39 protein-coding genes are annotated in these 44,564 nt (G+C 32.8%); all 39 read right to left on the reverse strand.

Going from position 1 to position 44,564, the window contains the following annotated elements:
• On the reverse strand, nt 1-579 hold a 579-nt coding region (locus RMO83_RS09965; protein ID WP_310559532.1), incomplete at its 3' end, for a DUF4372 domain-containing protein.
• A gap of 264 nt (nt 580-843) precedes the next feature.
• Nucleotides 844-2,049, reverse strand: coding sequence for a hypothetical protein (locus RMO83_RS09970; protein WP_310559533.1), 1,206 nt, complete (start codon nt 2,047-2,049; stop codon nt 844-846).
• A 49-nt stretch (nt 2,050-2,098) separates the two neighbouring features.
• Nucleotides 2,099-3,427, reverse strand: coding sequence for an O-antigen polymerase (locus RMO83_RS09975; protein ID WP_310559534.1), 1,329 nt, complete (start codon nt 3,425-3,427; stop codon nt 2,099-2,101).
• A gap of 189 nt (nt 3,428-3,616) precedes the next feature.
• The gene (locus tag RMO83_RS09980; RefSeq protein ID WP_310559535.1) at nt 3,617-4,684 is read right to left on the reverse strand and encodes a Wzz/FepE/Etk N-terminal domain-containing protein; all 1,068 of its coding nucleotides are present in this window, start codon (nt 4,682-4,684) and stop codon (nt 3,617-3,619) included.
• 58 nt (nt 4,685-4,742) lie between these two features.
• Entirely contained in the window at nt 4,743-7,169 is a 2,427-nt protein-coding gene (locus RMO83_RS09985) for an SLBB domain-containing protein (RefSeq protein ID WP_310559536.1), read from the reverse strand.
• 363 nt (nt 7,170-7,532) lie between these two features.
• Nucleotides 7,533-8,003 (reverse strand): UpxY family transcription antiterminator, encoded by a 471-nt coding sequence (locus RMO83_RS09990; protein WP_310559537.1) that lies wholly within the window; start codon nt 8,001-8,003, stop codon nt 7,533-7,535.
• Nucleotides 8,004-8,052: 49 nt separating this feature from the next.
• Nucleotides 8,053-9,099 (reverse strand): dTDP-glucose 4,6-dehydratase, encoded by a 1,047-nt coding sequence (gene rfbB, locus RMO83_RS09995; RefSeq protein ID WP_310559538.1) that lies wholly within the window; start codon nt 9,097-9,099, stop codon nt 8,053-8,055.
• A 74-nt stretch (nt 9,100-9,173) separates the two neighbouring features.
• On the reverse strand, nt 9,174-10,457 hold the full coding sequence (locus tag RMO83_RS10000) for a nucleotide sugar dehydrogenase (protein ID WP_310559539.1): 1,284 nt from the start codon (nt 10,455-10,457) through the stop codon (nt 9,174-9,176).
• 104 nt (nt 10,458-10,561) lie between these two features.
• A complete protein-coding gene (locus RMO83_RS10005; protein WP_310559540.1) occupies nt 10,562-11,953 on the reverse strand; it encodes a UDP-glucose 6-dehydrogenase in 1,392 nt (463 codons plus the stop codon).
• A gap of 49 nt (nt 11,954-12,002) precedes the next feature.
• The gene (locus RMO83_RS10010; RefSeq protein ID WP_310559541.1) at nt 12,003-13,016 is read right to left on the reverse strand and encodes an SDR family oxidoreductase; all 1,014 of its coding nucleotides are present in this window, start codon (nt 13,014-13,016) and stop codon (nt 12,003-12,005) included.
• A gap of 30 nt (nt 13,017-13,046) precedes the next feature.
• A complete protein-coding gene (locus RMO83_RS10015) occupies nt 13,047-15,506 on the reverse strand; it encodes a polysaccharide biosynthesis tyrosine autokinase (protein ID WP_310559542.1) in 2,460 nt (819 codons plus the stop codon).
• Between the two features lie 11 nt (nt 15,507-15,517).
• On the reverse strand, nt 15,518-16,306 hold the full coding sequence (locus RMO83_RS10020) for a polysaccharide biosynthesis/export family protein (RefSeq protein WP_310559543.1): 789 nt from the start codon (nt 16,304-16,306) through the stop codon (nt 15,518-15,520).
• 285 nt (nt 16,307-16,591) lie between these two features.
• Nucleotides 16,592-17,212 (reverse strand): recombination mediator RecR, encoded by a 621-nt coding sequence (gene recR / locus RMO83_RS10025; protein ID WP_310559544.1) that lies wholly within the window; start codon nt 17,210-17,212, stop codon nt 16,592-16,594.
• A 158-nt stretch (nt 17,213-17,370) separates the two neighbouring features.
• Nucleotides 17,371-19,746: a polysaccharide biosynthesis tyrosine autokinase gene (locus RMO83_RS10030; protein WP_310559545.1), complete on the reverse strand. Its 2,376-nt coding sequence runs from the start codon at nt 19,744-19,746 to the stop codon at nt 17,371-17,373.
• A gap of 426 nt (nt 19,747-20,172) precedes the next feature.
• The gene (locus RMO83_RS10035; RefSeq protein ID WP_310559546.1) at nt 20,173-20,724 is read right to left on the reverse strand and encodes a sugar transferase; all 552 of its coding nucleotides are present in this window, start codon (nt 20,722-20,724) and stop codon (nt 20,173-20,175) included.
• 95 nt (nt 20,725-20,819) lie between these two features.
• Nucleotides 20,820-21,233 (reverse strand): WxcM-like domain-containing protein, encoded by a 414-nt coding sequence (locus tag RMO83_RS10040; protein WP_310559547.1) that lies wholly within the window; start codon nt 21,231-21,233, stop codon nt 20,820-20,822.
• 68 nt (nt 21,234-21,301) lie between these two features.
• Nucleotides 21,302-22,195, reverse strand: a complete 894-nt coding sequence (locus tag RMO83_RS10045) for an NAD-dependent epimerase/dehydratase family protein (RefSeq protein WP_310559548.1) — start codon at nt 22,193-22,195, stop codon at nt 21,302-21,304.
• 12 nt (nt 22,196-22,207) lie between these two features.
• Nucleotides 22,208-23,365, reverse strand: coding sequence for a glycosyltransferase (locus RMO83_RS10050; protein ID WP_310559549.1), 1,158 nt, complete (start codon nt 23,363-23,365; stop codon nt 22,208-22,210).
• Nucleotide 23,366: 1 nt separating this feature from the next.
• Nucleotides 23,367-24,320 (reverse strand): NAD-dependent epimerase/dehydratase family protein, encoded by a 954-nt coding sequence (locus RMO83_RS10055; protein WP_310559550.1) that lies wholly within the window; start codon nt 24,318-24,320, stop codon nt 23,367-23,369.
• Between the two features lie 61 nt (nt 24,321-24,381).
• Nucleotides 24,382-25,182: a glycosyltransferase family A protein gene (locus RMO83_RS10060; RefSeq protein ID WP_310559551.1), complete on the reverse strand. Its 801-nt coding sequence runs from the start codon at nt 25,180-25,182 to the stop codon at nt 24,382-24,384.
• Between the two features lie 39 nt (nt 25,183-25,221).
• Nucleotides 25,222-26,352: a glycosyltransferase family 4 protein gene (locus RMO83_RS10065; RefSeq protein WP_310559552.1), complete on the reverse strand. Its 1,131-nt coding sequence runs from the start codon at nt 26,350-26,352 to the stop codon at nt 25,222-25,224.
• Between the two features lie 21 nt (nt 26,353-26,373).
• Nucleotides 26,374-27,480, reverse strand: coding sequence for an EpsG family protein (locus RMO83_RS10070; protein ID WP_310559553.1), 1,107 nt, complete (start codon nt 27,478-27,480; stop codon nt 26,374-26,376).
• 132 nt (nt 27,481-27,612) lie between these two features.
• Complete coding sequence (locus tag RMO83_RS10075) at nt 27,613-28,698, reverse strand: glycoside hydrolase family 99-like domain-containing protein (protein ID WP_310559554.1); 1,086 nt, start codon at nt 28,696-28,698, stop codon at nt 27,613-27,615.
• A 64-nt stretch (nt 28,699-28,762) separates the two neighbouring features.
• On the reverse strand, nt 28,763-30,199 hold the full coding sequence (locus tag RMO83_RS10080) for an oligosaccharide flippase family protein (RefSeq protein WP_310559555.1): 1,437 nt from the start codon (nt 30,197-30,199) through the stop codon (nt 28,763-28,765).
• A 6-nt stretch (nt 30,200-30,205) separates the two neighbouring features.
• Complete coding sequence (locus RMO83_RS10085) at nt 30,206-31,504, reverse strand: hypothetical protein (RefSeq protein WP_310559556.1); 1,299 nt, start codon at nt 31,502-31,504, stop codon at nt 30,206-30,208.
• Between the two features lie 38 nt (nt 31,505-31,542).
• Nucleotides 31,543-31,731 (reverse strand): hypothetical protein, encoded by a 189-nt coding sequence (locus RMO83_RS10090; RefSeq protein WP_310559557.1) that lies wholly within the window; start codon nt 31,729-31,731, stop codon nt 31,543-31,545.
• Nucleotides 31,732-31,807: 76 nt separating this feature from the next.
• Nucleotides 31,808-32,848, reverse strand: coding sequence for a pseudaminic acid synthase (pseI, locus tag RMO83_RS10095; RefSeq protein WP_310559558.1), 1,041 nt, complete (start codon nt 32,846-32,848; stop codon nt 31,808-31,810).
• A 7-nt stretch (nt 32,849-32,855) separates the two neighbouring features.
• The gene (locus RMO83_RS10100) at nt 32,856-33,539 is read right to left on the reverse strand and encodes a PIG-L family deacetylase (protein WP_310559559.1); all 684 of its coding nucleotides are present in this window, start codon (nt 33,537-33,539) and stop codon (nt 32,856-32,858) included.
• A gap of 7 nt (nt 33,540-33,546) precedes the next feature.
• Nucleotides 33,547-34,227 (reverse strand): formyltransferase family protein, encoded by a 681-nt coding sequence (locus RMO83_RS10105; protein WP_310559560.1) that lies wholly within the window; start codon nt 34,225-34,227, stop codon nt 33,547-33,549.
• Between the two features lie 13 nt (nt 34,228-34,240).
• Entirely contained in the window at nt 34,241-35,188 is a 948-nt protein-coding gene (locus RMO83_RS10110) for an ATP-grasp domain-containing protein (protein WP_310559561.1), read from the reverse strand.
• Nucleotides 35,189-35,272: 84 nt separating this feature from the next.
• A complete protein-coding gene (locus RMO83_RS10115; RefSeq protein ID WP_310559562.1) occupies nt 35,273-35,968 on the reverse strand; it encodes a metallophosphoesterase family protein in 696 nt (231 codons plus the stop codon).
• Entirely contained in the window at nt 35,965-36,648 is a 684-nt protein-coding gene (locus RMO83_RS10120) for an SDR family NAD(P)-dependent oxidoreductase (RefSeq protein ID WP_310559563.1), read from the reverse strand. Before RMO83_RS10120 ends, RMO83_RS10115 begins: the two co-directional genes overlap by 4 nt.
• Before the next feature lie 54 nt (nt 36,649-36,702).
• Nucleotides 36,703-37,260, reverse strand: coding sequence for a GNAT family N-acetyltransferase (locus tag RMO83_RS10125; protein ID WP_310559564.1), 558 nt, complete (start codon nt 37,258-37,260; stop codon nt 36,703-36,705).
• 8 nt (nt 37,261-37,268) lie between these two features.
• The gene (locus RMO83_RS10130; protein ID WP_310559565.1) at nt 37,269-38,576 is read right to left on the reverse strand and encodes an aminotransferase class III-fold pyridoxal phosphate-dependent enzyme; all 1,308 of its coding nucleotides are present in this window, start codon (nt 38,574-38,576) and stop codon (nt 37,269-37,271) included.
• Between the two features lie 2 nt (nt 38,577-38,578).
• Nucleotides 38,579-39,337, reverse strand: coding sequence for a glycosyltransferase family protein (locus RMO83_RS10135; protein WP_310559566.1), 759 nt, complete (start codon nt 39,335-39,337; stop codon nt 38,579-38,581).
• A 13-nt stretch (nt 39,338-39,350) separates the two neighbouring features.
• The gene (locus tag RMO83_RS10140) at nt 39,351-40,433 is read right to left on the reverse strand and encodes a class I SAM-dependent methyltransferase (RefSeq protein WP_310559567.1); all 1,083 of its coding nucleotides are present in this window, start codon (nt 40,431-40,433) and stop codon (nt 39,351-39,353) included.
• 101 nt (nt 40,434-40,534) lie between these two features.
• Nucleotides 40,535-41,926: an aldo/keto reductase gene (locus RMO83_RS10145; protein ID WP_310559568.1), complete on the reverse strand. Its 1,392-nt coding sequence runs from the start codon at nt 41,924-41,926 to the stop codon at nt 40,535-40,537.
• A gap of 1 nt (nt 41,927) precedes the next feature.
• Entirely contained in the window at nt 41,928-43,079 is a 1,152-nt protein-coding gene (gene pseC, locus RMO83_RS10150) for a UDP-4-amino-4,6-dideoxy-N-acetyl-beta-L-altrosamine transaminase (RefSeq protein ID WP_310559569.1), read from the reverse strand.
• Nucleotides 43,079-44,089 carry a UDP-N-acetylglucosamine 4,6-dehydratase (inverting) gene (pseB, locus tag RMO83_RS10155; RefSeq protein ID WP_310559570.1) on the reverse strand — a complete coding sequence of 337 codons (1,011 nt, stop codon included), beginning with the start codon at nt 44,087-44,089 and terminating at the stop codon, nt 43,079-43,081. The genes pseC and pseB overlap by 1 nt, the downstream gene beginning before the upstream one ends.
• Between the last annotated feature and the right edge of the window lie 475 nt (nt 44,090-44,564).

Raw genomic sequence — 44,564 nt, forward strand, 5'->3', positions numbered from 1 at the left:
TTTTAACTTCTTTAGAAAGTTATGGTCGTGCGTTGTTGCTGGGCTAAACCAGACTAAACTCGGCACTTTTTCATCAGCATTGATTACCGTATGAACTTTAATTCCGCCTTTACTTTTTCCGTCTTTTGACTTTCTTCCGACACAACTCAAAATATCTTTAAACAAGCTAATTGTGGTGCTATCAACAATCTTAACCTGTTTTTTTATAACATCTTGAATTCGGCTGTCCGACAAAACTAAGCCATATTCGAACAGTAACTTATTGTATACATCTTCAAAAAACTCAACCTTTCTATTCTTATTTGCATCGGATAAAGTGCTTCGTTTTGGAATATGACTTAACTGAAAACTTTCAGTTTTTCCAGATAATCCTAGCATTGCTCCGGATACTTCTCGAAGAGAATTACACTTGGCAAACGAACAAAAAAGCATACTTATCAAGTGGTCTTTACTCTTAAAACGCTTTACATATCTATCCGAATTAGTCTTTTTGACTGCATTTTTTATTTTTTTATCGTCTATTAAAGAAATCAGCTGTCCGAAAACAGATTTACTAGAAAAATAATTACTTTTACTCATCGTTTTTTGTCTTTTGCAAAACCAAATTACGATTTTAATTGAGAAGCCATTTTTCTGGCTTCTTTTTTATTTACTTTTATCGGACAACAATGTTTTTTTAATTGGCAAAACCCTACTTTTCTAACTTAATTTTTGGCAAAATATTGTGAACATTTTATTTTATTTTATAACTACTTTTCAGACAGCAGCTTAAGAGTTGCCGTAGCATTAATAAGTTTCTATTTGGTTCAAAATTTTATCTTGCACAGGCACTCCGCTTTTCCCTTAAATTGAATTTTGAACCATTTTATATTTCAATTTATTCCAAACTAAGTAGGTCAAGATTCCTAAAACAAAATACGGAATGATTATGGTTAATGTCCTATAATAAAACCATTCCTTGTGGTAAATACCATAGAAAAGAGTCAACCCCATCGCCACAAAACCTACAATTTGTATCAATGAATTATAAGCCTTTGAACTAATGATATCCAAAACATTTTTTAAAATTGTAAAAATAACATAAAAAGGAAAGGCAATAAATATATATTGAGAAGCCAATATCGCCGGTGACAGAGAACCGAAAAAAGTAGCTATCAAATAAGGAATTAAAATATAACCACATACCGAAGCCAATACAGCCAAAGAACCCGAAATAACCAAAAGTCGATTGACTTTTTGGACAAACACAGCCGAAGGTTCAGTTTTAAATCCTTTGCCATACAAAGGTAAAATAAGCGACCCTATCAAATCAAAAGAGACCGACGCTAATTTGAAAAACATAAAACTTAAGGAGAGATAACCCGATTCTTCAAGACTTATAAAAACACTTACAACATAAATCGGTATAAAATCTAGTGAAAATAAAATAGCATCGGCAACGACTCTAGGAGCTCCATAATGAATGAGTTGCTTTATTTTAAATTGAGTACGTTTATAAGAAATGGCATTTTTGTAGGCGTTAAATACAATTATTAATAGTAATGAACCGATAGTCGATACCGCATAATACAAAAAATAATCAAAAATAGTATCCGAAAAAAAGATAATTACAGTCGGTAAGAAAGACAAAACCAATACATTAAGCAAACTACTTTTTCCAAATTGAATCTTGCCTCGGAAAAATGAACTAAGAATGACGAATACACCTTGACTAAATATAAATAAAGCAACAATTAATAGAATGCTTTCAGAGCCAATTTGTTTAAAAGAGGAAAGAATGACTGCGGGAAAAAATAGCAATAAAACTAAAAACCCACCAAAAGTGATTAAAAAAATGATTAATCCGGCAACCAAATACTCAAGCGCTTTTGAGGCATCATCTTTTCCTTTTTTTAAAAAACTAATATACCTGGGAATACCGATACCTACTCCCAAAATAAGTGGAAAAACAATAAAAGAACCTAATCTTTTTAATAAATTATAGGTTGCAAATCCCTCGACAGACCATATTTTTTCAATTTTATAATTTATAAATAGGTTAGACAGCATAAAGAGTCCTTGTGCAGTCAACATATAAATAAAAAATTTAGACTTCCCGTCAAATAGTTTTTTTAAGAACAAAGTTGTAGGAATTAAATTTTAATAAAAACATAAATAGAATAAGAATAAAGGGAACAATATTCCAAGTGAGGACACTAATAATAAAGGAATAGTAAAAAACAACTAACATAAACATTGTAATAGTTAGCGAAATAATAGGCTTTCGACTATTTAAAAAAACATAAAAACAAAGATGCAATAGTAACCCAAGAACAAAAATAAAAAAAACAGTTCCAAAAATCCCAAAATCCATTATCATCCCCCTAAAAATAGTAAAAACATTAGATTCCATTTGCTCCTGAATATTGTTATACTCATCATACACTGCATCTGGTGTAACTTTTTGATAACCAAAAAATCGATAAATAGAGGTAAAAGTATAAAAGCCATAATAATAATGGCTGATGTCAAATTTTGAATTATTGAATCCATCCCAATAAACGCCAATCCATTCGGAGAAGTTATACAAATGACCAAAGAAATAAGAGGCGAGCAGAAATCTTAATTTTTCTAAAAAACCGCCTACATCTTTTTCATCTTGCAATCCTCTTGACATTAAAGAGAAAATAAATAAGCCGATCGAAAATGAACCAATTTTCGCTATGATTCTTAGTATATTTGCTTTAAAAAGTAATAGTTTATTTTGTTGAATACTTGTAACAAGTATTCCACCTAAAAAGTAAAAAATAGAGCCAAAAAAAGAACCTTTAGCAGATTGAGTAACCATAATTATAATAGAGGGCAAGAAAGCTAGCAGTACCCACTTTTTTCTGGAACTAGAATGTGTTGATCCAAATATTAGACCGGCAATCAAAACAGCGAGATAGGCAAAACCTAAGCTTAATGGTCCGTACGCAGAATAGATTACATCAGAAGCATACCTTGATACCGCATATTTTGCTGCTACTAGTACAATATCTTCGTAAAGCTCTGATAATGAAAATCCTTGCACTAACATTACTTTTATCGAAGAAACAATAGAAATTAAGATCGAGAACCAAAGAGTAACTCTTAATAGATTAGTGTCGTACACTTCATCACTAGGAGGTTTATCTAAATTATTTTGAAATGCTTTTTTCCAATTAAAAAAAATAAATGTCCACGAAAATACAATCACTAATAAACTTATATACCCGACAGCCCAGGGATTAATTGGTACTTCAAACATTAAAATTAATGGGAAAAAAGTAAAAACAAACCAAAATAAAGAAAAAAGAGTGGCTGGAAACAACCAAGTTCCTACTATTTTCCTTATCAATATTGCATTGAACAAAATCAATAAGCTAATAAAAATGGATAGTAATTTTAATGAAATTTCTAGTGCCAATTTTGTATGGTTTTTGGTGATCTCACAATTATATTTGGGTATGAATTTATTAAAACACAGATTTTACTGCAAAGAAATAAGGTTTTTCGCTTTCAAAAAATGCAACTGTAGATTCAAATTAAATTTAAAAATAAAAATACAGTTACAATTATGTGATATTAACGTTTTGGACAATAAAAATAAAAAAAATTAAACTAATTTTTTTAAGGTGTTTTTTAGTGTTAAGAATAATATCGTTAATAATCCAAACACAATAGCTCCCACAACTAATCCCATTAACTTTCCTACTTTTTCCTTTTTCAAAGGCAAAATTGGTCGGTCGATTATCTGTATTAACGGAGTTTCTTTTCTCAATGTAACTTTAGCTAACTCGGTTTGCTTTACTAATTCAGTCAAAATGGCACCGTTAGCCTGCACATCAACCTGACGACGTGCCGAAGGAACTCGGCGAACATTCAAAGACGGATTCAACCCAAAAGTATTATCATTGGCTACTGCTACGCCGCTTATGGCACTGTTTAATTCCCCTCGAATAGAATCAGTTTGTCGCTCTAATATTGCCATATTGATACGCGCTTTTTTGCTTTTGGTTTCAATATAAAAATCACCAACTTGTTTTGCCAAGGCTTCAGTAAAAAATTTAGAAAATAATTCATTGGTAGAAGTAACTTCGATACTGATAATATCTACTTTCTTGTCTTTCTGACCCACTTCAAGCTTATACTTATATAAATCTTCATAGATTGCTCCAAAAATACTATCTTGACTTCTTGAAAACATCTTACGATCTGTGTTGGGTAAAAACTGCAATCCTACTAATTTGGGTTTATTGTCCCATTTCTTGCGCCATTTCTCATTTTGAAGGTACATTTCGGCTAGCGAAATAGTTTTTCCGTTGAAGCTTACGGGCATAAGTAAAGTCTTTTCGACCATTTTCCTAGATTTGAATAATTCTGTCAAATTACTCCCTTCAAAAATTCCTCCTCCAGAGCCACCCAAATCAAATCCGAGCGAACTTGCTAATCCCAAAGCACCACTTAATCCGCCACCTGAAGGGCTACTTTCTAAAGCAAAAGACAAACTAGCCTTATACACTGGCTTCTTTATGAAGGAATAAGTCAATCCAACAATAGCACCCAGAATCGACGCTAAAACAATGGTTTTCCGTTTAGAAAGTAAAAAATAAAACCATTCTTTTGAATTTCTTATCAGCTCGCTTAGAGCAATTTCCTCTTTTACAGTTGGTTGGTTTGCCATTTTTTAGCTATTTGAGATAGTTACGTTTGTTTTGGAATTTTCTAGTTCTTTTGCAGTCCTATTTGAATGCGGTCACTACTAAAAGCGCTATGCTTGCAATCACGCTTCCAATACTAACCCATTCTCCTGTACTCATACTTCGAGTTTCAGGTTTTTCTGGAACTACAATCTGAGAACCAGGCAATACCTTTGGATAGGAACGTATGAATAAGAAAGTGCTAGAAACTCCTGCTTTTCCGTTAGGGTAAATGATATAGGCTTTTTTCTTCCAACCTTTCGCATCGGTGCCACCAACTGATTCTAAATAATAATTAAATCCTTTGCCTTTGCTGTATGGAATCTCTGATGTCAGCAGCACATTACCCACTACTTTTACACTCTCATTGAAAACCGAAACTTCAATTTCATCTCCAGGAAATAGAGTAACATTTGATTTATCAGACGGGTCTTTAATAATGGATCGCCAATCTATAGGAATGGTAGCATACTTTAGTTCTTCTTTTAATTTTTTGACTATTTTATTTTGAACAGTATCTTTCTTTCCTAAATTCAAATCGACATTTTCTAAGTCTTCAATTTGCTTAGCTTGAATAGGACGTTTGATTTTTACACCGTCTAAATTAGCAACAGCTGTCAACCCGCCAGCGCGCAAAATCACATCGTATATTTTTTCTTTTTTATTAGCCAAAACATATTTACCGGTGTAATTAACAGCTCCAATCACGTTTACCATTTGTGGTTTTTCATAAACCGCCATTTTACGAATATTTACAACATCAAAAGGTTGTAAAGTAAAATTTTTGATTTGTTCGTTATTCCCTGCAAAAATCTCTAAATTGAACAATTGTACTCTATTAGGATTTTTATCGTCTATATCATCTGATTTTATCATTCGGGCAATTTCCACTCTTTTAGACGCAGAACCCGTTAATCCTCCCGCCTGAACCAGTAAATCGTTCAAAGTCACATTCTCATGATAATCGTATATGCCTGGTTTTTTTATTTCACCATCAATGGTCAATTTGTATTCATCCTTAAAATCTAAAATTGAATATACAGTTACGACATCTTCTTTTTTCAAAAGAATATTTGCTTCGTGATCACCGGACAAGGCCTTACTCAGATTAACGTTAGTAACTTCTGTGGTCAAATCATCTTTTGTTCGAATTATGGTAGCTCTATCAGTATAAGCGTCTTCTTTTAATCCATCCGATTGCGAAATTAAATCAGAAATCCGCATACCTTCATAAAACGAATAGGTGTTTGGACGGAATACTGCTCCTTCAATTTTAATACGGTTTTCAAAGCGGTTCAAAATCTTAGAAATTCTATAAACATCACCAGCCAATGGTTTGTAACTGCCATACTCTGAAGACGGAATATCTTTAACTTTGAAGTCTTTGGCTGTTTTTTGCAAAACATTAACCGAAGCGGTGTAAGCAAACTCATTAAACCCTGATGCAAATGACAACAAATCTTTGAAGGTTTCATCAGGTTTCATTTCGAAAATTCCTGGGCGCTTTACAACCCCTTCCAAGGTTACTCGCTGAGAATAAGCAGGAATACGAATCACATCATTATCCTTTAACCCTACATTATCCGATTGATTGCCATTAACTAAAAAATTATAAATATCAATTTTTTTATAGATTTTGTTGTTTCTCAAAAGTTCTATATTGCGGTACGTTCCGTTTTTTCCGGGTCCACCACCCAAAAATAAAGCATTATAAACTGTTGCCAAAGAAGAAACAGAATAATTCCCCGGCTGCTTACTACCTATAATGGTTACTTTGATTGTTCGAATGCGACTCAAACTTATTCCTACTTGAGATTGCCCTGAAGCAACTGTACTATAAACTTTGGATATAGAACTTTTTATCTTCTGAGTCGCAGCTTCAATCGTCATTCCTGCTATTGAAATTTGACCAACATATTGAATATTGACCTTTCCCTCCATCGTAACAGGAGCTGTAGCATTGTACTCCTGAACCCCATAAACACTAATCTGCAGTTCATCGCCTGGCCCCAAAACATAATTAACTGGGGTGGCCAATTTCAAATTAGGTTCAAAGTTTAAATCTGGATTATCAAACAACTCCGAGCCAAAAACTAAAGAATTAAGGGTATCCTTTACTTTTTTATTTTCTATTTTTTCTTGCTTACGAGTTTGTTCTTCTTTTTTATCATCATACACATCAGTATCGGAAGCAACTTTTGGTGCTGTGGTCATTTGTGAGCCCAAGCGCACCTTCAATTTCGCAAACTCATTAGCAGACATTCCTTTTGCCAATACCAATGGCTCAACTTGTTCAATTGTGGTGTTATTGCTTTGCAATTGAGACTTTATTTTGGCTATATCTCCATCAGATAAATAATCAACCTTTACAGTGCTTAAATCAGTACTTTTTAACAAATCTTGAGCCCTAATAGCTTCCGATTGAAAGAAAGCAAATATCAGGAAAATGACGATAATAATTTTTTTCATAATGTAAACTCAATTAATAATAAATATAAAATTTTAAATAGAAAAAGCAAGGTTAATTTTTAGTATGCTAAAAGACTATACATCCAGCAATAGAATTTGCTTATAACTTCTAACTCTTTAACCTCTAACTCCTAATTTACTATGGCTTCGCCACTGCAAGTCCCAGAAAAGATTTGCCACGAAAAAGCGTTTGCAAATTTATAGTAAAATAAAAAAACCTGCGGTTTTTTAAACATATAATAAATCAATTTTAAAACAGCTAAAATAAAACCTTGGTTGATGACTTATTTTACTATGTACGAATTGAAGTGAATAAAAAAAAGGCCACAAAATTATTTTTTTTTAATTTATTTTTAAAAAAAACTACAACTCTTTTTTATTCACCTTTAGTACACAACCTAAAGATTCTAAAATCAAAATATATTGGTTTTGTTTGACTTCGTGAATAACTGCAGACTGACTCATAAAGGGTCCTGCTTCCAACACGATTTTGTCCCCTTTTTTCCATTCTTCTACAGCAACTTCAAATTCCTCTGGAATGGAGAGCCAACTCTTGATGGAATCAATTTCAGAATCTTTAACAACGGCAGGTTTTCCCAACCAAAATAAATAACGAATAGCACCGGTTACTTCAAATATCCTATTTCGCTCTTTTTCTTCTATTTGAACAAAAATATAGGAATTAAACAAGGGTACATTAATAATCTTCTTGCGGTCTGACCACTGACTCTCTTTGGTAATTAGCGGACAATAAGTAACAATACCGATCTCATTTAATCGCTCTGCTACTTTTTTTTCCCACTTAGGTTTTGTGTAAACAACATACCAATTCATAGTTTATTTGTTCTCTTTTTTCTACATTTCCTATCCAAACTTCTGAACTTTAAGAATACATCTTCACATAATACTTTTCATAATCCCCAGAAGTTACATTATTTAGCCAGTTCTTGTTATTCAAATACCAATCAATAGTAATTTCCAATCCTTGTTCAAATGTAACCGACGGCTTCCAACCCAATTCTTTGTTTATTTTATTAGCATCGATTGCATAACGCAGATCGTGTCCTGGCCTGTCCTTGACATAAGTAATCAATTTTTCAGATTCGCCAGCACTTCTTCCCAGTTTAGTGTCCATGATTTGACACAATACTTTTACCAAATCTATATTTTTCCATTCGTTAAAACCACCAATATTGTATGTTTGATGGTTCATACCTTGATGAAAAACTAAATCAATTGCTACAGCGTGATCAATAACAAATAACCAATCTCGAGTATAATTGCCATCACCATAAACTGGTAAAGGTTTATTATTTATAATATTATTGATAAACAAAGGAATCAATTTTTCTGGAAAATGATTTGGACCATAATTATTAGAACAGTTAGTCAATACAAAAGGTAATCCATAAGTCTCTCCATAAGCTCGTACAAAATGGTCAGAACTAGCTTTTGAAGCCGAATAAGGAGAGTTAGGATCATAAGGAGTGGTTTCAGTAAACAAACCTTCAGCACCTAAAGAACCATAAACCTCATCAGTGCTCACGTGATAAAAGCGTTTACCTTCACCATTGTTTGCCCATTGCTTTTTAGCCGCATTTAGTAAATTCACTGTTCCTATGACATTTGTTTTTACAAAAGCCATTGGGTCTTCAATAGAGCGATCAACATGCGATTCTGCAGCCAAATGTATGATACCATCAAACTGATGGTCTTGAAACAAATTAGCAATAAAATACTCATCCGTAATATCGCCTTTAACAAAAGTATAGTTTGCTGCCTTTTCGATATCCGTGATATTTTCTAAATTTCCTGCATAAGTAAGCGCATCCAAATTAAAAATCTGATAGTCTGGATATTTCATTACGAAACGGCGAACCACATGAGATCCAATAAATCCTGCCCCACCAGTGATCAATATTTTTTTCATCATTAAAATTTTTATATTAAAAAATAAAATCTAATTTATAATTTTTGCCTTCTAAGAACAACCTATCACTCTTCTCAAAGTTTACCATCAGCCTTATCGCCCAAAACTCCTTTTACGTCATAAACGACACTATTGGTATTCCTGAGGTTTTCAATCTCCAAATCTAAAAATTCTTTGTGGGCTACACCTAAAACTATAGCATCAAACGTCGCTGTCGGCGGTTGATTGTTATTCGTCAATCCATATTCGTGTGCAACCTCAGCCGAATTAGCCCAAGGATCAAAAAGACTAACTTTTATACCATAATCTTCTAACGCACGAATAACATCAACAATTTTAGTGTTGCGCACATCGGGACAATTTTCTTTAAAAGTAATCCCTAACATCAACAAACTAGCTCCGTTAATTGCAATTCCGTTTTTAATCATCAACTTGATCACTTGTGAAGCGACGTAGTCACCCATACTATCATTCAAACGGCGTCCAGCCAAAATTATTTCAGGATGATACCCATTTTGCTGTGCTTTTTGTGCCAAATAATATGGATCAACACCGATGCAGTGTCCGCCAACTAATCCTGGTTTAAAGGGAAGGAAATTCCATTTCGTTCCTGCAGCTTCTAAAACAGCTTGGGTGTCAATTTCTAAAATATTAAAGATTTTGGCCAATTCATTGACAAATGCAATATTGATATCCCGTTGCGAATTCTCGATTACTTTTGCAGCTTCGGCTACTTTTATTGAAGGAGCTAAATAAGTTCCAGCAGTTATAACAGAACGATACAATTCATTGACTTTATGTCCTATTTCTAGGGTAGAACCCGAAGTAACTTTTAGTATTTTATCTACTGTATGCTCTTTGTCTCCAGGATTGATTCGCTCGGGCGAATATCCCGCAAAAAAATCAACATTGAATGTTAAACCTGACACTTTTTCTAAAACCGGAACACATTCCTCCTCAGTTACACCCGGATATACAGTTGACTCATAAATGACAATATCGCCTTTCTTGAGAACTTGGCCAACAGTTTCGCTGGATTTGTACAAGGGAGTCAAATCAGGTCGGTTGTTTTTGTCCACAGGTGTAGGAACCGTAACGATATAATATGTACAATCTGCAATTTCAGCCAAGGTTGACGTACAATACAAACCCTTACTTTTAGTCGACGTCTCCACTAATACTTGCTGTAAACTTTCAGAGTCAATCTCAAGCGTGCGGTCGATTCCCTGCTTAAGGGAATCAATTCGAGACTGATTTATATCAAATCCCACCACAGAATATTGAGTAGCGAACAATCGTGCCAAAGGCAAACCTACATATCCCAAACCGATAACGGCTATCTTAATGTTTGTATTCAATGTTTATTTTTTTTGAGGTTCAATACTAGAACCCTAGGTTTAATTTTCCACTTCGAAACTCAAAATTACATCCGCTGGGCGAACTAATTTCTAATATCCCTTTTTTAACTTCCTATACCCTGATATACAAATCCAATTGCTTCTAAAGCGGCTCCATTCAATATATTTCTGCCATCAAAAATAAAAGCGGGTTTTTGCATACTATCATAGATTTTTTGCCAGTCATAGTTTACAAATTCATCCCATTCTGTGAGTACTGCAATGGCATGTGCCTCTTTACAGACTTCATAAGGACTTTCAAAAGTACTAATCGCTTTGGCATTATTTTCAGCACTTCTAGTTTCCAAATAATCTAAATCATTTAAAACTTTTTTTCTAGAAACTTTAGGATCAAAAACCGCAATTTGTGCTTGTTCATTGATTAGATCATCGGCTACATAAATAGCTGCCGATTCTCTGGTGTCATTAGTATCTTTCTTGAAAGCCCATCCCAAAAAGGCAATCTTTTTATCTGCCACGGTGTTGTAAAGCGTTTTAACTATTTTGTTAACAAAACGTTTTTTCTGATGGTCGTTCATGATGATAACTTGTTCCCAATAATCGGCCACTTCATTTAAACCATAAGATTTGGCAATGTACACCAAATTCAAGATGTCTTTCTGAAAACACGAGCCACCAAATCCTACAGATGCTTTGAGAAATTTTGGTCCAATTCGGCTATCCATCCCGATAGCTTTGGCAACTTCATCGATGTTGGCTCCTGTTTTTTCACAAAGTTCAGATAAAGCATTTATCGAAGAAATCCGTTGTGCCAAAAAGGCATTAGCGCTCAATTTTGACAATTCTGAGGACCACAAATTAGTAGTTAATATTTTTTCGGGCGCAACCCAATTCGCATAAACATCAACCAAAGTCTGAATTGCCTTCTGCCCTTCAATTGATGAATCACCACCAATTAATATTCTATCTGGATTCAATAAGTCTTCCACCGCTGTTCCTTCAGCGAGAAACTCTGGATTAGACAATACTTGAAATTGTACATGATTACCTGTATTGTGTAAAATACTCTTGATGGCCTCGGCAGTTCGAACGGGCAAAGTAGATTTCTCAACTACAATTTTATCGTCTTTGGCAATTTTGGCGATTTGTCTCGCACATAATTCAATGTACTTCAAATCGGCAGCCATACCTTTTCCCTTCCCATAGGTCTTAGTTGGCGTGTTTACAGATATAAAAATAATTTGCGCTTCATCTATTGCTTTTTCTACCTGTGTTGAAAAAAATAAGTTCTTGCCTCTGGCTTCAGCAACAACTTCGCTGAGTCCAGGCTCATAAATTGGAATATTATTAACATTTTCATCGTTCCAAGCTGCAATTCTGTCGGCGTTCATATCTACAACTGTAACTTGAATATCTGGACATTTTTGAGCAATAATAGCCATAGTAGGTCCACCAACGTATCCCGCACCAATGCAACAAATTTTTGTAATTTTCATTTATCTGTATTCTATTTCTGAAATATGCTTTTTGCAAACTACTTCTACCCTAATCAACTTTCTGCATTTTTTGTTGACTGGAACCTAAATTCTCCCAATACCAGGCGATAGCCTCCTTCAATCCTTCCTGTAAAGAATAGCGTGGCTGATAACCCAACAATTCTTTTGCTTTATCAATACTCGCCAACGAATGTGGGATATCACCAGCTCGATTAGGACCATATTCAATAGCAACGTCTGCAATTTTTGGATTGTATATTGATAAATACTCTTTTAAATAATCAACTAAATTATTTAATGTGTTTTGATCTCCAAATGCAGTATTATAAACTGTATTTACTGCTGCTATATTTTGGGTGGTCATCGCCAATTCATTCATTTGAATCACATTATCGATATAGGTGAAATCACGCGAATAGTTTCCATCCCCATTTATTCTTGGACTTTCGAGTTGCATTAATTGCATCACAAATTTTGGAATTACCGCAGCATAAGCCCCATTGGGATCTTGTTTTTGTCCAAAAACATTAAAATACCGTAAACCAATCGTTTCCAAACCGTAGGTTTTACTGAAAATATCAGCATACAATTCATTAACATATTTAGTAATGGCATAGGGCGAAAGTGGTTTTCCTATAACGTCTTCTACTTTAGGCAATCCTTCTGAATCTCCATAGGTCGATGAACTAGCTGCATAGACAAATCTTTTTATATTGGCATCTCGTGAAGCAACAAGCATATTCAAAAACCCGGAAACGTTGACATCATTAGTAGTAATAGGTTCATTAATAGAACGAGGAACAGAACCCAAAGCTGCCTGATGTAATACATAATCTACACCTTTTACAGCATTCTGACAGTCTATTAAATTTCGAATATCACCTTCTATCAAACTAAAGTTTTTGTTATTAATAAAATCTTTGAGATTGTGTCGGTGTCCTGTAGCAAAATTATCCAAGCAAATCACTGTATGTCCATTCGATAAAAAATAATCACACAAATTGGAGCCAATAAAACCCGCTCCTCCTGTAATTAATATATTACTCTTTACACCTTCTTTCATTCGATTGTTACTTTCAAGACTTTATTGACACTATGATTTTCTAAATTTTGCAACTGCCTTTTCAAAGAAATTTCTAGGCTTATCATCCTCATTATATCCGTTAGAATACGCTGTAGAGCCGTAGCCGTAGCCATAACCATAACCGTAGCCTGCTCCATATTTGGCTTTATTTTGGAATCCATTTAAAATTATACTCGTATTGTGTAGTTCTCCTCGTTTTACCCTGTTGTTAAGCAAAGTAATCATATCTTTTTTGGTAAAATTCTGTCTAACAATATACAGAGTAACGTCACAATATTGCGCGAGTTCTAGTGCGTCTGACACCAAACCTACTGGAGGTGTATCTAAGATAATATAATCGTATTTTATTTTTAATTCTTCTATTAACTCCCTCATTCCATCGCTCATAATCATTTCCGCAGGATTTGGCGGTATTGGACCGGACAAAATAACATCAAGAAATGGAATATGAGTATGATTAACAATTTCATCAAGCGACTTTTGCTTTATGAGATAATTCACAACGCCTACTTCATTCGATAAATTGAATTCATCAAACAATTTGGGTTTTCTCAAATCTAATCCAATGATTACAGTCTTTTTTTCACTTAATGCAAATACCGTTGCGATATTCATCGAACAAAAAGTTTTTCCTTCACCGCTGACTGAAGAGGTGATCATCAAAGTTTTCGCCCCATCTACAAGTTGCTTTTTATAGAGATATTGAAGAGACGACCGAATGGCTCGAAACGACTCGGACAAGGCTGATTTGGGTTTTGCATATACGGCCAAACTATTAATGTCTTTACTCAATCCAATAACCCCTATTAAGGGTATTTTTGTAAGTCTATTAATATCATCTGTGTTTTGAATAGAATTGTTAATAAAGAAAATACCGAAAACCATTACTAGTGGAAACAATAGTCCTAAAAATAAAGCCAAGACATAATTAACTGAATTTTTGGAGCCCAGAAGTCCACCTCCAATATCTTTTGCAGGATCAATAAAATGTATGTCAGACAAATTTGCTGCTTTGACTATATCAGCCTCGCTGCGTTTTTGAAGAAACGCATTGTAAATGTTATCACTCAAATCATATTTCCTTTTAATTTTAATCAACTCCTGCTGATCTTCAGGAAGTTGTTTAATGGTGCTTTCAGTTTCATTAATTTTACTCTCAACTAAAGCCAAATCATATTGCAACGAAGCCTTTGCTGTGCTAATGTTTTCAAATAATACTTTTTTAATCGCTTCCATTTGATTATCAAAATCTTTGAAAATTTTCTCGCTTTTTACAGCATATGCCATTTCAGATCTTTGAGTTGAAAGCGATATTAATTTTGACACATTTACAACAATATTAGGATCGTCAATACCCGCAACTGATGGCGCTGGAAGTTTGGAATAATCAACACTACTCTTTAAATAGGACTTCAAAGAGTTATAATAGGTTATTTTTCGAGTAATTTCATCCTTTTTGACATCAAATTCCAATACTTTATCCGAGAATTTTGCACCGTCGCCTTCTATATCATATATATTCTTGCCTTGCCGAAAGGATTTGAGCTCGTTAGTGGTTTCTTTCAATTGCGATTCCATAGCGACAAGTGTACTGTCTATAAATTTTATAGTGTTGGTAGCAAACTGATTTTTTCCGTCAAGCTGCCTTTTGATAAGCATTTGAACCGTTGAATTTAAATATTCGACCATTCGAGCTTTATTTGCACCAATCATACCCAGTGTTATTATAGAACCTCCTTTATCGTCGGACTTTACACTTATTCCACGATAGCCAGAAACTGTGCCGTCATAATCATTAAATTGAACAAAATATTCATTCCCTTTATAAAAGCCTGGATTATCTTTTATTTGCAATTTCCAATTTAAAAATGGTAAAGAAACGACCTCGCCCACTTTGTATCTTTTAACAAAATCACCAACTGCAACGGCTGTGTTGCTATAAGAATTGTCGTCATAAGTAATTAGTGAGGCAGAATTACTAGTAAACGGAATTCGAATTTCATAAAGGCTTTCACTCAAAAATTTAACTTTGATAAGTGTTCCTGCGAGCTGAGCTCGCGATTTGTTGATAGTTACATAAAAAGGAACTGCACCATAAGCATCGACAAGATTGTACTTGCCTTGCGCCAAATAGCTAATGTAATATTGTAGTTTATCGACAACCAACTCATTGTGAGAACGAGATTGTAAAGTAGTGCCTATAGTTTGAACCTGATCTGATGTTCCTCCCCAGTTGAAAGTCAAGCTTGTATTAGAGGTAAAAAGCGGGTTTGTCTCCTCCTTTACGGAGATCACAGTTTCCATACTATAAATATTTTCTTTTCTGATATTTACTTGATAAGCAATGGTGAAAGTAATGGCCAAACTTAGCAAAAACCATCTCCAATAACTTCCAATTTTAATTAGAAATCCTTTAAAATCAAATCCAGTATCGGCTTCAAAAATTGAAAAATCTTTTATATCTAACATTTTTTGATTTATTATAATTTTAAAAATACTAAGGCAGTGGTAAATAGAGAAAGAACGGTCAGAATAGTACCGAAAGATTCTATCCCTGTCTTTCCTGTTCCCCAAGTTTTTTGTTTGAGGGGTTTTACATAAATAAAATCATTAGGCTGCAAATTATAATAAGGAGATTGCATCACGTTAATGTTGGTAAGATCTAAGTCGTGCATTTCTGTTCCGGTAGGAGTTTGACGAATAATAGTTACGGCTTTTCGATCTCCAGTTAAGGCTATATCGCCAGAATTTGCAATGGCCTCCATAATGTTAACGTGATCTTGATATAAATATTTTGTTCCCGTACTTCCTACCTCGCCATTGATAGTATATTTGAATCCGCCCAAACGCACTATTACAAAAATATTAGCTTCTTTTTTGAAGTACTCGTTTAAAAGTTGCTTCTCGATTTGCAGTCGTAGTTCTTCTACAGTATAGCCTATAGCAGTAATTTCCCCTAAAACTGGAATTCGGATAAGGCCATGATCATCTACAGTATAACCCGCAAAATATAAAGAAGAAGTTCCAGTATCAGTTTCGCCTTTGTTAGTAGGATTAAAAATAGCAACTAGCTTTGGATCATCTACCTTAATTGTTATGCTTAAAACATCATTGGTTTGAAGTCGGTAAGGTTTTAACATCACCTCAGAAACAGGAGTGTCACTTGGATTACCCTTTTTGTTTTGAAGATAAATAAGGTCTCTTGTAGAGATACAAGAAGTAAAAAAAATACTAATTACCAGTAATAAGTATAATGCCGTTTTGTTCATTTTTATATTTTAGGTAACAAATATAGGTTTTCATTTAGTAATTTAAAAGAATCACCATTTTTTAAATTAATTAATTACTATTTGCTGTACTTTACAAAGTTTTAGATTACCAAATTAAAATAACAGATAATAATTATGGTTGTTTATTTACCTAAAAATTGTTCTCACTTTATTTTCAAAAGAATAATAATTCATTATCATGCATTTGATAAAAGATAAATTTGAATATTTTCAAAAGCTATTGCACGCTACATTTTCATTGCAAAAATATTCTTAATCTTTTACTCAAATATTTTTTAATGACTTCTCAAATGGAACTCGGTGCAAAATACTTCTTCCCAAAGTCACTTCATCTGCATATTCTAATTCGTCACCAACTGATATTCCCCTTGCAATTGTAGAAGTAATTACATCAAAGTCCTGTATTTGTTTATAAATATAAAAATTTGTAGTATCACCCTCCATTGTTGAACTCAACGCAAAAATAATTTCATTGACTAATCCTGACTTCACTTTTTCAACTAGAGAATTAATATTCAATTGGCTAGGTCCTACGCCATCTACAGGTGATATTTTTCCGCCTAAAACGTGGTATATCCCTCTAAATTGTCCTGTGTTTTCAATTGCCATTACATCACGAATATCTTCGACCACGCAAATAATCTGATGATCTCTTTTTGCATTATAACAAATATCACAAACGGACGCATCTGAGATATTATGACAGCTTTCACAAAACTGAACGTCCTCTCGCATACTGCTTAATGATTGTGTCAAAAAAGTAGTTTGCTCCTTAGGTAGTTTTAATAAATGTAACACCAATCGCAAAGCTGTTCGCTTGCCAATTCCTGGCAATTGAGACATTTCATTAACCGCTTTTTCTACAAGTCTTGATGAATATTCCATAAATACAAAGGTAGTGATTTGTTTAGAAAAGCTATATTGTTATGAAAAGGTTAACTGCCTATCTAGTCAATGATATTCTAAATATTAACAATAAATCGTATAAAATTACCGGCAGATTTTGTTATATTTCATCATATAAAAAGCTAAATCCTCTATATTTATTTCTTGAAAATCTTCTTATACCAAGGCTTTTTCTCGACAGTAACACCATAACCATATGCTCCATAACCGTAACCACCATAACCGTAACCACCATAGCCATATCCTTTTGAAATCTGAGTGTCATTGAGAATAAAAGCCATATTAGGTAATTTGTTTTCAGTATGCAAAGTGTCTGGAACAGATAACAAGTTTTTATCTAGATAATTGGCCCGTATAACGTATACAAAAGTATCTGCGTGTTTTGCTATTATCAACGTATCAGAAACTAAACTGACAGGTGCTGTATCTACTATTATGTAGTCATATTCTCCTTTTAATTGAGCAAATAATTCATCTAGTTTTTTACTCATTAACATTTCTGTAGGGTTCGGTGGAATAACGCCACCCAAGAGAACTTCAAAGGATTCAAATTCTTTTATTGGCTTAATGTAATCCGTGATGTCAACATTTTTGGTGGATAAATAATCTGTTAATCCTTTCGTATCAGATAGACCAAAATATTCGTCGAGTTTGGGCTTTCTTATATCCATCCCTATCAGAAGTACTTTTTTTCCAGAATGGGCAAAAACCGCAGCCAAATTCACCGATAAAAAGGTCTTTCCCTCTCCAGGAATGGTAGAAGTAACAAAAATACACTTTGCTTTATCGTCTGGTACTTGAGTCAACATATAGTCTATATTTGTCCTAACAATGCGCAGGGCTTCGGCTGTACTGGTTCGACTCGCGGTATCAATAATCAAATTAGGCGTCAATGCTTTTGGAACATCTCCTAAAAAAGGAATATTAAATTTATCCGTAATGTCAAAACGGGTTTTCACCTTAGTGTCTAATAATTCTATTAAATTAATAATCGAAAAAGGAATTATCAAACCTAACAAAAGTGCTATTAAATACACTGATTTTCTATTAGGTAAAACGGGGATTTCCAATGATTTAGCTGGATCTATTACTCTAGCATTAGCTTCAGTAGCTGATAGTGAAATGGCAGATTCCTCTCTTTTTTGTAATAAATACAAATATAATTCCTCTTTTACTTTTTGTTGACGAGCAATAACCCTAAACTTATGTTCTTGAACAGGAATTTTACCAATTTTGGCATTAATGATGCCAAACTGATTATCAGAATCCCTTTTTTGAATGGTCAATGTGGACTGTAATCTTCGCAAGCTATTTAAAATTGTAGCTTTCAACGAGCTAATTTCTTGATCAATCTTAATTACGGAAGGATTTTCTAAAGTAGCTGTTTTTAAAATTCTATTGCGGTTTAGAATTAATTGATTGTAGTTATTAATTAAGCCTGTCGCGTTTTCTTGATTGTTTATAATATTCGTTGGTAGTAAATCAGAATTAGTACTTTTCTTCAAGAAATCTAACATTGAAGACACTACATTAAGCTGAACATCAATATCTATTCCCTTATTATTATATTGGTTTGACCCTTCGAGGTAAATTTTAGCTTCTGAATCAATATCAGTTAATTTATTCGCAGTTTTAAAACTTTCTACATCATTCTCGACTCCGTCTAGTTCTTGAGTGATCAAATTCAATCTATTAACAATAAAATCAGAGGTTTTTTCAGAAATAAAGTTTTTATCCCAAATTGCATTTTCATTATAAATTTGAATTAGGTTGTTCAGAAAATCCTCTGCTTTAAAAAAATCTGCATCAACCATAGATACATCAACTATACTGCTAGTTTTGCTTAAAGGCATTACTTCGAGTCTAGATCTAAAACTATTAACAACCTTGTTAATAGGGCTAATAAAAATAGAAAGCTTTTTTTCACTTTCTTTTAATACATATCCTTTAGATTTTTTTATAATTAAATCTCCAACTTTAGTTTTAATTAAATCTCCATAACAGAAGACGTTATTTTTATTTAAGGTGTTATCTATTTTAAAAGTATTACTATCTAATTCGGTAAAAGAGAAAGAAGTTACTGAATTGTAAAATCGAACTGTTTTGTTATAAAAATTAACCTTAATAGGTGGTGTTTTATAAATTTCACCATTATTTATTCTCCCGATCATCAAAAGGGACACATTTAAATTAAGCCTTTTTACCGTATTTTCAATTAATGATCTTGACTTTAAAATTTCAATTTCATTGTCAATATTGCTTTTTACACCACCCAAACCCAACTCAGAAAAAGCTGATAATTCAGACAGCATTCCACCTTTTTTTTCGTCTTTAACTAATATGGTAGCTGAGGCTTTGTATTGAGGAGTAGTATATCTCAAATACATTATTGCTATGATCATACTAATAAATGTTCCTAAAAAGAACCACCTCCAAAGGCTTAAATATTTATTTATAATGGGAGCTAATTCTAATCCCTTTTCCTTTTTTTGATTTAATATATTATTTTGCATTTAAAATTTAATTTGTTAGTACAACTAATGTATTATGAGTTATTAATAAAAAAATCACAGGTTATAAAACTTATTAGCTTAAGAATTACTCACAATTAAAAAACAAAAAAGAGTCTTGAAACAAATTGCTTTTGTACTATCGTCTGCGATACATAGCTTCTTGATCACATTGCTCTAATTTAATAATCTAATTTTTATGAAAACAAAGGTTCTTGAAAATGACGAACTAAAGCAAGACTTTTTCAATTTAAAAATTTATTTAGATAATGTACAAATATAGAGATTACCATCATAGAAACTAGTAGGTCTTTTAGATTTTTTAGAAGAAGAAATCAGCCTAATAGCTCTTGAGCAATTTCCCAAAAGGCAGAAAACATCTATTAAAACTCGTATTTACTTTTGAAACGCTAGCGAATTAAAACCTCGTCAATGTTTAACTCCTTTGCTATTCAAGACCTTAAAAAAAGTAAGTGCAATAATTTTTAGATCAAACCAAAACGATTTTCTGCCTAGATATTCCTTTTCGTACCTCACTTTTTCTTCTAAAGAAATTTCATCTCGACCATTTACTTGAGCCCATCCGGTGATTCCTGGCAAGAGTTGATCAACTCCTGCTTTAACACGTAGCTGCATTAAATCATCTTGATTGTATAAAGCAGGACGAGGGCCAACAAAAACCATCTCGCCTTTCAGAATATTAATCAAATTAGGCAATTCGTCTAGGCTCAGCTTGCGTAAAACACCACCTATTTTTAAAATATATTTTTCAGGATTAAGTAATAAATGTGTTGCCACATTAGGAGTGTCTTTTTTCATCGATCGAAACTTATAGATTTGGAAAAAAGTATAATTAACACCTACTCGGCGTTGGGTAAAGAAAATAGGAAAACCATCTTCACAAAAAATAAAAAAGGTTACAACTAGAAATACAGGTGAGAGAATCACGAGCATTATGAAAGATATGAGTCTATTAAACATAATAACAAATTAATTAAAAAAAATTTATTTCAAATAAATAAAAATGTATCGTTTACAAAATACAGGATTGCTCAGCAATTTAATCAAATAGACCATTATTCAAAATAACTAACAGAAAAACGGTATTCATCTTCAACTTCTCCTAACATATAATCGGCCATTACCAGCAATTTAGATCCTTCTTCAACTGATTGAATGCTAGTAACACAACCCGATGGGATATGCAGTACATCTAATTTTGTGGAATCAAGTACGAAAGTAAAACGTTGCAACTTTTTAGAGGGAGTTTCCCAATCATCAATTATAATTAACTCAATTTTAAAAGAACCTTGAATCGCTGAAAACCAACGCTGCTCTATCTTGTGTCCTCGCCAACCTCTAATAATATCGATACTTTTATTTTCTATTACATAAATCCTTTTGATAGCCAAAGCCTCAAAATCATTATTGTAAAATAATGTTCCGCGTAATTCGTCGTGACGATTACCTTTAATTAGTGTTGGAATCATGTATATAAGTAGTTATTGATAATAAATATTTAGGGATGAAATTGATAAAGGATAATAGAATAAAATGATTAATCAGCAAAAGACCAAAAAGTTTTCAATAATCCCGTTTTTGAATTTTCTGGTAAGGATTTGCCTATTGTATTGACTATTTTTGCATTGCTCACCACATAACTCTCTGTTAGGGTCTTCAATCGTGCCGAATTGAGTGGCAAATGCAACACATCCCCAATTTTGGCAATTCCCTGAATCACCTGGGGTGAAATGGAAAGTATTCGAGCTTTCTTATTTTGAGATTGAGCAATAAGTTCTATTAATTCATTAGTTGAAAGGGATTCATCATCGGCCACATTATAAATTCCGGAAGGTATTGTTTCTTGGACTAACAATTCTTGAATTACAAAACATAAATTTTCAACACTTAAAAAAGACCGTTGATTATCAAAAGCACCTAGTGGCCAGGGTAACCCAATCGAGACTAATTTGAACAATACATTCAAATTTCCTTTGTTTCCGTGACCGTGAATCATACAGGGTCGCAAAATAAAAACGCGTTTCCCTTTTGGTAATTCTTGACTCATAAGGTAATTTTCGGCTTGTTGCTTGGCAATTCCGTAATGTGTTATCGGATTACAGACCTCCATTTCGGTTAAGGTTTCATTTACAACGTCTGCAACAGCTTTTACTGTACTCATAAAAACAAAAACCGAAGCTTCCGATTGTAGAAAAGCATCAAATAATTGTTTTGTTAGTTCAAAATTGGAATCATAATAGTCTTGAGGATTGGACACTTTTTTTAAATCGTGGGCTTTCCCCGCAAGATGAATTATAGCATCAACTTTCAAGTTTAATTCTTGATTGGGACTATAACGAATACTCAAAGAATCAACTTCATTTGATGGTTTCAAATAGTCTAAAAGATTTGTTCCTACAAATCCAGATGCTCCTGTGATTAGTATTTTCATTTGATTTCTTTGTTATGACTTATAAAGAGATTTATAAAACTGATGGTGAAAGTAGTAAACCGCATCAGCAGAAAAATACTTTATCACTCGTTCTCTGGCATTAAATTTAAGCTTTTCTAATTTTTCAGTATCCTGATATAAATCAATCATTGCCGCAGAAAATTGATTTATGTCTTTAAAAGGAACAAGAACTCCTGTACAATTTTGTACTATCGAATCTGACAAGCCAACAATATCAAAACCAATTGAAGGTACACCTAGGGCAGCTGCCTCAATAACTATAGATCCAAAACCTTCGCTGCTACTAGGCAAACATAAAACATCACTGATGGCTAGGTATTTATGATGCTCTTTTACAATATCTAAATTAATAATTTTATCTGAAATATCAGCATACTTAGTAAGTAAATAATGCAATTGTCCTTCTGATTCATCTGGTCCAATAAAAAGTAACTTTACATTGGGCAAATGTGCAATTTTAGCAAAACTTTCTATTAACTCAATAACTCCCTTAACAATAGATTTTCGTGCCAGAAATACAAAAACAAAATCGTTCGTTTCGATACCTAATTGTTTTCTTAAAATATCTCTTTTCGCAACAATTTTTATATCAAACTTATCCAAATTTACTCCCGACAAAGAACCTTTCCCTAAATATTCTATAGGTTTTCCTTTTACTAAAAATCCATGTTTGGCTAAAAAATCAGATTGAGACGCACTATCCGTCAAACAAACGGTGTTGATTGCAAATATTAGTTTGTCAATAAATTTATAAAAAAATTTTGAAATTCCTTTCTTTGTTGACCATACTTGACCCGTAAAAGTATGAATTCTGATAGGAACGAATGTAAACAGTCCTGCCAAAGAAGATAAAAGACCTGATTTTGGCATTATGGAATGAATAATTTTAGGCCGAATCTTAATACACAATACAATTAAATTAAGCAGAGCAATTGAATCATAAAATATAGAGGTCTTTCTAATAATTTGAATATTGATGAATGTAATATAGGGATAATCATCCTCAAATTTACTTACATTACTTCCTGCAACGAATAATTCATAATCATTTTCCGATCTATCTATAAAATTTTTCAAATGCCATGGCACTACCTCAGCCTGAGTAATGACTCTTAGTAACTTAATTTTTTTAGGGGTTGTAATATCCATTTTATAATCTATTTATAGTTGATTTTTTATAAAATTCAACTAAGTCTTTAATGGTCTCCGCTGTACTTACTACTGGTTTATAGTCAAGTTCAGTTTCGATTTTGTTAGTTTCATAAATTACTCTATTACTCAAAGCGTTGATGCGCGACACTGTTAAGGGGTTTTTTGGAATAAAAAACGTTGCTCTAGCTAAGCATTTAGCAAATCCTAAAGGAATTCTAAATTTTGGAAAAGGCTTGTCTAATGATTTTGAAATATTCCCTATAAATTCCTCAATGGTGCACCAGCTTGAGATAATATAAATTCCATTTTTTGCTTTTGGGTTGGTAGCAGCAAGGTATAACGCTTCAATAACATTTTCAACCGGAACATAATTGGCAGAAGCTCCCTTTTCGAATCCGACAAAAAAATAAAATCCCTTATCAATACTTTTTACTAATTGAAAAATAGATTGATTCGTCATTTGAAAACCAAACACATTCGACGGTCTCACAATCGTGCTAGTAAAAACGCTATTATTTGTTGCTTCTAACACTAAAAAATCGGATTCGAGTTTAGTCTTTTCATATTCATTTATAGGATTGTAAGCTTGATTTTCAGAAATAATTCCAGAATATAATGGTCCGTACACACCCGTGCTACTCAGCTGAACCCAATGTTTAACCTGTCCAGTTGCAGCTTTAATCAAATTTTTAGTTCCTTCGACATTGACCAAATTCATAATAGATTCATCCTTGATTTCAGCCGCGCAGTGGTATAATACATCAGCATTTTTTAATAATAAAATTAATGATTTTGCGTCTGAAAGGTCACCAATATGAAAATGAAGCCCTTTCACGTTATCATGATTCAATTTTTTCCGTGTTAGCACATGAACTTCATCGCCTAAATCAATATGCTTTTCAATTAATAATTTTCCAATAAAACCTGTTGCTCCGGTAATTGCAATTTTCATTATTTTAAACTCTTTTACATTTTTACTTTTTGAACTATTTCAATACTGATATTCTTTACAATTAATTTTTTTTACTTTTTACCAACCAAACTCTTCTGAAATATTTGATAAATGAAAAATTAAATATTAAAAAATAATCTAAATAATTAATGATTCTTTCCTTTAACGCATAGTTCATGTTGGTCAGTTCTCCTTTTTGCATTCCCCACAAATTACTTGATAATCCCGTTTCTTGAAAATGTATTTGACCACTTCCAGTCGAAACTAAACTTTCATTGAGCAAATAACATTCCTTAACATTCGCAATTTTGATAAAATAATTTACATCTTCACAATACCCTTGAGTTTCATCAAAAAAACCAATTTCATTTAATATATCTTTTTTAAAAACAACAGTTGATGTGGCAAAAAAATTTTTATACAATAAATTTTTAGGGCTAATTCGCGTTAGTAGATCAAATTTTATATTCAAAAAAGACTCGTGATATTCACCTACTCTATTGGCTCCTAAAAAATCAATATTAGAATTTTCTTGTAGCATTTGCATTTGACGTTCCAATTTAGTGTTTATCCAAGTATCGTCGCTATCTAAGAGCGCAATCCAATCGCCACTTGCCTCCGTAAGACCAACATTTCTAGCCTTAGAAACGCCATAATTAATTTGTTTAATCAATTTGATTTTAGCCAAGTTACTTTTAGATAATGTTTCGAAAAACGAATTCAAAACAGCTACCGTATTATCTTTTGAGCCATCATCTATAATAATAATTTCCCAATCGGTATAAGTTTGCGAAAACACAGACTTCAACGAGTTGATGATCGTTTCTGCAGCATTATAAGCCGGGATAATTATTGAAACCATTATTTGTTTTAAATTAAATTTTTAAATAAATTTAGTGATCTATAATTTAGTAGCATTAATGAGTTTAAATAACTTCGAGCAATAAATATCCCAAGTGTATCCTTCAAGAACTCGATTTCGTGCTTTTGTCCCCATTGTTTTTATAATTGTTCGATCATCTAAAATCGAAATCAATAAGTTATGAAGTTCTTCAGCGTTGTCTTGTTGAATTAACCAACCTCCATTTTCGTGATCAATAGCATCCGATATACCTCCTGTATTGGTTCCAATAACAGGTAATCCGCACGCTTGAGCTTCTAAAAAAACAAGACCAAAACCCTCAACGGTTATATTGTTTGGATTTTCTCTTGAACAAAGAATAAACATATCATTCGAATTGTAAAAATTGGGTAAATCTAAATCTTTAACATATCCAAAAAAGGTAACCTGTTGATGTATGCCTAATTTTTCAGCTAATTTCACTAGTTCTCCTGAATACACTCCCGTACCTGCTATATTTAACTCGAATTTATTTCTGTACTCAATAGGAAGCTGAGCTATAACATCAAAAATAAAATCATGTGCTTTAAATTGTTCTATTCTTGAAACAATACAAATTTTTAATTTTTGAGATTGTAATTTCTCCTTACTATTAGGTTTAAAAAACTCTTGATTTACTGCTAAAGGAAGAGCAAAATTATTCGACTTATCAGATATACGTTGAATTAATCCTTTAGTATAATTACTATTTGCAATAACCAATTTTACTTTTCTTAAGACAAAATTAGCATAATATCCCAGCCATATCTTTTTTCTGAAAAATGAATTGGCGCTTAAGAACTCCGTTCCATGTCCCAGTACAAAAACGTTTTTAAAACCAGAAATCAAAGCTAATATACTCTCTGGATGCCATGTCCCACAAAGAATATCATACTGTTCTTTGTTTTTTAATGTGCTTAGAAATTGTATTGCTTTTATTTCACATACCAATCTTTTTGTAGGTAATTCAACAATTTCTACATCTTTTAAATTATAAGGGAAATTTTCGCCTTCCTTTTTTCTTGTTAAAACTGTGACACTATTATAATAAACATTCATGCCATAAGCTATTTCCAAGCATAGTCTAGCTATACCACCATTTGATGGCGGAAAGTCGTATGAAAATAGTATTAATTTTTTATTAACGTTCACTAAAAAAATTTTTATAGCAGATCAAAACCTCCTAATAAAAGATGAATTGATATAAATACCTTTGTAGGGTAGAAATAATCGTGGATACTCTGAAATAGATTGAAAAAATATAAAATAGGAATAAACAAAAAGTGCAATCATTACATAAGCTCTATCTCTTCTGGAATCAAATAATAATAACAAACTAGCTAAAAGAAAGCATTCCATAACACTGAAATAGTAACCTCCTCTTCCAACTAAGATTACGAAAGTACTTGAAAACATAAAATAAATCATTATTCCTAATGTAAAACCATTGAATAGTAATTTGTAGGTTGGGAATTTGAGAGTCATTTTATCATAACTTATTAGAAATAAAAAAAAGAAAAATAAGCGCCTAATGAGTCCTGTAATACTCAAAGCTGTTTTCGACAATTCTCTACCAACATACATTTGTGCTTTGTTTGCAGAAGTTTCTCCTAAAAAATCACTAAAATTCAAAAAAAGAAAATTAGGCAAACTAGATTTTCCAATCAATATAGCTACAAGTAAAGCGAGAACTATTATCCTTTTATCAAAATCTCTGTTTAAAAAATAATAGACCAAGAACAATAGTGCGGTAGTATGAAATAAGAAGGCAATCGAAACTAATATAAAAAACTTCCAGGGCTTTTTTTCATTGATTATAAATTGCAGCGAATAAAAACAAATGGCCATCGCTATTAACTGCCGGTTAGATCCTAATATTCCCATTGTGGATACGTAAAATATCAACGTGGATAAAAAAGGATATGGACTTAAAAAATTAGTGGACTTTAAAACTAAGAAATAATAAATTACAGCGTGCAACACTAGGAAAACGGTGTAATCAGTGGTAAACAAACGAATTAAATAAACAAAAATACCGTACCCTATTTCAAAACCAATTATAACATAGTTCAAAACATCAGTATATGAGGTTGTCCCAGTAAAATTATTGAGATAGGAATCCCAATCTGTTCCAGTTTGCCAACGAAATCCAACTTGAAAAACTAAAAAACAGTACACAAAGATAGACATTCCTCGGTGCTGCATTTCCGTCAAATCAAATCTAATTTCTATGATCGAAAAAATCAATAAAATAACTAATGTAAAAATATAAATTTCCATTAAAACCTGCTTTTGTATACTGTATTATAGTTATTCAGAACATGATGTTTCAATAAATAGTTGTGATACTATTCTTCGTAACCTCTTTAAAAAACAATCTATTATAACTTGGTGTTCTCTAAAAATTTTAAATTATTTTGCAATTTGACGTTTCAACGCTTCCAAGTATTGTACACCCCAGCGCAAATCCGGTTCCATATAATTCCCTTCAGCCCATTCATTCCAAGATTTTAAGAAAATTATTTTATGTTCTTCTTCTTTATTTTCGACAAGTTGAACCACTTCCTTTACATGTTTTTCAAAATAATCTGGTGTTGAACCTGTGAGAACAAATCCCTCACGACCGCTACGCGCGGTGTGATCCCAACCTGGAATAATACTCGGAAAAATATTTTCTATTTGATCTTCTTCTGGATTTATAAAATACTTGGACACCGTTTTATATGGATAAGCAGAAGGAACACCTCGAAATATTTTGTTCAAACGACTGTATATTTTATTAATTAATGTGTTGTGGTTTAAAGTATAATTGAACAAACCAGTGGTGTTTACAGCATCAAAACCGTTATCTAAAACTTCTCTTACAGAAAATTTAGGATCAATACAATGCCCAATAAAATAAATTCCACTTAATCCATTTTCGGCGGCTAGTTTTAACCAAGTGTCCATAAATACCCTTATTTCAGGATTGCCTACTGGTTTATAAATCATAAAAAGGGGCTTGCCATCAATGGTAATATATCGCATATCTTTCAGTGCGGGCAACACGGCATAAAAATGTGCCGTATAATCTTCGACTCCAGGATACAATTGCTCTATCAAAATATTACGATTAGTCATACCATGGGCGAAACCTTTCCAAGTTTCATTGGCCCAAGCCAAACAAAATGGAAAATCAGGCTCGCCAGAAGCCAATACTTCATTGAAAGGTCGTTCAATTAAGCGCTTACCATTTCCAAACCAGTAATGCCAATAAATGAAACCTTCAATGCCATATTCACGTGCCATATCGGCTTGCGCTTTTCTAGTTTCGGCAACTCTTAAATCATAATAACCTAAGTCAGCAGGAACTCTGGGCTGATAATGTCCTTTGAATAAAGATTTTGCTTTACCTACATTAGTCCATTCTGTGAATCCTTTTCCCCACCATAGATCATTCTCTTGAATAGGATGGTATTGAGGTAAATAAAAAGCGATAACGCGTGCTTTTGTTTTCATAAGTAGTTACTTTTCTTTACACCAATAGAAGAACTGGAGTTAAAAATCTTTTATAAAATATCACTTATTGTATTAATTGTTTTTTCTTAAAACTATTCAAAATTTTTAGTGGATTAATGGCTAAAATTAATGATATTCCAATCACTGCAAATACAGATACTGTTGATTTTAAAATAATAGCATACACAATATCTTCGATAGGAATTAAGTACACCATAATATAAATTACTAAAACTATTAACAATAGACTAAAAAAAGGTCTAGAATGACTGATTTTTAATTCGGCATACCAAATAGAAATAAACAACATAACGGTCATAGCTAAACTAGAAACCAAGGCGGCAGTTATTAAACCAAATTTTGGCAAAAAAACGATATTTAATACGATACTAATTGTGGCTCCAGTAATACTCACAACCGAATTTATTCTAGTTTTTCCTTTTGCAGTTATGATTGTTCCATAAAGTAAACTCAATGACGAACTATAAACGCCAATTATTATCATAGGAACGTACCAATACGCCTGATGAAACTTTACATTGGTCATGATTTGAAAAAATTCTTTCGCAAAAATGCTCAAACACAAGACTCCTATTAATAGAACATAAACAAACCCATTGCGAATATTCTCAAAAATTTTTTTGAAATCGTTGCTACCCCAATTTTTAAATATATAGGGCTCAAAAGCTTTGTATGCGCCAAAAGAAAACACATTAAGCACCAAAGCTATGGTTGCAGCCGTGCTGTAGATACCCAAATCATTTAGATTTAAATATTTATCTATCAATATTCTGTCGGAAATTGTGGTAACATAATAGGCAATTGATCCTGGCAAAAGAGGCAAAGTAAAAGCCAATACTACTTTTATCTGCTTAAAATTTAAGTTCCAAATAATATGTTTTCTCGAAATATAAAGAAAAATAAAAGCATAAAAAAAATTGACCGTAAGAGTAGCATATAAAACGGCTAGTGCTGTATAATGAAAATAAATTACTAGGACCAATGAGAGCGTTAAGGTAATTATTCCCTCAATAATTCTTAAAATTGTCAGAGGCAAAGGCCGTTCTAATAAGCGATACAAGGCTGCCGGAAGTATTGAAAATAAATTGAAAAAATTACTTAAAACACCAATAATGATATACGGGAAAAAAGGAATTTTACTGCCAAAAGCACTAAAAATATATTTTCCAAATAGCAAAATAATTACAACCAAAATTGCATTTAATAATAGAACAAAGGAAGAAAGATTCCCTAATAATTTTTTTTGCTCTTCACTGTCTTTGCATCGATAATAAAAAACCAAATAATAGGTGTTAATACTCAAAAAACCCAAAGCCAACAAAAAAGTGTTCAACGAATTTACATAATTTACAATCCCATAATCCGATGGGGACAAATAACGAGTAAGAATAGGCAATGATATGAACGCCAGAAGTCTAGGAATAATATCCCCTAATGCATAAATTGATGTGTTTTTAATCAAGCTTTTCTTTTCGCTCATTGTTAATTATTTAATTAATTCCTTCAGCACTGTTAAATCAAAATCTTGAATAAATTCGTGAACTAAACTATAATCGGTCATAGCATTAAATCGTAGCATTTTTTCTAATTCCTCTTCATCGTAACACATCATCAACTTTTTCTCAGAACCATCAAACGGAGGAACCGATTTGTAACCAGACATATTTACCCCATTCTCGTCTTTTGGATCAAAGGCAATATAATTGACCCCTTGAATTAAAGATTCTAATAAAACGGTGGAGTTTGAACCAATTACAAGAGAGGTACGAACTAACGAATCCGTCAATGTTTGAGTATCACAAACATAAAAGTCTTGATCTAAGAAAGCATGAACCCAATCTCGATTTATGGACGGATGAACTCTATATCGCACTTTTTTCAGTCCCAATTTTTTTAATACTGATTGCACTTTATATAAATACAAAACAACCGTACTTTTGTCGTTTAGAACGGTATTGTTATATTCGTGTTGATGCCAAGTAACCGATGAAACTGGAACGATTAATACATCGGATAAATCAGATCGCAAATTCTTCGTTTTGGGTAAATTTTTATAGTCTGGGTTTCCAACCACTTTTATTTTTGAAGGAGTGAAGCCTACATTGATATAATTTTGTTTTATTTTTTCACTCCATACCATCAAATAATCTGCTCTATTGTCAACTTCAAGAGAATAAATCCCGGGCAAACCGTGAGTAAAAATAAAAGTGGGACGATCCATTTTCTTGAAAATATCAATACTGTATTTACTGTAAAAATATTGGTCTGTATAAAGAAGTAATGCTCGGAAATCTTGCTTTTGGTATTCCTTGACAAGATGTTGTTGAAATTCTTCTAATTCAGTATGAAATTTAGATTCTAAAAAAGTAAAAAAGTCTTCTTTCTCGATACGCTGTTGAATATCCAAGTGCCATTTCAAAGTTTTAAAATCACCAAAAATGTTTATTTTTTCTACAGGATACCATATTGGCGAATACAAAACAAAATCCAAATCAGAAAGCGCGCGATTCAGTTTGCTATTAGCTGTAATGTGCAAGGTTGATAAAACCTTCAGCTTATTGGATTGAATCGAATTAGATTGAAGAAATAAGGCATAAAAATATTGGTACAAGTACAATATTTTTTTCTTCAAAATTACTTCTCTTTTTCTATGATGTGTTTTTGAAATATGTGCTTCAGAATTATATATATGCCAATCTAATTCGACTTTGAAAAAATCGATATATTTTTTCGACAATGCATTGTCTGCATTTTCAACTAAATATTTGATAAGATATTTGTCCATATAGTAATTTTAAATCCGAAGCAATGATTATTTTCTGGCTAGTTATAGCCTAATTGTTTGAGGTTGATTTTTGAAACATAAATAGAGGAACCAGTTGTGTTTTCGTGACCTGAATAATAGCTCAACCACAAATAATCTCCCTTAATCACCATTCCTGGATAACCACAATCCATTTTGCTATTAATATTCAGAATCAGGATATTTTTTTTACAAATCATGACAGTCATATAAACACTTGTTTAAAATCTTCCCGAAATAATCATTATGTTTTCGACAATATCAAAAAACAAAAACCTTTCTTCATCAGTAGATTATTTGTTCTAGTTTCAAACCAGTACCTCTTTCTATAGCTTGATTGACTTTTTTGCCTATAATTTCAGTATAGTATTTGGGATGCAATCCAAAACCAGGTCTTATAGAGCGAACATTATTTGGAGTTATTACCTCTCCTTCTTTCATATCTTCGACTACATACAGTGAACGACAAAAATCTTTGCCACTTGCTTGCTTTTCTGTAAGAGTATAATCTACTTTTCCTATGGCTTGCTCTGCCTCTCGAACTGCTTTAACCATTGCCGTAAACTCGATTTCATTCATAGAAAAAGAAGCATCTGGGCCACCAATAGAACGATCCAAAATAAAATGTTTTTCTATAATTTTTGCACCAAAAACAGTGGCTACAATGGCCACAGTAGCTCCCATAGTATGATCGGACAAACCACTGATTACATTATAACGCTCGGCTAGATCTTTTATCATGCACATATTGGCTTCTTCGATAGGTGCTGGGTAACTGGAGGTACATTTTAGTAAGGCTATGTCATTATTTCCCATTCTTCTGCAAGCATCCAAAGCCAATTCGATGTCTTCTTGTTCCGCTATTCCAGTAGATAAGATAATAGGCTTCCCTTTTGAAGCTGCGTACTCTATCAATGGTATATCTGTAATTTCAAAAGAAGCAATCTTGTAGGCTGGCACATTCAAAGATTCTAAAAAATCGACCGATGTTATATCAAATGGAGAAGAAAAGCAAACTAATCCTTCTTCTTTAGCAACTTGCATGAGCTGCTCTTGCCATTCCCAAGGTGTATAGGCCTTTTGATAGAGTTCGTGTAAGTTTTGATTTTCCCAAATCGTGCCTTTAATTATAAAATCATCCTTGTCTGATGCAATTGTCATCGTGTCAGCAGTGTAGGTTTGCAATTTTATACAATCAGCTCCAGCACGTTTTGCGGCACGAACTGTTTCTATTGCTGTTGATAAACTACCATTATGATTAGCTGATAATTCTGCAATGATAAATATGGGTGAATCCGAATTTATTTCTATGTTTCCTATTTTCATGATAAGTTTAATTATTTATTGATCTTACGATACAGAAAGCTTCAGCAAAATTTGTTCCTACGACTATGCCCCATCTTTGAGCTTGAATTTTTAGCGCCTCTGGTGAACGGGGATGCGGATATTTACGGCGTTCAAATTCATAACTCTCCATTCCTTTTATTTTAGCATCAATATCAGCTTCAGATAAACTAAAAAATAAGTTTGGTAAAAAATGTCTAGGATCGGTTGGTGATCTCCACTCAGTACCTGAAGGAGTTTCAAAAGTGATTATAGTTTTTACTTTTTCCTCTTCCATAGGTCTGCAAGCTGTGATAATTGACTCAAAAGTTCTTTGGTGATCAATATTCACATCACCACCGTGATGGGTAAAAATCACATCGGGTTCAAATTGTTTCTTTTCTTTTTCAACTACTTTCACAATATCTAATAATGCTACGGAATCAAATCGATTGTCAGGAAAATCATAAATACTCGTGCTATGATACCCTATAGCCAACTGTGCATTTTTTATATTTTCTCTGTGAATTGCCAATTCATTTTCCCAAACTTTAACATCTCTGGTATCTGAACGTGAGGTTATTCCTTCTCCAAGTATTACAACATGAGTTGTTACATTGCACTCCTTTATTAGTTTGTGTAGCGTTGCTCCTAACCCTAATAATTCATCATCAGGATGGGCAACTACTATCATTATTCGTTTATTTCTTAAAGATTCTAACATTAGCATTTATTGTTTTAGTATTGGAATCAAAATTAGCATCAGTAAATTCTATTTTAAAAAAGGAGGTTTCAATGAATGCGTGAGGATATCCCTCACAATCCAACATTCTTATATAATCATAAACCTTTTCTATATCTGATAAATTCATCAAATTACTTTCTTCTGGTTTTCTTCTCTTAAACTCCGTTACTTCTCCGACCTGAGGAACGGGTTTAATATCGCCGGTAATTATTTCAGAAATCATTTTTTCTACAATTATTGAAGAGTTCTCAAATATTTCTCGCGCCGATCCACTTAGACTCATTTCTTTTTTTAAATAAACATCGCCGGTATCAATACCTTTTTCAACTTTAATCGCCGATATTTTTGTTGTTTTGAACCCTTTTTCAATTAAATTTTGCAAAGGACTTCCGCCTCTGCCAAAAGGCAAATCTGTCATGTGAAAAACAATACATTCAAAATTTTCATAAATTTCACTTGGAATAATATAAGACCAATGCGGAATAAAAATTTTTGATGGATTAAATTCTGTTAATGACTTTAAGTTAAAATTTTCCTTTGTATCGATTAACGACCAATTGCCTTCGATACTGTTTTTTAAATTGTCAAAGAGATTTTTATGCCATACTTTTTCAGATAAGATTATGTATTTACCCATAAACTATATTTATTTATTCTATGTACTCATTAAATCCCTTATATAATTTTTTTCCGACAGAAGATTCCCGGTAATCCGAAATTGGAATACCCAATACGTCCTCAATAGACCACTCAACGTCTTTGAAATCAAATAAATGTCTGAATCGAACCGTGCTCGAAAATCGTGGATTTATTTCAAAAACTACGGGGCCTTTTGATGTAAGTCTCAATTGAACATTAATACTTCCAATTAAATTTAATTTTTCAGCCACATTCTGAAGCAATTGACTGATTTCTTGATTTTCTATCACTTCACCATAACCTGTAAAACTACCCATTAATTCTCTTTTCAAAATAATAGACCGAATGATACCGCTTCTACTTCTAAAAACACCACAGGTAAATTCACCCTTGTCACCCTCCAAAAATTCCTGAACGATAAAATCAGAATTGCCTTTTTTTAAAGCAATAAAAGTATCGTTGTCCCTAACTATACTTACAGTGGAACTTCCTGAACCCGTTCTTGATTTCATTATCACGGGAAATTTTTCAACAGAATCAATATTAGCAACAGTTTGTGTAATTGGAAACGGAAGGTTTTCCTTTTTTAGAAAATCAGCGGTTTTCAATTTATCAAAGCCAACTTCTAAAGCTACGCTTGAAGCCATTATCAATTCGGAATTACCTATTTTATTTATATTTTCTTTTGATAAAAATCGTAATTCGGGTTCTGAAACGGGAATAATAAAATCAATATTCTTTTCTTCTACTATTTTTTCTAAATTACTGATATAGTTCGAGTCTTTGCAAGGCAATCCCAAGAAGAAATTGGTATAAATAAATTTAGCTGCATTTTTATCTGAAATATCACAACCGTATAAATTATTTATTAGGTTATACTCATTCAATATTTTTCCAATACTCTGCCCTATATCGCCACCACAACCCGTTACCAAAACATTTATTTTTTCTTTTATCATATAACTATTAATAAAATTTATTTTTTGCGTGTTTCAATTTCAAATTAAAAAAGAACCTGAAATTGATATAAAAAAAACACTTTTCTATCGTTGCAAAATTCTGGAGGAATACCCTATTTTCGTTTCAAATAATTGTATTTCTTCTAATAATTCAGCAGTATCGTAAGCCGTTGTTTTCATTTCAAAACTTTTATCGGCGGTATTAATAACACACCAATACGCTTGCCCACCTTTTTGTCTTGACTGCCCGACAGAGCCACAATTTATCAAAATGCTGTTTTCACATTGATGTGAAAATGCATAATGTGAATGTCCAATTAGCACAAAATCATGGACTACAGAATTGCATTTTTCTAATTTTTCAAGTGTAGCATCTGGATAAATATATTCATCAATACTCGATGGACTACCGTGATTCATTTGAAAAGAAACTCCGTCAATCAGAATTGATTTTTGCGTTGGCAAAGAAAACAACCATTCTTGGGTTTTGTCATCTAGGTTTTTCAAGGCTTGTTCATGTCCACATCCATATTTCCCTTTCAAAACTTCTGAATCTATCTTTTTTTCTGTTAAATCCTGAAGTAAAACTTCGTGATTCCCCTTTATAATTTCATAATTCCATTCCGAAAGCATCTTCAAAACCAATTCAGGATGATAATAATACCCTACAATGTCTCCTAAAACCAATAATTTTTCTATTCCTTCTTGTTTAGCTACGTTTAAAACAGCTTCTAAAGCGTAATGATTTCCGTGAATATCTGAAATTACACCGACCTTCATTCGTAATAGTTTATTGTATGAAATATTTTTAGTGCAGCATCTTCAGGTTGCATGAGTTTATCATCGTCTTTTAGTGCCTTAAAATAATCTTGTTTTGGAAAAATATTTTTTCTAATTTGAACTTGCATTCCGGTGTCTAATACTCCTGGATCTATGGTGTAAAATGTAAAATTGTTAGCTGCATTTTCTTCCGCTAAAACCTTATAAATCTGATTCATATAGGCCTTTGAAGCGCCATACAACGACCAATGGGGAATTGGATTATTCGCCGCTCCAGAAGATATATTCACTAATACAGTTTCGTGCGTTGAAAATCGGCTCATAAGAGCATTTATCAAATTAACGGGATATTGCACATTTACTTTGATAGAAGTTGCTATATCCAAATCCTTAAAACTGCCCATTTTTGCTATTGGTAGAATAATACTAGCATTATTAAAAAAATACAAAACAGTATCAGGAAGAATGCTGCTTTCTACCTGTTCAAGGAAAGCATTTGAAAACGGTTCTGATAAATCGGTTTTAAAAAACAATAATCTAGTACTGCTTATGCCTTCGTGATGCTCGTGTAGCGAACGCGAAAGAGAAACGATGAGCGTATTGTCATCTTTCAAAGCAAGATCAACAAGGGCTTTTCCAAGTCCTCTGTTGGCACCAGTGATAATAATTATTTTATTCATGTAAGTATTTTGTTCTTTCCAATTAAAAAAACTTTAAAAAACTACTATTTTTGATTATTCTCCAATAAATTTAGAATGAATAATAACATCTATGAATGCTCCATTAAAAAGGCATTCTTGCTGCAACACCGCTTCTTGTGCAAAACCGGAATTCTCAAGAACTGAATATAATTTTGGTCTCAAATCAAAAGCATAGGTTGTTATTTTATGCAATTTCAAATCTTCAAAAGCGACTTGTTCGATCAACTTCAAAAATATTCCCCAATGTTTTTGAAAAGCCTCTTTTTCCAAAGCAGTATTCATAACGAATGAAATTTCAGCATTCTTATCAATCCAATTGATGTGAACCAAACCGCCGTACCCTATGCATATCTCATTTTCTAAATAAGAAAAGAGAATTTGTTTTGGCTGTGTCTGATTAAAAAGTTCATTTACAACATCGTTAAAATAGTTTTCCTGATCCTCAACCGTAAGTGCCTTATTTTGCCTTAAATGATAAATTTGTTCGTTGCGCCATTTCATGATGTCAAACCGATCTTCATACCGAATGGGAACTATTTTATAATTCTCATATTCGAAAGCTTGATGGTTTAAAACAACATACTTTTTCATTACTTTATTTAATTCAATCGATTGAAACCTCCGTGACAAATAGGTCCTTCTAATAAATCGTGTATTTTAAATTCCTCTGATTCGCATTTGTAAATCACGGCGAAAATACCATCTAGTGCTTCAAAATAAGAATTCAAATGTTCCTCTTTGTGTTCCGTACAAGCATAAAAATGAGTACTTGCCAAAAATCCTTTTTTCAACATTTCTTGCGTTACATAGGTTTTATAGGCTAGTGCATTTTTACTATTAAAACCATACGTGCTCAAAGATGGAATTCCTGCAATAGTAATAGAAAGATTATGGCTATCTGCCAATTTTTGCCATCCTTGTCGCATTTTATTTCCAGCTGCGGTAATGATCTCCCAAGATTTCATTTTTTCCATCACGCCTAAAGTGGTCAAAGCCGCAGTAGGTCCTATTCGTTCTGTCCAAAAGGTACTGCTTATAAAGGTGGTTTGAGCTGCTTCCATAACCGACTTTCTTCCAACTACAGCCGTCAAGGCATACCCATTTCCTATTGTTTTTCCGAACATCGTAATATCGGGTTCAACACCAAATTTTTTAAAAATACCACCAAAAGTTTCTCTAAAACCTGAGGTACATTCATCAAAAACCAATACAATGTTTTTTTGTGTCGCTAAGTCTCTTACTTTTTGTAAAAAATTATCTTCAGGTCCAAAATTTCTCAACACTTCCATTTTAATAACCCCAATATCATTATTTTCTACAATAGATACTAATTCTTCATAGTTATTATAATGAAAAGGAAATACGGTGTTTTTAAGATTTTTAGGAACCCCCAATGGACTTAATCCAGGAATTAAATGTCCCGACAAATCATCGCTGCCATTATGATTTGCAGATAAATACCAGTCGTGCCAGCCATGATAACCACATATAGCAACTTGATCTTTTCCAGAGGCTGCACGAGCAATGCGTATAGCAATTGAATTGGCTTCACCACCACTACGGGCAAAACGAACCATATCTGCCCACGGATTCATTTCCATTAACTTTTCAGCCAAATAAACTTCCTCGGGACAGTTTAAAGTGCTCATATTACCCTTCTTTACGGTTTCAATTACTGCGGCATCCACTTCATCATTTCCATATCCCAGTGAATTTGTTCCAATCCCCATTATAGACATATCGGTAAATTCTTTTCCATCCAAATCCCAAACTTTACATCCTTTAGCTTTTGAAAAATAAGAAGGCCAAAGATCTGGTAAAAACATTTCTGGTCTTTTAGAGAGTAACATAGTTCCACCCGGAATTAATGTTTTTGCTTTTTTATATAATTCTTGTCCTTTCCCCATGATTAGTCATTTTTTAAAGACTTTAAAAGCCCTTCGTTTCTAATTATTGCATCGTTTATTTTAATTAAATCTTGCTCTACAATATAATTCACATATTCCATCCAAGTTTTATCAGTTCCCAGATTATTGATCAAAATTTCTATTAATTCAAAATCATTGCTTTCATCAACAGTCATCCTAATTTTAGAAAAATCTGATTCACACGGATAGTTAATTGCAGTGAATAAATTCCCTCCTTTGAAATCGGAATTATTTCTTATAAAAGGAGTAACATGCTCGCGTTCTGATGCCAATTTGGCGTTTTTCCATGCATTTTCTAATGCCGAAAATTTAAAAACTTCTACATCTTGACCATCAGGATAATGTTCAATGAGTCCATTTGACCCATAATCTTTATCATTTTTCTGAACAAAATCAATCACTTTGTCAACCAAAACTGCATCAATAAGAGGGCAATCCGAAGTTACTCTAACGATCCAATCGGCATCTTTAAATCGTACCGCTTGATAAAACCGGTCTAAAACATCCGATTCAGAACCTCTCGATGCACTATTGCCCCATTCGATTGCTTTATCAAAAATTATAGTGTCCGCATCAGCGTTTGTCGTTGCTACAATTATTTCAGAAACTTTTGTGCACTTTTTTAACCGTTCTAAATGAATTTGAAGTAAAGATGTACCTCCAATTTCTTTTAAAACTTTGCCAGGTAATCTAGTGCTTCCTGTTCGTGCTTGAGTAATTAAAATTGTTTTTAAAGCCATAATAAAGCGACTCTTATATTTTTTGACATAACACCCATACTATTGGTGCTACTAAATCGACATGCTCCGCTGTTGGATGAATATTTTTACATTGGTTAAGCATCTCATTTGTTAAGTTCGCTTGATCATTCTCATCGTACCAAGGTATTATACTCAAAGGGCGTAGTCCATTTTGTTCCATGCAATCGTTAAGGTGTGAAAGTGTCATTCTATTGAGGTTATTTCTAAAGAAACTAAGTGACACGTCTTTCTCATCGGGTCTTAATTCGTCATAATATCTCTCAAAATCTTTATCTTCTAATCGAGCATGACCCCAAGGAAAGTCTAAAGTACAAAGGCTGTGTCCGCCATCTATAGAGAAAAAAGGATTGTACTCGTGAAAAGCAAAACCACCTTTTTTTAGCACTCGAGACATTTGTTTAAAAGCTTCATTGGGATTTGTAATGTGTTCCAATACTTCCCAACTTACAATCACATCTACAGATTCTGAAGCCACAGTAGAAGTACAAATATCATCCTCTATAAAACTTACACTTGCCGCTGCCTGTGGTTTAATTAAATTGGAATAGGCATCTCGAGTTTGTTTTAGCTCAACGTTTTTAGATGCAATAGCTTCTTTTGAAACTACTCCACCAGGAGATTGATTGATGTAATACGCTGCCATATCTGTTGCCAATACGCGTTTAGCACCAAATTCAGCAAAAGCATAAGCGGAGGAACCGTCATAAGCACCAATTTCTAATATTTCTTTACCAACAAATGACAAAGATTGGGTTTGCAGAAAATTTTCAATACGTGTTAATGCGCTTTTCTGGTTGGCCATCTTTTGTTGCATTGTCGCTATTGGTGGTGCAACAATAGCAGTATCTACTGGATTTACCATAGAACGCCACATAGGTTTTATTCTGTCACGCAATCCTGAAAGGAGTTCGATGCGATTGCCATGTGAGTCATTGAATACACCAAAAACGACATCCGATTTAATTTGATATTTTTTTTGAGGCTCTTTTTGAAGTTCAAAAATTGTACAAATCATTTTAGTTAACCCCGTTCTATTGCCTATTGCATTTATAATTTTACGTCCTGTATATTTCATATTTTACTTTTATTATTTGTGGTTTTTTGTGTTTTAATCTCAAATGTTAAAAAAATATTCTAGAAATTCTTTTGTTTTGAAGAAATACTAAAGCATCATTGTTACCATAATGAAGGGTTTAATAAATCTATATCATCAACTTTTATAGTATTAATTTTAGCAATTGTTTCAGTATCAATCTTTGAAATAAGTGCATTGAAATTCTCCATCAATTGCTTTACAGAATCTACACCAATAAGTACATTGTCTATATTCTTTTGCTGTAAACAATAACTTAATGACAAATTCGACATGGATATACCAGCTTCTTTCGCAATAATATTAAGTGAACTCAGTTCATTTTTTAGGTTCTGAACTGTGCTATTTGAATCTGAAACATCTTTAAAAAACAAGCCTTGAAGAAATGCCGATCTGGTATGAATAATTTTGCCTTTCGCTTTTAATTTTGTCATCAAATCACCTCTTAAAGATTCATTGTCCAATAAATTAAAGGGCATTTGGACGACCGTAATGGAATCGTCTAACAACAAAGCCTCTAGGTGCTCATTAGTATAAATTGAAACCCCAATATTTTTAATTACCCCTTCTTTTTTTAGTGTTTTTAAACCTTCAAAAATACCTTGATTGTTTTTATAGGAATCAAAAGAATGAAACATTAAAACTTCCAAAAAATCGACTTGCAAGTCAGAAATATAGGTTTTAATTTTATTCTTAATATTTTCAACAATAGAACCGTGTGGTATTTTTGTAATAATATTAAATTTTACAGTGGGATTTAATATATGGAAATTTCCTATAACTTGATGCGCATTTCCATAACCTTCAGCGGTATCCAATGTTTGAATTCCAAACTCATATGCTTTGGCTAAAATAGCACAACTGTTTTCAAAAGAAACTTGACCCAATGCGTTATTTATTCCATAGGCCAAACCCATTTGTACAGTGCCAAGAATCAATTTGTTTTTAAGCTTGGTGTTTTTAATAACCATCCGAATCACATTTCGCAACGTATTAGTGCTCGAGACTTGATTTAACCTTACCTCTTCAATCTCAAATCCTAATTTTTTGTAAAGTTCAAGAGCTTTGGTATTATCCTGAATCAATCCTAAAGTAATTTGCGACAGTTTATGTTTTTCGAAACAATACTTAATAATAGTTTGAGAAGCTTCTTTAGCAAATCCATTGCCCCAAGCCGTTTTATCTCCAATCATTATTCCATATTCGCCAGAATTATTTTCAGGATTTATGGGGTCAATTTTAATGTTTCCTATGTGTTTACCAGTTTCCTTAATGCTGATTGCCCAGAATAGAATATCTTTCTTGTCTTGTTCTTCGATAAAGGATTTCAACATTTGCATGGTGTAATTGCCGCCACTTTCTAAATATCGAAAAACTTCAGGATCATTCATCCAATCCAAATAACCTTGAGTTAAATGTTCACTAGAAACTCTTTTATAAAAAAGCCTTTCGGATTGTAAATTTTCAGCTTTCATATTATGGTAAAAAAAAATCTAGAACTTTTTCAATTACAAAATCTTGTTCCTCATCAGTCAAAGTAGGAAACATCGGCAAACTAATACATTTTAAATAATAATCTTCGGCATTTTTTAAATTAGCGTCTTGGTATCCTATAGTTGCATAATAGGGTAATTGGTGAACCGGGATATAATGTATTTGGGCATAAATTTTATTTTGATGCAAATAATCATACAATCCCTTTCTGTTTTCTACTTCAATCACAAATAGATGATGGGCATTCAAATGATTCTCTGGTAAAGACTGATATTTTAGTTTACCTTCAAAAGCTTTTTTATATGCAATTGCAATTATGTTTCTTCTGGAAACACCTTTTTCATTTCGTGCCAATTGGGTAATCCCTAGTGCTGCTTGAAAATCGGTAAGTCTGTAATTGAATCCGAGAGTTTGCATTTCATAAAACCAACCTCCTTGATTTTCAGTCATATTCTCTTTCGTAATACCATGAGAACGCAATAACAATAATTTTTTATAAACAGTCTCAGAATTGGTGGTAACCATTCCTCCTTCTCCGCAAGCGATATGCTTTACAGGATGAAACGAAAAAACAGCGGCATCAGCGTAATTGCCATTACCACAACGTTGCACATCACCTTTAGAATCTACAAAATGACCACCTGGAGCGTGACAAGAGTCTTCTAAAAGCCACAATCCGTGTTCATTTGCTAACTCTCTAAAGGCTTCCAAATTAATAGGAAGTCCAGCAAAATCGACTGGAATTATACCTTTAAAAAAACCTTTTGGTTTGCTTTCGATTAATTTTCTGGTTTCTCCTAACGACAATAAATAGGTGTCTCGGTCAATATCCGAAAACCAGACTTCACCACCTACAAAACGAACACAATTCGCAGAAGCGGCAAAAGTAATAGGCGTTGTGATGACTCTGTCTCCCTTTTTTAATCCCATTGCCAACACAGCTATATGAAGACCAGCTGTTGCATTGTTGACAGCAACCGCAAATGTAGAACCAACATAAGCGGCAAAAGCCTCTTCGAATTCTTTGATTTTAGGTCCTTGTGTTAAATAATCAGACTGTAATGTTTCAATTACCGCTTGAAGATCTTCTTGGGTGATGTCCTGACGACCATAAGGAATAACTTTCTTTGTCATTATATTTCAAAAGTTGAATCTACGTGTTCTTTAATTAATTTTCTCAAACTCTCTACATCTTCCCATTCAGTGTTGGTACCTGAATTATAATTAAAACCTTGTTCTACTGGAACTGCATTAAAATGTTTTTTGTACTCCGTAAGATTAAAATGAGGAACAGAGGGTAAAATGGTGTAATACTTCCCTAAATCGTATGTGTTATAAGAATCAGACGAAGTAATCATTTCCTCATGAATTTTCTCTCCTGGACGAATACCAATGATATCGATTGCGCATTCTGGTGCAATTGCTTTTGCAACATCAGTAATTTTATAAGAAGGTATTTTTGGAATAAATACTTCGCCTCCCCATGCATTTTCAATAGCATGCATCACCATATCAACACCTCCTTGCAGAGAAATATTAAATCGAGTCATTGTGGCATCAGTGATGGGTAATTTACCTTCCTTCTTTTTGTCTATAAAAAATGGAATTACCGAACCATTAGAACCCATAACATTTCCATATCGTACTATGGAGAACTTAATAGGATTGGTTCCTTTAATATTATTGGCGGCTACAAACAATTTATCTGAAGTTAATTTTGTCGCGCCATATAAATTGATTGGGGCACAAGCTTTATCTGTTGAAAGTGCTACTACATTTTGAACTCCAGTTTGCAATGCGGCATGAATTACATTTTGAGCCCCTCCAATATTAGTTTTTATGCACTCATCTGGATTGTATTCAGCTAAGTGAACATGTTTCATTGCAGCAGCGTGAATAATAACATCTACACCATTAAATGCTCTTACTAATCTTTCCTGATCTCTTACATCTCCTAAAAAAAACCGAATCTGAGGATACTTTGTAACGGGAAACTCTTGCGCCATCTGAAACTGTTTTTGCTCATCTCTTGAAAAAATGATGAGTTTTTTAACTCCAGGGTAGGTTTTAAAAATATGATGAGTTAAGGCTTTGCCGAGAGAACCTGTCCCTCCAGTTATTAATACTAATTTATTATTTAACAACTTTTCTTTTTTTTAATATTATTATTATTGAGCATATTATGTACAATTATATTTGTCAAATTTAAGTACTATTATTTAGATTAGTGTAAAGTGAGATATGCAAAAACTATACGAATATATGTTTTTGATACAATACCTACCTCTGGTTGAATGATTATCAAGTATAAAACCGAAATTGATGGTAATAAATATTATACAAATGAGGTAATAATCAAATCAATTACAGAAGATTGTTGTAGTAATGTATGGGTGAATTTAAATAAAAAAAACATTTAAAACAACAATTATGCGAATTAAACATTATTACTATAAAAAAAATACTAAAAAAATAAACATTAATTAGTCAACCCTTAAAAAGAGCTATTTTTAATTTCCACAAAAATAGGAATATTATTTTCAGGATAGAAGTTGAACAAATAATTAAGCCAAAAAACAATTTGTTCCTTGATTTGGTTGAATCGGAGCTTAAAATTGT

This window comes from Flavobacterium sp., from assembly GCF_031423415.1.
Classification (GTDB): domain Bacteria; phylum Bacteroidota; class Bacteroidia; order Flavobacteriales; family Flavobacteriaceae; genus Flavobacterium.

What these genes read in the sequence shown, in the direction of transcription:
- RMO83_RS10055 (WP_310559550.1), bottom strand. Translation starts at nt 24,320, where the DNA reads ATGAAAATTGCAATTACCGGAGCAACAGGTTTTATTGGAAAATTATTA.
- RMO83_RS10125 (WP_310559564.1), bottom strand. Translation starts at nt 37,260, where the DNA reads ATGAAAAAGTATGTTGTTTTAAACCATCAAGCTTTCGAATATGAGAAT.
- RMO83_RS10120 (WP_310559563.1), bottom strand. Translation starts at nt 36,648, where the DNA reads ATGAATAAAATAATTATTATCACTGGTGCCAACAGAGGACTTGGAAAA.
- RMO83_RS10035 (WP_310559546.1), bottom strand. Translation starts at nt 20,724, where the DNA reads ATGTTTAATAGACTCATATCTTTCATAATGCTCGTGATTCTCTCACCT.
- recR (WP_310559544.1), bottom strand. Translation starts at nt 17,212, where the DNA reads ATGGAATATTCATCAAGACTTGTAGAAAAAGCGGTTAATGAAATGTCT.
- RMO83_RS10075 (WP_310559554.1), bottom strand. Translation starts at nt 28,698, where the DNA reads ATGAAAACAAAAGCACGCGTTATCGCTTTTTATTTACCTCAATACCAT.
- RMO83_RS10060 (WP_310559551.1), bottom strand. Translation starts at nt 25,182, where the DNA reads ATGGTTTCAATAATTATCCCGGCTTATAATGCTGCAGAAACGATCATC.
- RMO83_RS10015 (WP_310559542.1), bottom strand. Translation starts at nt 15,506, where the DNA reads ATGTTAGATATAAAAGATTTTTCAATTTTTGAAGCCGATACTGGATTT.
- RMO83_RS10135 (WP_310559566.1), bottom strand. Translation starts at nt 39,337, where the DNA reads ATGGCTTTAAAAACAATTTTAATTACTCAAGCACGAACAGGAAGCACT.
- RMO83_RS10145 (WP_310559568.1), bottom strand. Translation starts at nt 41,926, where the DNA reads ATGAAAGCTGAAAATTTACAATCCGAAAGGCTTTTTTATAAAAGAGTT.
- RMO83_RS10040 (WP_310559547.1), bottom strand. Translation starts at nt 21,233, where the DNA reads ATGATTCCAACACTAATTAAAGGTAATCGTCACGACGAATTACGCGGA.
- RMO83_RS09980 (WP_310559535.1), bottom strand. Translation starts at nt 4,684, where the DNA reads ATGGCAAACCAACCAACTGTAAAAGAGGAAATTGCTCTAAGCGAGCTG.
- RMO83_RS10080 (WP_310559555.1), bottom strand. Translation starts at nt 30,199, where the DNA reads ATGAGCGAAAAGAAAAGCTTGATTAAAAACACATCAATTTATGCATTA.
- RMO83_RS10045 (WP_310559548.1), bottom strand. Translation starts at nt 22,195, where the DNA reads ATGAAAATACTAATCACAGGAGCATCTGGATTTGTAGGAACAAATCTT.
- RMO83_RS10115 (WP_310559562.1), bottom strand. Translation starts at nt 35,968, where the DNA reads ATGAAGGTCGGTGTAATTTCAGATATTCACGGAAATCATTACGCTTTA.
- RMO83_RS10085 (WP_310559556.1), bottom strand. Translation starts at nt 31,504, where the DNA reads ATGGACAAATATCTTATCAAATATTTAGTTGAAAATGCAGACAATGCA.
- RMO83_RS10005 (WP_310559540.1), bottom strand. Translation starts at nt 11,953, where the DNA reads ATGAAAATTACAAAAATTTGTTGCATTGGTGCGGGATACGTTGGTGGA.
- RMO83_RS10070 (WP_310559553.1), bottom strand. Translation starts at nt 27,480, where the DNA reads ATGGAAATTTATATTTTTACATTAGTTATTTTATTGATTTTTTCGATC.
- RMO83_RS10130 (WP_310559565.1), bottom strand. Translation starts at nt 38,576, where the DNA reads ATGGGGAAAGGACAAGAATTATATAAAAAAGCAAAAACATTAATTCCG.
- RMO83_RS10105 (WP_310559560.1), bottom strand. Translation starts at nt 34,227, where the DNA reads ATGGGTAAATACATAATCTTATCTGAAAAAGTATGGCATAAAAATCTC.
- RMO83_RS09985 (WP_310559536.1), bottom strand. Translation starts at nt 7,169, where the DNA reads ATGAAAAAAATTATTATCGTCATTTTCCTGATATTTGCTTTCTTTCAA.
- RMO83_RS10030 (WP_310559545.1), bottom strand. Translation starts at nt 19,746, where the DNA reads ATGCAAAATAATATATTAAATCAAAAAAAGGAAAAGGGATTAGAATTA.
- RMO83_RS10020 (WP_310559543.1), bottom strand. Translation starts at nt 16,306, where the DNA reads ATGAACAAAACGGCATTATACTTATTACTGGTAATTAGTATTTTTTTT.
- RMO83_RS10110 (WP_310559561.1), bottom strand. Translation starts at nt 35,188, where the DNA reads ATGATAAAAGAAAAAATAAATGTTTTGGTAACGGGTTGTGGTGGCGAT.
- RMO83_RS10090 (WP_310559557.1), bottom strand. Translation starts at nt 31,731, where the DNA reads ATGACTGTCATGATTTGTAAAAAAAATATCCTGATTCTGAATATTAAT.
- pseC (WP_310559569.1), bottom strand. Translation starts at nt 43,079, where the DNA reads ATGACAAAGAAAGTTATTCCTTATGGTCGTCAGGACATCACCCAAGAA.
- RMO83_RS10050 (WP_310559549.1), bottom strand. Translation starts at nt 23,365, where the DNA reads ATGGATATTACAACCCCTAAAAAAATTAAGTTACTAAGAGTCATTACT.
- RMO83_RS10100 (WP_310559559.1), bottom strand. Translation starts at nt 33,539, where the DNA reads ATGATAGTAGTTGCCCATCCTGATGATGAATTATTAGGGTTAGGAGCA.
- RMO83_RS09990 (WP_310559537.1), bottom strand. Translation starts at nt 8,003, where the DNA reads ATGAATTGGTATGTTGTTTACACAAAACCTAAGTGGGAAAAAAAAGTA.
- RMO83_RS10140 (WP_310559567.1), bottom strand. Translation starts at nt 40,433, where the DNA reads ATGAAATATACAGGACGTAAAATTATAAATGCAATAGGCAATAGAACG.
- rfbB (WP_310559538.1), bottom strand. Translation starts at nt 9,099, where the DNA reads ATGAAAAAAATATTGATCACTGGTGGGGCAGGATTTATTGGATCTCAT.
- RMO83_RS10010 (WP_310559541.1), bottom strand. Translation starts at nt 13,016, where the DNA reads ATGAAAGAAGGTGTAAAGAGTAATATATTAATTACAGGAGGAGCGGGT.
- RMO83_RS09970 (WP_310559533.1), bottom strand. Translation starts at nt 2,049, where the DNA reads ATGCTGTCTAACCTATTTATAAATTATAAAATTGAAAAAATATGGTCT.
- pseI (WP_310559558.1), bottom strand. Translation starts at nt 32,848, where the DNA reads ATGAAAATAGGAAACATAGAAATAAATTCGGATTCACCCATATTTATC.